The organism is Burkholderiales bacterium (genome assembly GCA_015075645.1).
GTDB lineage: Bacteria > Pseudomonadota > Gammaproteobacteria > Burkholderiales > Casimicrobiaceae > VBCG01.
Map to the genome: position 1 here is coordinate 229,672 of JABTUF010000001.1, position 56,326 is coordinate 285,997.

A 56,326-nucleotide genomic window follows, 5' to 3' on the forward strand; every position below is an offset into this window, starting at 1 on the left:
TGAACTCGATCGGCGACGCGGCGGAGCGCCGCGCGCACCGCGCCGCGCTGATCGAGCACTTCGAGCGACAAGCCGATCTGCTCGACGCCGACGCGAAGCGCCGCCTGCACGCCAATCCGCTGCGCATCCTCGACAGCAAGACGCCCGCGATGCAGGAGATGATCGCGGGGGCGCCGCGGCTCGTCGACCGCCTCGGCGCGGAGTCGCGCACGCATTTCGACGGACTGCAACGCGCGCTCGACGACGCGGGCATCGCGTTCGAGGTGAACCCGAGGCTCGTGCGCGGGCTCGACTACTACAATCGCACGGTGTTCGAGTGGGTGACCTCCCGCCTGGGCGCGCAGGGGACCGTCGCGGGCGGCGGCCGCTACGACGGGCTCTTCGAGGCGCTGGGCGGCAAGCCGACGCCGGCCTGCGGCTTCGCGATCGGCATCGAGCGCATGATCCTGCTGCTGCAGGAATCGGGACGCACCGGAGCCGACGCCCCCCTCGCCTACGTGGTGCACGCGGGAGACGGCGCGGGAGCACTCGCGCGCGTCGTGGCGGAATCGCTGCGCGACGCCCGCTGCGCCGCCATCGTCAACGCCGGAGGCGGCAGCTTCAAGTCGCAGATGAAACGCGCCGACGCAAGCGGTGCGCGCTATGCCCTCATCGTCGGCGACGACGAAGCGCGCGAGGGCAGGGTCTCGATCAAGCCGCTGCGCGAACCGGGCGAGCAACGCGCCGTGGCCGCGGGCGACATCGTCAACGCACTGGTTCCGGCGCGCCCGCGCGCGGAACGCTGAAGGGGAACGGCATGGCAACCTACGATCTCGAGGAACAGGACACCATCGAGGACCTCAAGGCGTGGTGGACCCGCTGGGGCACGCTCGTCACCTGGATCGCGGTCGCGGTCGCCGTGACGATCGTCGGCGTGCAGGGCTGGCGCTGGTGGCAGACGTCGCGCGCCGACGAGGCGAGCGCGCTCTACCAGGCGGTCGCCGGGGCGACGCGGGGGAGCGGTGACGCGACGAAGGCGAAGGACGCGATGGCGACGCTCGCCGACAAGTACGCGGGTACCGCCTACGCGCCGCGCGCCGCGCTCCTGTACGCGAAACAGTTGTGGAGCACCGGGGACAAAGCCGGGGCGAAGGCGCAGCTGCAGTGGGTGGTCGACCGGGCGAGCGACGACGACCTGAAGGCGGTCGCGCGCTATAGGCTCGCCGAGGTGCTGCTCGACGAGAAGAACGTCGACGAGGCGCTGAAGCTCCTCGACACGAAGCACGCGGACGCCTACGCGGGACTGTACGCGGACCTGCGCGGCGACGCCCTCGCGTCGGCCGGGCGCAACGCCGAGGCACGCGCGGCCTACCAGTCCGCGTTCGCGAAGCTCGACGCGAGGTCGCCCTACCGCGGTTTCGTGCAACTGAAGCTCGACGCGCTGGGCGGCGCGCTGCCGGTGGGGACGGAGGCCGATGCGCTGGCCAAGGCTGCGTCCGCGGCGCCCGCCGCCGCCGAGGCTCCGCCTGCCGCTCCCGCCGCAGCCGGAGCCCCCGCGGCCAAGCCATGACGTCACGTACGACGCGGGCGCTGGCGATCGCGTCCATCGCGGCCGCCGTCGGCGGCTGCGCGACGATCCAGTCGTACATCCCGTCGATCCCGGCGCCCGACTGGACCTGGCTCGTCGGCAGCAGCCGCAAACCCGGCCCGCTGCCCGAACTCTCGCAAAGCGTCACGCCGGTGGTCGCCTGGCAGGCCGGCGTCGGCAAGGCCGTCGCCGGCTTCGCGCCGTTCGTGACTTCAGACGCGGTCTACGCGGCGTCGTCCGACGGCACGATCGCCAAGTTCGACGTCGCCAGCGGCCGCCAGTTCTGGCGCTCGAGCGCCGGACGCACGCTCGCGGCGGGCGTCGGCGCGGGCGACGGGATCGTCGTGGCCGGGACCGACAAGGGCGACGTGCTCGCGTTCGACGACAACGGCAACGCGCTGTGGACCGCGAAGGTCGGCAGCGAGGTGATCGCGCCGCCCCGCGTCGCCGAAGGCGTCGCGCTCGTGTTCTCGGGCGACGGACGCCTCTACGCGCTCTCGACCAAGGACGGCTCGACGCGCTGGGTCTACCAGCGCTCGAACCCGCCGCTGATGGTCCGCAACCAGGCCGGCGCGGCAATCTCGCGCGGCGCCGTGTTCTTCGGCACCGCCGGAGGGCGGCTCGTGGGCCTCGACCTGCGCAGCGGCGCCGTGGGCTGGGAGGCGCTGGTGGCGACACCGAAGGGCGCGACGGAACTCGAGCGCATCGCCGACGTCACGAGCCTGCCGGCGATCGACGAGCGCATGGCCTGCGCGGCCGCGTACCAGGGTCGCACCGCGTGCTTCGAACTCGTCCGGGGCGCGGCCGTGTGGTCGCGCGACATCGGCAGCCTGGGCGGCATCGCGATCGACCGCGAGCGCCTGTACGTGACCGACGACGCCGGCGCGGTGCATGCGCTAGACCGCTCGACCGGCGCATCGCTGTGGAAGCAGGACAAGCTCGCCAAGCGCTTCATCGGCGGCCCGCAGATGGTCGGCGACCAGGTCGGCGTCGTCGACGCCGAAGGCTGGCTGCACCTGCTCTCGCCGGTCAACGGCGCGTACGTGGGCCGCGTGGCGACCGACGGCAGCGCACCGACCTCGCAGCCGGTGGCGATGATCGGCGGCGCGATGTGGCAGTCGGCCGCCGGCGCGCTCGTCGCGATCCGCGTCCGCTGAACCGCGCCGCGTCCGCAGGCATCGCGTCGTGCTCCCGATCATCGCGCTCGTCGGCCGCCCCAACGTCGGCAAGTCGACGCTGTTCAACCGGCTGACGCGCACGCGCGACGCGCTGGTGCACGACGTCCCGGGACTCACGCGCGACCGCAACTACGGCCGGGCCCGCGTGGGCGAACGCGACTTCTACGTCGTCGACACCGGCGGCTTCGAGCCGGTCGCGAAGGAAGGCATCCTGCGCGAGATGGCGCGGCAGGCGGAAGCCGCGATCGCGGAGGCCGACGTCGTCGTGTTCCTCGTCGATGCGCGCGACGGCCTCGTGCCGCAGGACGCGCGCATCGCCGACCTCCTGCGCCGCTCCGGCCGTCCGATCGTGGTCGCGGTGAACAAGAGCGAGGGACTCTCCGCCGCGGGCGCGGTCGCCGAGTTCCACGAACTCGCGCTGGGGGAGCCCGCGCCGATCTCCGCAGCGCACGGCGAAGGCGTGCGCGACCTCGTCGACGCGGCGCTCGCGCTGGCGCCGCCGCCCGGAGAGGTCCCGCCGCACGACGACGACCGCGTGCGCGTGGCGATCGTCGGACGGCCGAACGTCGGCAAGTCGACGCTGGTCAACGCGCTCCTGGGCGAGGAACGCGTGATCGCGTTCGACGAGCCCGGCACGACGCGCGACGCGATCGCGCTCGACTTCGAGCGCGGAGGCAGGCGCTACACGCTCGTCGACACGGCCGGCGTGCGCCGGCGCGGCAAGGTCACCGAGGCGGTCGAGAAGTTCTCGGTGATCAAGACGATGCAGGCGATCGACGAGGCGAACGTCGTGGTGCTGCTGCTCGATGCGGTCGAAGGCGTCGCCGAACAGGACGCCCACCTCGCCGGCCACATCCTCGAGGCCGGCCGCGCGCTCGTCGTCGGCATCAACAAGTGGGACGCGGCCACCGGCGAACGGCGCGAGTTCGTCGAGCGCGAGATCGCGCGCAAGCTCGCGTTCCTCGATTTCGCCGCGCAACTGCCGATCTCGGCACGCGAGGGGCGCGGCCTTCCGGCGCTGATGGCCGCGGTCGACCGGGCCTACGCCGCCGCGATGGCGAAACTCCCGACGCCGCGACTCACGCGCACGCTGCAACTCGCCGTCGAGCGGCAGCAGCCTCCGCGCAGCGGCACCGTGCGCCCGAAGCTCCGCTACGCGCACCAGGGCGGCAGCAATCCGCCGCTGGTGGTGATCCACGGGACCGCGCTCGCACGGGTGCCCGACGCCTACCGGCGCTACCTGGAACATTTCTTCGCCGACGCTTTCCAACTGCGGGGCACCCCGCTTAGGATACAATTCAAGACCGGCGTCAACCCCTACGCGGGCACCGGCGCGCGCCGCTGAACCGGCGTCCCGGATGCCGGGCGAACCGGCCCGGCACGAGGCGCGCCGCGCCGCGAGAACGACACGAACGAAGGGCGGAGAGCGACGATGAGCAACAAGGGGCAAATGCTGCAGGACCCGTTCCTGAACACGCTCCGCAAGGAGCATGTCCAGGTGTCGATCTACCTCGTGAACGGCATCAAACTGCAGGGCCAGATCGAATCGTTCGACCAGTACGTGGTGCTCCTCAAGAACACGGTGACGCAGATGGTGTACAAGCACGCGATCTCCACCGTCGTGCCGTCGCGGCCGGTCGTCATGCCGCACCACGGCCCGGGCGGCGCCGAGGACGCCTGACCGCCGCCTTTCGGCGCCTCGGCGATCGGCCGGACCTCATGCTCGAACGCCCCAGCGGCGGACAACGCGCCGTCATCGTCGGGCTCGCGATCGGAGCCCGGCGCAACGATCCCGATCTCGACGAAATCGCCGCGCTGGCGACCTCCGCGGGCGCGACGATCGTCGGACGCGTCGGTGGCCGGCGCGCCGCCCCCGATCCCGCGCTCTACGCCGGCCGCGGCAAGGTGGACGAGATCGCGCGCGCGCGCGACACGGCAGCGGCCGACCTCGTGATCTTCGACCATGCGCTCTCGGGCGTGCAGCAGCGCAATCTCGAACAGGCGCTCTCCTGCCGCGTCGTCGACCGGACGAGCCTCATCCTCGACATCTTCGCGCAGCGGGCGCGGAGCGCCGAAGGCAAGCTGCAGGTCGAACTCGCGCAACTCGCGCATCTGTCGACGCGGCTGGTCGGCGGCTGGACCCACCTCGAACGGCAGAAGGGCGGCATCGGCCTGCGCGGCCCGGGCGAGACCCAGCTCGAGACTGACCGGCGACTGATCGGCAAGCGCGTGAAGACGTTGAAGGAGCGCCTCGCGAAGGTCACGACGAGTCGTGGCGTGCAGGGCCGCACCCGCCGCCGGGCGCGCGTGCGCGCCGTCGCACTCGTCGGCTACACCAACGCCGGCAAGTCGACGCTGTTCAACCGCCTCGCGCGCGCGAAGGTCTACGCCGCCGACCAGTTGTTCGCGACGCTCGACACCACGCTGCGCCGCATCCACGTTCCGGGCGCGGACGCGATCGTGCTGTCCGACACGGTCGGATTCATCCGCGACCTGCCGCACGACCTCGTCGCGGCGTTCCGCGCCACGCTGTCCGAGGCGGCCCGGGCCGACCTGATCGTCCATGTGATCGACGCCTCGGCGTCCGACCGGGACGCGCAGGCCGAAGCGGTCGAGGAGGTGCTCGCCGACATCGGCGCGGACGCGCTGCCGCGCCTCGCCGTACTGAACAAGATCGACGCGGCCGGCCTCGATCCCGGGGTCGAGCGCGACCCCTGTGGTACGATCCGCACCGTGCGCGCAAGTGCGCTGACGGGGGCGGGTTGCGCGGGGTTCCTCGCCGCGCTGGCCGAGCGGTTCCCGGCGGACGCCGCGCACGCCGACGCCGACGCGGCCGACGCATCGGCCTGATCGCCCAAGGGTCCGCCCCGCGCCGTCTCGACCCGCCGCCGGCCCGTTCGCCGGCGAATTGCACACGATCCACGCGAACCACCAGCATGTCGCTCAACGATCCCCAGTGGGGCAAGCGAGGCGGTAATTCGGGCGGCCCGCCCGATCTGGACGAGATCTGGCGCAAGGTCAACCGGCGCCTCTCGGACCTGTTCGGCCGGCGCGGCACGACGCCCGAACCTTCGCCCGGCGAGCCACGTGCACGTCCTGCGATTCCTCTGTCCGGCGCCGGGCTGCTCGCGGGCCTCGTGCTCGTCGTGTGGGTCGCGAGCGGGTTCTACATCGTCGACGAAGGCCGCCGCGGCGTGGTGACGCGCTTCGGCAAGTACACCGAGACCACGCAGCCGGGCCCGCGCTGGCACCTGCCGTTTCCGGTCGAGGCGGTCGAACTCGTCGACTTCTCGCAGGTCCGCACGATCGAGATCGGCTACCGCAACACGCCGAAGAATCGCGTCGACCGCGAGGCGGTGATGATCACCGACGACGAGAACATCATCGACATCCAGTTCGCGGTCCAGTACAACGTCAAGAACGCCGAGGATTTCGTCTTCCGCAACCGCAAGCCCGAACTGATCGTCGCCTGGGCGGCGGAGTCGGCGATCCGCGAAGTGGCCGCGAAGGTCCAGATGGACTTCGCGCTCTACGAGGGCCGCGAGCAGGTCGCGCGCGACACCGAGCGGCTCCTGCAGGACATGCTCGATCGCTTCCGCACCGGCGTGTTCGTGCAGAAGGTCACGCTGCAGAACGTCCAGCCGCCCGAGAAGGTGCAGGCCGCGTTCGACGACGCGGTGAAGGCGGGCCAGGACCGCGAACGCCTCAAGAACGAGGGCCAGGCCTACGCGAACGACGTGATACCGCGCGCCCGCGGCGCCGCCGCCCGCCTGCTCGAGGAGGCGCAGGGCTACCAGGCTTCGGTCGTGGCGCGCGCCGAGGGCGACGCCTCGCGCTTCCGGCAGATCGTCATCGAGTACCAGAAGGCGCCGGGCGTCACGCGCGAGCGCCTGTACCTCGACATGATGCAATCGGTCCTGGGTCCGACCTCGAAGGTGATGGTCGAGCCCAAGGCGGGCGCCCTGCTCGGGTTGCCGCTCGACAAGCTGATGCAGGCGAGCGGCGCGCCCGCTCCGGCGGCTTCCGACGCTCCCGCCGCGCCAACGCCGCGCGTGACCGTGCCTGCGGACGTCCCGCCGGCGAGCGATGGCCGCGGATCGCGCGATTCGCTGCGCCGCGACCGGGGAGGCTGAAGCGATGAAGTTCACGCTGCCGATCCTCGCCGTCGTCGTCGCCGCGATTCTCGTCGCGTCGCAGTCGCTGTTCACCGTCCACCAGACCCAGTTCGCGATCAAGTTCCAGTTGGGCGAGGTGGTCGAGGTGATCACCGATCCCGGCCTCCACTACAAGGTGCCGCTGGTCCAGAACGTGAAGTACTTCGACCAGCGGAACCTCACGCTCGAGATCCAGGAACCCGACCGCGTCACGACCGCCGAGAAGAAGCCGCTCCTCGTCGAGTTCGTCGTGCTGTGGCGGATCGACGACGTCCGCAAGTTCTACGTCTCGGTGCAGGGAGACGAGGAAGCCGCGCGCCGCCGCCTGACGCAGACCGTGCGTGCGAACCTCGCCGAGGAGTTCAACAAGCGCTCGATGCACGAGGCGATCTCGACCCAGCGCGACCAGATCATGAACACGACGCGCCAGAAGGCCGACAGCGACGCGAAATCGATCGGGGTCGAGATCGTCGACGTCCGCCTGCGCCGCGTCGAGCTGCCGCCCGACGTGCTCGGCCCGGTCTACGCGCGGATGGAGTCGGAGCGCCGCCGCGTCGCGAACGAACTGCGCTCGCAGGGTGCCGCCGAGAGCGAGAAAATCCGCGCCGACGCCGACCGCCAGCGCGAGGTCATCCTCGCCGAGGCGTTCCGCCAGGCGCAGAAGGTCAAGGGCGACGGCGATGCGCGCGCCGCGGCGATCTATTCCGCCGCCTACGGCGTGAACCCGGAGTTCTTCGCGTTCTACCGCAGCCTCGAGGCCTACAAGGCGTCGTTCCGCAACCGCGGCGACGTCATGGTCCTCGACCCGTCGTCGGACTTCTTCCGCTACTTCCGGCAGAGCGGCGGGCGCCCACCCGCGTCGAAGTGATGGCCCCCCCCCGAAGCGCGCTTCGCGCGCCTCCCCCAAAGGGGGCGCGGCACCCGCGGCTCGACCTCGGGGCGGCCCCCGCCGGGCGCCGGGCGAAGTAGCGGCGCGACCGGAGATGTCGGGGTGGATTCGCTCTGGGCGGCGCTCGCGCTCGTGCTCGTCGTGGAAGGGCTGTTGCCGTTCCTCGCACCTCGGGCGTGGCGCGACACGTTTCGCAAGCTGACCGACATGAGCGACGGACAGATCCGCTTCATCGGCCTCGCATCGATCGTTCTCGGGCTCGCGGCCTTCCTGGTGCTTCGCCATGCGTAGGTGGATCCTGCCCGAGGCCATCGAGGACATCCTGCCGGCGGAAGCCGCGCGGATCGAGGCGCTGCGCCGCAAGGTGCTCGACCACTTCGCGGCGCGCGGCTACCGGCTGGTCCAGCCGCCGCTGGTCGAGCACGTCGAGTCGCTCCTCACGGGCACCGGCCGCGACCTGGACTTGCAGACGTTCAAGGTCGTCGACCCGCTGTCGGGGCGCATGCTCGGCGTGCGCGCCGACACCACGCCCCAGGTCGCGCGCATCGACGCCCATCTGCTGAACGAGCCGGGGGTCACGCGCCTGTGCTACGCCGGCAGCGTGCTGCGCACCGAACCGGCCGGGCCGGGCACCACGCGCGAGGTCGTGCAGATCGGCGCGGAACTCTTCGGCGAACCCGGCATCGCCGGCGACCGCGAGGTCGTGGGTCTGCTGCTCTCCTCTCTCACCGCGTGCGGCGTGCGTGCGCTGCACCTCGACCTCGGCCACGTCGGCGTGTACCGCGCCCTGTCCGCCAGCGCGGGCATCGCCGGCAACGCCGAGGACGGCGAACTGTTCGCGGCCCTGCGCACCAAGGACGCGCCTGCGGTCGCCGAACTCGCAGCCCGCCTGCCGATCGTATGGCGCGATGCGATCCGCGCGCTGCCCTCGCTCTACGGACCGGCGCACGAAGTCCTCGCCGAGGCGCGTGGGCGGTTGCCCGACACGCCCGCCATCGCGAACGCGCTCGCGGCGCTCGGTGCACTCGCCGAGGCCGCGGGTGGCGCGGTCGAAACGCTGCACGTCGATCTCGCCGACCTCACCGGCTACCACTACCAGAACGGTGCGATCTTCTCGGTGTTCGTCGCCGGCCAGACGCGCGCGCTCGGCAACGGCGGCCGCTACGACGGCATCGGCAAGGCGTTCGGGCGCGCGCGCCCGGCGACCGGATTCACGCTCGACCTGCGCCGCCTCGGGAGCGTCGCGAACGGGGCGAACGACGGAGAACCAGGGGACTGACATGGGCAGGAGCGTCGTGGTCATCGGCACCCAATGGGGCGATGAAGGCAAGGGCAAGATCGTCGACTGGCTGACCGAGAGCGCGTCGGGCGTCGTCCGCTTCCAGGGCGGGCACAACGCCGGGCACACGCTCGTCATCGGCGGGAAGAAGACGGTGCTGCGCCTGATCCCGTCGGGCGTGCTGCGGCCGGGCGTGCGCATCTACATCGGCAACGGCGTCGTCGTGTCGCCGTCCGCCCTGCTCACCGAGATCGGTGAACTCGAGGCCGCCGGCGTGAAGGTCCGCGATCGCCTCGCGATCTCGCCGGCATGTCCGCTGGTGATGCCCTACCACGTCGCGCTCGACCAGGCGCGCGAGAGCGGCGCGGGCGGCGACAGGATCGGCACGACCGGACGCGGCATCGGCCCCGCGTACGAGGACAAGATCGCGCGGCGCGCGCTGCGCGTGCAGGATCTCCTCGATCCGGACCGTTTCGCCGCGAAGCTCGAGCGCGTGCTGGGCTACCACAATTTCGTGCTCGAGCACTACCACAAGGTCGCGCCGGTACCCTTCGAGCGGACGCGCGACGAGGCGCTCGCGCATGCGCGCACGATCTCGCCGATGGTCGCCGACGTCGCGGCGATGCTGCACGCGGCCCGCGAACGCGGCGAATCGCTGCTGTTCGAGGGTGCGCAGGGCGCGCTGCTCGACATCGACCACGGCACCTATCCGTACGTCACGAGTTCCAATTGCATCGCCGGTGCCGCGGCCCCGGGCAGCGGTATCGGGCCGCACGGGATCGACTACGTGCTCGGCATCGTCAAGGCGTACACGACGCGCGTGGGCGGCGGGCCGTTCCCGACCGAACTCGCCGACGAGACCGGCGCGCGGCTCGCGAAACGCGGCAACGAATTCGGCTCGGTCACCGGCCGTCCGCGACGCTGCGGGTGGATCGACGTTCCGCTGCTGCGCCGGTCGGTGCAGCTCTCCGGCGTCGACGGCCTGTGCATCACCAAGCTCGACGTGCTCGACGGTCTCCCCGAGATCCGGATCTGCACCGGCTACACGATCGACGGCAGTCCCACGGACGTGGTCCCGACCGGCGCCGACGCCGTCGCGAAATGCGTTCCGGTCTACGAGACGATTCCCGGCTGGAGCGACAGCACGGTCGGCGTGCGCAAGATGGACGCTCTACCCGGCGCGGCCCGCGCCTACCTCGACCGCATCGAGGCGCTCGCAGGCGTTCCGATCGCGATGGTGTCGACCGGGCCGGACCGGGACGAGACGATCCTGCGGCACCATCCGTTCCACTGATCAAAGGGGTCAGACTCGATTGATCGTCGATCAGAAGGTCGAAGGGGTCGATCGAGTCTCGAAAGGTTCGGGCTCCATCGATCCGCCCGAAGCGTTTCAATCGAGTCTGACCCCATTGATCAGGCTAGAATGCGCCCTTCGCCGACCCGCCACCGTGGAGCGGCGACGCGGGTCGGGAACGGCCCGGCACGGGGGACGACGCGCATGAGCCTGCACGTGAGCTGGGACGAGTACCACAGGCTGATCGAGCGGCTGGCGCTCGTCGTTCACGAGGCGGACTATGCGTTCGACCAGATCATCTGCATCGCCCGGGGAGGGCTTCGTGTCGGCGACGTGCTCTCGCGCATCTACGAGAAGCCGCTCGCGATCCTGTCGACGCATTCGTACGCGGCGGACGGCGGGACGGTGCGGGGCGACCTCGTGATCGCCGAGCACATGACGATGACCGCGCCGAAGCTCGGCAGCCACGTGCTCCTGGTCGACGACATGGTCGACTCGGGCCACACGCTCGCGAAGGTCGTCGACACGCTGCCGAAGCGCTTCCCGCACATGCGGGAGCTGCGCTCTGCGGTGCTCTGGTGGAAGGCATGCTCGGTCTTCCGGCCCGATTTCCACGTCGCGTACCTGCCGGACAACCCGTGGATCCACCAGCCGTTCGAGGTCTACGACAGGATGCGGCCGCAGGAGCTGGCCGCGCGGCTCGCGAGCGGCGGCGCTCGCGCCGCGGATTGACTCCGGCGCACCATGAAAAACGCCCGCGGCTGCGGGCGTCGGTGTTGCGGTCGCTCGTGCCGGCCGGGACTGGTGCCCAGAAGAGGACTCGAACCTCCACGGTGTTACCCGCCAGTACCTGAAACTGGTGCGTCTACCAATTCCGCCATCTGGGCGTCCGAGGTCGACCGCACGAACTGAACTCGTTATTTTACAAGGACATTCCAACGTTGTCAAAGAAGAAGTCCCCCTCCGCACCTCCTTTCGCACCATCCTCGGTCCTCGCGGCGCTGGCCGAAGCCGGGGTCCCGCTGGCGCCCGACGAACTCGCCGCACGCCTCGGGCTCGGCCGTCGCGAGCGAGGCGCGCTCGACGACGAGATCGCCCGCCTGCACGAGCGCGGCGATGTCCACGTCAACCGCAAGGGCCAGCTCTGCATCGCCTCGAAGCTCGACCTCGTCGCCGGGCGCCTCGAAGGCCATCCGGACGGCTTCGGCTTCCTGATCCGCGACGACGCCGGCCCCGACATCGCGCTGCCCGCACGCGAGATGCACAAGGCGCTGCACGGCGATCGCGTCAGCGTGCGCGTCACCGGCACCGATCGTCGCGGCCGTCCCGAGGGCGAAGTCGTCGAGGTGCTCGAACGGGCCCACCGCGAGGTCGTCGGGCGCATGCACGAGGAACGCGGCGTGTCGTTCGTGGTCGCCGAGAACCGCCGCATCGCGCAGGACCTCATCGTTCCCGACAAGGATCGCGGCAAGGCGAAGCCCGGCGACGTCGTGGTGGTCGAGATCGTCGAATACCCGACCGCCGAGCGCGAGCCGATCGCGCGCGTGATCGAGGTGCTCGGCCGCGCGACCGATCCCGGGATCGAGATCGAGATCGCGCTGCGCAAGCACGCCCTGCCGTTCGAGTTCTCGAAGGCCGCGACGGCCCAGGCGAAGAAGCTGCCCGCGAAAGTGCTCGCGGGCGAACGCGCGGGCCGCGTCGACCTCACCCCCCTGCCGCTGGTGACGATCGACGGCGAAACCGCGAAGGACTTCGACGACGCGGTCTGGTGCGAGCGCAAGGGCAAGGGCTGGCGGCTCGTCGTCGCCATCGCCGACGTGTCGCACTACGTGAAGGACGGCGACGCGATCGACCGCGACGCACGCGAGCGCGCGACCTCGGTCTACTTCCCGCGGCGCGTGATTCCGATGCTCCCGGAGGCCCTCTCCAACGAGCTGTGCTCGCTCAGGCCCGAGGTCGACCGGCTGTGCATGGCCGCCGACATGGAGATCACCGCGGCCGGCGCGGTCCGTCGCTACCGGTTCTACCCGGCCGTGATGCACTCGCGCGCCCGGTTCACCTACACCGAGGTCTGGGGCTGGCTCCGCGATCCGTCGACGGCGACCGACGAGCGCGCGAAGGCCCTGCTGCCGCAGCTCCAGGCGCTGCACGAACTCTACCGCGTGCTCGACGCCAGCCGTGACGCGCGCGGCGCGATCGACTTCGAGACCGTCGAGCATGTGCTCGTCTTCGACGCGCAAGGCAAGATCGAGCGGATCGTGCCGGCGCCGCGCAACGACGCGCACAAGCTGATCGAGGAGTGCATGCTCGCCGCGAACGTCTGTGCCGCCGACATGCTCGCGAAGGCCGGCCACCCGGCGCTCTACCGCGTGCACGAGGGACCGACGCCGGAGAAGCTCGAGCAGCTGAAGGCGTTCCTCGGGGCGAGCGCGCTGACGCTCACCGGCGGCGACGAGCCCACGGCGATGGACTACGCGAAGCTGCTCGAACGGATCCGCGGCCGGCCGGACTTCGAGCTGCTGCAGACGGTGCTGCTGCGCTCGCTGCAGCAGGCGCGTTATCGCCCCGACAACGTCGGCCACTTCGGTCTCGCCTACGAAGCCTACGCGCACTTCACCTCGCCGATCCGGCGCTATCCCGACCTGACGGTGCACCGCGCGATCCGGGCGGTGCTCTCCGGCGCTCGCTACCAACCGGGCGGCACGACCTGGACCGAGCTGGGCGAGCACTGCTCCACGGCGGAGCGTCGCGCCGACGACGCGACGCGCGACGTCGAAGCCTGGCTCAAGTGCTGGTACATGCAGGACAAGGTCGGGGAGCGTTTCGAAGGCACGGTGAGCGGCGTGGCGAGTTTCGGCCTGTTCGTGACGCTCGACGGCCTCGCCATCGACGGCCTCGTTCACGTCACCGAACTGCCGCGCGACTACTTCCGTTTCGACCCGGTGCGTCACGCACTGGCCGGCGAGCGCAGTGGACTCGCGTTTCGGCTCGCCGATCGCGTGCGCGTCACCGTCGCGCGCGTCGACCTCGAGCAGAGCCGCATCGACTTCACGCTCGCGGAGTCGGCCGGTGCCTCGCATCCCGCGGTCTCGCAGCCGCTCTCGCGGGAGGATCGGCCGCGCTCGCCGCGCAAGGGGCCGCGATGAGCGGCGCGGACGTCGACGTCGTCGTCCAGGGCGCGTCGGTCGAGAGCGACGAACTGGCGAGCCTCGCGGCGATCACCGATCCCGACGCCATCGAGGCGATCCCCGCCCGCGCGGGCGCGACGGTCGTGGCGTGGCGCCTGCGCGGGGTGCGCGATGCCGGCGGCGTGCGCGAAGCCTGCGCCGCGGCCGGCCTCGACTGCGCGATCGTCCCGCGCGACCGGCGTCTCGCCGACCTGCGCGTGCTCGCGCTCGACATGGACTCGACGCTCATCACGATCGAGTGCATCGACGAGATCGCCGACCATGCCGGGCGGAAGGCCGAGGTCGCGGCGGTGACGGCCGCCGCGATGCGCGGCGAGATCGACTTCGCCGGAAGCCTGCAGAGGCGCGTCGCGCTGCTCGCCGGACTACCGGTCGACACGCTCGACGCCGTCTACCGCGACCGGCTCGAACTCTCGCCCGGCGCGCGGGTCTTGCTCGACGCGGCGCGCGCCGCCGGCGCGAAAACGCTGCTCGTCTCCGGCGGCTTCACGTTCTTCACCGAGCGCCTGAAGGCGTCCCTCGATCTCGACGCCGCGGTCGCGAACACGCTCGAGGTGATCGACGGAAGGCTGACCGGCCGGGTGCGCGGCCCCATCGTCGACGCGGACCGCAAGGCCGCGGCGCTCTCCGCGATGCGCGCCGAACACGCGGCCGACGGCGGCATCGTCGCCGCGATCGGCGACGGCGCGAACGACCTGCCGATGCTGCGCGAAGCCGACGTGTCGGTCGCCTACCGCGCCAAGCCGGCCGTGCGCGCCCGGGCGACGCACGCGATCGACCACGGCGGGCTCGACGCGGTGCTGAACCTCTTCAACTGACCGACGCCTAAGCCTCGTCGATCCACGCTGCCTGGATGGCCTCGAGGATCTTCTCCCCCGAGCGCTTCGGGTCGTCGGCGAATCCGGCGAGTGCGACGACCATGTCGCGCAGGTCGACGAAGTTGACGCGCCGGGGATCGACGTCCGGATGCGCATCCGCGAGCGCGAGCGCGATCTCCCGCGAGTCGGTCCACTTCACTTGCGCTCCTTCGCGTAGTTGATCGTGTAACGCGGGATCTCGATGACGAGCCGTTCGTCGCCGACCACCGCCTGGCACGACAGCCGCGACTGCGGCGTGAGGCCCCAGGCGCGGTCGAGCAGGTCGTCCTCGTCCTCGGTCGACGGCTCGAGCGAGCCGCCGCCCTCGCGCACGATCACGTGGCAGGTGGTGCACGCGCAGGATTTCTCGCACGCGTGCTCGACCTCGATGCCGTGTTCGAGCAGGTTGTCGAGGACGGACTTGCCCGGCTCGGCCTCGAAGGACTTGCCGTCGGGGCAGATCTCGGGGTGCGGCAGGACGACGATCTCGGTCATGGGTTCATGCGATCGAATCGACCGCGCGTCCGGCGAGCGAGCGCCTGACGCCGCGGTCCATGCGCCGCGCGGCGAACTCCGCCGTGGCGCGGTTGGCGGCCTCGACGGCCGACCGGAGCACGCGGGCGTCCGTGCCGTCGCGCGCCGCGCGCATCGCCGCGAGCGCCGCGTCGATCGACGCGCGTTCCTCGGGCGCGAGCAGGTCGGCGTCCGATGCGAGGGCGGCCTCGGTCGCCATCGCGATGTGATCGGCCTCGACGCGGGCTTCCGCGAACATGCGGGCCGCCATGTCGTCCGCGGCGTGGTCGAACGACTCGCGCAGCATCCGCGCGACCTCGTCGTCGGACAGTCCGTACGACGGCTTCACCGCGACGGAGGCCTCGACCCCGGTCGTCTGTTCGCGCGCGGACACCGACAGCAATCCGTCCGCGTCGACCTGGAAGGTCACGCGGATCCGGGCGGCGCCGGCCCCCATCGGCGGGATACCGCGCAGTTCGAACCGCGCGAGCGAGCGGCAATCGTCGACGCGTTCGCGCTCGCCCTGCACGACGTGGATCGCCATCGCGCCCTGCCCGTCCTTCCAGGTCGTGAAGTCCTGCGCCCGCGTCACCGGGATCGTCGCGTTGCGCGGGACGATCTTCTCGGCCAGCCCGCCCATCGTCTCGATGCCGAGCGAGAGCGGGATCACGTCGAGCAGCAGCCAGTCGTCGCCGCGCGCCCGGTTGCCGGCGAGCGCGTTCGCCTGCATCGCCGCGCCGAGGGCGACGATCTCGTCGGGATTGAGGTTCGCGAGCGGCGTCTGGCCGAAGAACTCCGCGACCGCCCGCCGCACCTCGCGCATCCGCGTCGCGCCGCCGACCAGCACGACGCCGTCGAGGTCGGTGGGCTTGAGTCCCGCGTCGCGCAGCGCCCGCCGCGCGGGCGCGAGCGTCTTCTCGATCAGGTTGCGCGTGATCGACGAGAACGTCGCCGCGGTGAGCGACAGGTCGATACGCTGGCCGGTCGACAGCGTCGCCACGATCGGCGCCGCGGCATGCCCGGTGAGCATCTCCTTCGCCTCGCGCGCGCGGAGGAGGAGCGCGCGCGCGTCCTCCGGCGACGGCGGAGGGACTCGTGCGGCCTCGAGGATCCAGCAGAACACCCGGTGGTCGAAGTCGTCGCCCCCGAGCGCGGAATCGCCGTTGGTCGCGAGCACCTCGAACACGCCGCGCGAGAGCTTCAGGATCGAGATGTCGAAGGTGCCGCCACCCAGGTCGTAAACCGCGTAGGTGCCTTCCGCGCCCTGGTCGAGCCCGTAGGCGACCGCGGCCGCCGTCGGCTCGTTCAGGAGCCGCAGCACCGGAAGGCCCGCGATGCGCGCGGCGTCCTTCGTCGCCTGCCGCTGCGCGTCGTCGAAATACGCCGGGACGGTCACCACCGCCGCCTCCACCGGCCCGCCGAGCGAAGCCTCCGCGCGCATGCGGAGCGCTCGCAGCAGATCGGCGGACACTTCGACCGGGGACTTTTCGCCGGCACGCGTCGCCACGCGAACCATCCCCTGCCCGTCGACGAACCGGTACGGGAAGCGGCGGTCGTCGGCGAGGTCCGCGAGGCCGCGACCCATGTAGCGTTTCACCGAGACGAGCGTGTTCTGCGGATCGGAAGTCTGCGCCTGCACGGCGTCGTACCCGATCTCGATGCCTTCGGCGCCGTAGTGGACGATCGAGGGCACCAGCGGGCGTCCGTCCGCATCGGTCAGCACGTACGCGATGCCGTCGTCGCGCACCGACGCGACGAGCGAGTTGGTCGTGCCGAGGTCGATGCCGATCGCGCGCCGGCGCGCGCGCGGCGCCGGCGCCTCGTCCGGCTCGGCGATCTGCATCAGCGCCATGATTCGGCTCCGCGAGACACGGCCATCGCGTCCGGCACACCGTCTCCGGAACGCGGCATCGGTGCCTGGCCCGCGATCATGCGTCGACCTCGGCGAGCAGCGCGTCGACGTCCTCCGCGACCTTCCCGAGGAAGCGCAGTTCGCGCACGCGCGCACGTGCGCACGCGAGATCCGGGGGCGATTCGAGCGCCTGCGCGACCGCGGCTTCGGTCGCCGCCGCCTCGTCGCGCACTTCCGCGAGCAACCTCTCGAGTGCCTGCGTGTCGCGCGCACCGGCGGCGTCGGAAGCCAGTTCGCGCCGCTCGAGCTGGCGCTCGAGGAAGGCCGGATCGAGCGAGGTGTCCGATTCGTCGAACGCGTCGATGCCGCGCAGCGTGAGGAGGTAACGCGCGCGCTCGACCGGATCGCCGAGCGCCCGGTACGCCTCGTTCACGCGCGCGGCGGCCTGCAGCGCGAGCCGTCGCTCCGCGTCGCCCGCCGACGCGTGCCGGTCCGGGTGCACCGTCCGCTGCAGCTCACGGTACGCGCGCTCGAGCGCCGCCGGGTCGATCGCGTAGCGCACCGGCAGGCCGAAGAGCTCGAAGTGGTTGCGCGTGAAGTCCAGCACGATGCGGTGAGGAGGCAGCCGACCCCGGCGCGCGAGGCGCCGTGCCCCGCGACGCGCGACGCCCGGCCCGGGTTCAGACGTTGAAGGACTCTCCGCAGCCGCACTCGTCCTTGACGTTCGGATTGCGGAACTTGAAGCCCTCGTTCAGCCCTTCGCGCGTGAAGTCGAGCTCGGTGCCGTCGACGTAGGGCAGGCTCTTCGGGTCGACGAGCACGGTCACGCCGTGCGCCGAGAACTCGTGGTCCTCGGCCTTCCGCTCGTCGGCGAACTCGAGCTTGTAGGCGAGCCCGGAGCACCCGGAGGTCTTGACGCCGAGCCGCATCCCCACGCCCTTGCCCCGGCGCGCGAGCTGCGACGCGAGGTGCTTCGCCGCCGTTTCGGTGATGGTGATCGCCATGTCAGTCCGCCGCGGCCGTCTCGCCCGCCGGCGCGCTCTCGGTGCCGTGCTTCTTCCGGTAGTCCGCGACTGCCGCCTTGATCGCATCCTCGGCGAGGATCGAGCAGTGGATCTTCACCGGCGGCAGCGCGAGTTCCTCCGCGATCTCGGTGTTGCGGATCGACATCGCCTGGTCGAGCGTCTTGCCCTTGACCCACTCGGTCACGAGCGAGGACGACGCGATCGCCGAGCCGCAGCCGTAGGTCTTGAACTTCGCGTCCTCGATCCGCCCGTCGTCGCCGACCTTGATCTGCAGCTTCATCACGTCGCCGCACGCGGGCGCGCCGACCATGCCCGTGCCGACGGCCGAGTCGTCCTTCGCGAACGAGCCGACGTTGCGCGGATTCTCGTAGTGATCGAGTACCTTGTCGCTGTATGCCATTTTCTATGCTCCTTCCGATCGGGGAAGGGGAAAGGGAGAAGGGGGAAGGGTGAAATCGCGCCGTCCGAAGACGTCGGCAACATCGTTCGCGTATCCGAACCGCACCCTTCTCGCTTCCCCCTTCCCCCTTCCCTGGTTCAATGCGCCGCCCACTGCACCGTGCCGAGGTCGATGCCCTCCTCGTGCATCTCCCACAGCGGCGAGAGTTCGCGCAGCTTCGCGATCTTCCGCTCGAGGAGGTCGACCGTGTAGTCGATGTCCGCCGGCGTGGTGAACCGGCCGACGGTGAAACGGATCGAGCTGTGCGCGAGTTCGTCGCTGCGCCCGAGCGCCCGCAGCACGTACGACGGCTCGAGCGACGCCGACGTGCAGGCCGAGCCCGACGAGACCGCCACGTCCTTGATCGCCATGATGAGGCTCTCGCCCTCGACGAAATTGAAGCTGACGTTCAGGTTGTGCGGCACGCGGTGCGCGAGGCTGCCGTTCACGTAGACCTCGGGAATGTCGGACAGTCCCTTCCACAAGCGATCGCGCAGCGCGCGGATGCGCTCGCACTCCTCGGCCATCTCGGCCTTCGCGATGCGGAACGCCTCGCCCATGCCGACGATCTGGTGGGTCGGGAGCGTGCCGGAGCGCATGCCGCGCTCGTGTCCGCCGCCGTGCATCTGCGCCTCGATGCGCACGCGCGGCTTGCGCCGCACGAACAGCGCGCCCACGCCCTTCGGTCCGTAGGTCTTGTGCGCGGAGAAGCTCATCAGGTCGGCCTTGAGCGTCGCGAGGTCGATCGGCAGCTTGCCGGTCGCCTGCGCCGCGTCGACGTGGAAGACGATCCCCCGCTTGCGGCAGGCCTCGCCCATCGCCGCGACGTCCTGCACGACGCCGATCTCGTTGTTCACCATCATCACCGACACGACGATCGTGTCGGGACGCAGCGCGGCCTCGAACGACGCGAGCGGCACCATCCCCTCGGCGTCGACGTCGAGCCAGGTGACCTCGAAGCCCTCGCGCTCGAGTTCGCGCATCGTGTCGAGCGTCGCCTTGTGCTCGGTCTTCACCGTGACCAGGTGCCGGCCCTTGTCCTTGTAGAAGTGCGCGGCGCCCTTCAACGCGAGGTTGATCGACTCGGTCGCGCCCGAGGTCCACACGATCTCGCGCGGATCGCAGTTGACGAGCGCAGCGACGTGCCCGCGGGCCTTCTCCACCGCCTCCTCCGCCGCCCAGCCGTACGCGTGCGAACGCGACGCCGGGTTGCCGAAGTTCTCGGTGAGCCAGGGAATCATCGCCTGCGCGACGCGCGGGTCCACCGGCGTCGTCGCGGAGTAGTCGAGGTAGATCGGCAGTTTCATGGCGGCATCCGGACGTGGGAGGTTCAGGCAGCGACGGGTTCGGACGAGCGCCGGCTCGGTCGCCGATGGTCGTGCAGCACCACCGGTTCGCCGTCCGCGGGCGCGGCCTGCTGGCGCACGAGTTCGGCGAGCGTGATCGAGCCCAGGTAGGCGAAGATGTGCGCGTTGAGCCCGGACCACAACTCGTGGGTCATGCAGCGTTTGTCGTCGTGGCAGTTCTCGCGTCCGCCGCATTGCGTCGCGTCGATCGGCTCGTCGACGGCGAGGATCACGTCGGCGACCGAGATCGTGTCGCCTCCGCGCGCGAGGTTGTAACCGCCGCCCGGCCCGCGCACGCTGTCCACCAATCCCGCCCGGCGCAGCTTGCCGAACAACTGCTCCAGGTAGGAGAGCGAGATCTTCTGCCGCTCCGACACCGCCGCGAGCGTCACCGGGCCGCGCTGGCCCTGCATCGCCACGTCGATCATCGCGGTCACCGCGAACCGGCCCTTCGTCGTCAGGCGCATGGTGGGATCCTCGTTTCCGACGGATCGTCGCCGCTCGACTGCCGCGGCGAACGACCGTTCGTTGCCCAAGTCTTCGGAAGGAAATGCCCCTCCGATGTGAATTGTCCTATACCCGAATGATTTAGTCAACTATAACTGCCGCAAGTTCAACGCAGCGACCGATCGATCTGACCGGGATCGAAGCCATCGGCCAGGTTCCGATCCTCGTCGCTGGATACGCCCTGGCGCCGCAGGTCCGCGACCAGGCGGTCGAGCCTCGCATCGGTCGCGGCCGCGTGGTCGAGGAGTTTGTGGATCGCCAGGACCATCGGGTCGTCGACCTCCTTGCCGATCGCATAGGCCGAGAATCCCAGCTTGTCCGCCTGCTCCTGCCGCTGCCCGTCATCGGCCTCGTGGATGCGGGCGGGAATGCCGACGGCGGTCACTCCCGCGGGCACGTCGCGCACGACCACCGCGTTCGAGCCCACCTTCGCACCGTCTCCGACGCTGATCGGCCCGAGGATCTTCGCCCCGGCGCCCACCACGACGTTCCGCCCGAGCGTCGGGTGGCGTTTGCCCTTGTTCCACGACGTACCGCCGAGCGTGACCCCGTGGTAGAGCGTCGTGTCGTCGCCGATCTCGGCGGTCTCGCCGATCACGATCCCCATGCCGTGGTCGATGAAGACCCGCCGCCCGATCGTCGCGCCGGGGTGGATCTCGATGCCGGTGAGGAACCGACCCAGGTGCGAGACGAGCCGCGCGAACCACTTGAATCCGCCGCGCCACAGGCGGTTCGCCACGGCACGGTGCCACAGGAGCGCGTGCAGGCCCGGATAGCAGGTGAGCACCTCGAAGCGCGTGCGCGCCGCGGGGTCGCGGTCGAACACGACGGCGATGTCTTCGCGGAGGCGGTCGAACATGGGGAAATCGTCTCATATCCGATCATTTCGCTCAAGTATTCGCCGGCAGCCTCGGCGAAGCCCCTTGCTACACTGGATCGCTCCTCCCTCGACACCTCCCGAAGCGCATTCCGATGCCGGACGGCTCCGCCCCACGAGCGCAGGCCGCGGTCCACATTGCGGCGGAGCGCTGGCTGCCTGCCGGCAGTGCTCGGGCCGTGGTCGTGTTCATGCACGGCCTGGGCGAGCATCGCCGCGCGCGGCCCTACCCGCCGTTCTACCAGGCGCTGGCGGCGCGAGGATTCGCCGTGCTGGCGTTCGACCTGCGCGGCCACGGCGAGTCGCAGGGTCCGCGGTTGTACGCGCGCGACTTGGGCGTGCTGACCCGGGACCTGTCGCATGCGATCGACCTCGCCGCCGACGAGGCGGACGGTCGGCCCGTGTTCGTGATGGGCGGGAGCCTCGGAGGATTGCTCGCGCTCACTGCGGCGTTCGAACCGCACGACAGTCTCGCCGGCATCATCGCCGGCGCTCCGGCGCTCGACGCGAGCGGCGCGACCGGATTCGCACGACGGATGCTGCCGCTCCTCGGCCGGCTCGCGCCGCGCCTGCGCCTCGATCCGGGGCTCGACCTCTCGGGCATCACGCGCGATTCGCGCGCGCTCGCCCTCTACCTGGACGATCCGCGCCTGCAACTCGGGAAGATCACGCCGGGTCTCGCCCGCGCCGCGCTCGACGGCATCGAACTCGTGATGCGCCGCGCCGACGACCTCGCGGTGCCGCTCCTCCTGATGCACGGGCTCGCCGATCGCATCGTGCCGCCGGACGGCACGATCGCGCTCCACGCGATCGCCGGCGCGCGCGACAAGACGCTCAGGACCTATCCGGAGGCCTTCCACCACCTGCTCCTCGACGTGCGCGACGAGACCACGCGCGACGTGCTCGCTTGGCTCGAGGCGCGGAGCTGAACGTCGGATGGCCGCGCGGTGCGCGCGCTGCCGCGCATCGGCGCGTCCGCTACCGGAACAGCACCGCGGCCACCAGCAACACGCCGGTCGCCAGCAGGAAGACGAGCGCGTAGGCGATCGAGGCGACGGCGGACCGGACGAAGACGCCGGCCCATCGCCCGCCGTACACGACATGCATCGACACCACGAGGTAGACCACGACCCACGCGCTGAGGAGCAGGCTCGCGGGGCCGCGATCGACGACCACGCCGAGCGTGGCGGCGAGCGCGACGAACGCGTGGTTGTGCGCGCCGTAGACCAGATGCTCCGCGTAGCGCCGCGGTCGGCCCGGATAGCGCTGCGCCCTCCCGAGGTAGAGCACCTGCATCAGCAGCGCGAACACGGGGAGCATCGCCACGAGCGCGTACGGGCCGAACCGCACCATGCCCGCGACGACCGCGCGCAGTTTCTCGTCGCGGTCGAGGCGGTTGAAGCTCTCGAAGCGCCCGGCGATGCGGCGCGCCAGCGGCGAATCGATTCCGCCGATGCGAAAGTCGAGGTTCTCGTCGATCTCGAGCCTCGCGGCGCCGACCTCGAACGTGAGCGGCGCCCCCTGCACGTCGATGGCCGGTGCATTCGCGACGGCTGGCGGCGCATCGACGCGCCCGGGTTCGCCTGCCCGCGGTCTTGGCGCCGGCGCCGCCGGGGATGCGTTCGCGCCGGAATCCGCGGAGGTCGGGTTGACCGCGATCAGCACGTGCCGGTCGTCGCCGGTGATGCGGATCGCCGCGAACAGCACGATCGCGAGCACCAGCACGAGCCGCGCCGGACGCACGTACCGCGCGCGCCTGCCCGTCAGGTATTCGCGCGTGAGGTGGCCGGGACGCGTGGCGAGGAGCGCGAGCGTGCGCCACATCGTGCCGTCGAACGCGACGTAGCGGCCCGCCGCCTCGCGCATGAAGACGCCGGCCTTCGGCAACGCGAGCGTCGTCTCCTGCCCGCAGGCCGGGCACCAGGCCCCGGGCGCCTCGGCGCCGCAGTTGCGGCAGGCGGTCTCGCCCGGCGGGCGGGCGGGTTCCGCCGCGCGCGCTCGTCGCGCGAACGGCCACGCGCGCGCGCGTCGGGTCCGGGCGCTCATCTCGCCTTGCCGATCAACTGGTCGATGCGCGCGAGGATGCCGCGCAGGATGTTCACCTCCTCGCGTTCGAGGCCGCTTCGCGCGAACAGGCGACGCAGGCGCGGCATCAGCCGGCGCGGCATCTCGGGATGCAGGAAGCGCATCGCGACGAACGTGCGCTCGGCGTGCGCTGCGAGCGCCTCGACCGCCTCGCTCGTCGCCGGCGCGAAGCGCGGCGCGCGCCACGCCAGGTCGCCGAAGGCCGCGATGCGCGCCTCGTAGGCGGCGACCTGTACCGCGGCGGCGAGGTTGAGCGACGAGAACGCGGGATCGGCCGGAATCGTCGCGACCGCGGTGCAACGCGCGAGGTCGCCGTTGGAAAGGCCCGACATCTCGGTGCCGAACACGAACGCCGCTTCGCGGCCCTTGCGGATCGAGTCGATCGCGAGACTGGCCGCTTCCCGAGCGGTCAGCACGGCGCCCGCGAACGCACGCGGCCGCGCGGTGAAGCCGATCGCGCATGCGACGCCGTCGAGCGCCGCGCCCAGGTCGTCGACGACGCGGGCGCCTGCGAGCAGGGCGGTCGCGCCGGTCGCGCGAGCCGTCGCTTCGGGATCGGGAAAGCGCGCGGGAGCGACGAGCACGAGCCGCGCGAGGCCCATCGCGTGCATCGCGCGCGCGGACGCACCGATGTTCCCCGGATGGCTCGTCGCGACGAGCACGACCCCGAGGCGGTCGAGCGTGGGCACAGTGGCGTCGTCCATGGTTGAGAGGCGAACGCGCGTAGAATAACGGCATCCCCGCCTTCTTTCCGCGCGCCGCAGGCCGCCCGCGCGACCGACCCCCATGCATCCGATGCTCACGACCGCCGTCAAGGCGGCACGCCGCGCCGGCAACATCATCAACCGCGGCGCCCGCGACCTCGACCTCCTGAAGGTGAGTTCGAAGGGACCCAAGGACTTCGTGAGCGAGATCGACCACGCGGCCGAGGCGGCGATCGTCGACACGCTCCTCGGCGCCTATCCCGACCACGCGATCCTCGCCGAGGAGGGCACCGCCAAGGGCCGGAACGAGGCGGCCGAGCACGTCTGGGTGATCGATCCGCTCGACGGCACGACCAACTTCCTGCACGGCTTCCCGCAGTACTGCGTGTCGATCGGCCTGATGCACCGCGGCGTGGTGACGCAGGGCGTCATCTACGACCCGGTGCGCAACGACCTCTTCACCGCCTCGCGCGGACGCGGCGCGTTCCTGAACGACCGGCGCATCCGGGTCAGCAAGCGCCAGCACCTGCGCGACTGCCTGGTCGGAACCGGGTTCCCGTTCCGCGACGGCAGCTACCTCGACACCTATCTCGCGATGATGCGCGAGATGGTCACGCAGACGGCGGGCCTGCGCCGTCCTGGAGCGGCGGCGCTCGACCTCGCCTATGTGGCCGCCGGGTGCTACGACGGCTTCTTCGAGGTGGGCTTGAACCCCTGGGACGTCGCCGCCGGCAGCCTCATGGTGCTCGAGGCGGGCGGACTCATCGGCGACCTGTCCGGCGAGGGCGGCTACCTGCAGAGCGGGCAGGTGATCGCCGCGAACCCGAAGGTGTTCGTGCAGATGGTCCACACGTTGTCGCCTTTTCGTGCCGCGATGGTCCGCGACCTGGCCGCCCGCGGAACCTGACGCGCGACACGACCGGTCCGAATGGTTACCATCGCCAGGCACGCCCGCGCCCGGCGGCGTGGCACCGATCTTGCCTCACGCCGGGGCTAGGCCTCGTGCCGGCACGTGATCCGACCGACGGAGTCCCGCATGACCTCCTCCGCTGCCCGCAAGCCGTTTCCCCTGCGTCGCGCGCTCGTTGCGTTCGCCGCCTTGGCCGCAACGTCCTCGGCGGTCCCTGCGTTCGCCGAGCCGGTTACCGCCTTGCGTGTGATGTTGCACCCGTCCACCGCCGCGCGGGGCACGCTGCCGGCGGCGACGCTCGGCAAGCTCGAGCGCGTCGCGGGCGCCTCGCTCACGCTGACCGGAACGACGCGGACCGGCGCCCTCGAACTGCGCCTCGCCGGACCGCTGGACGAGGTCGGCGCCCAGCGCATCGCCAAGGCGCTGCGCGAGGACCGCTCGGTGCTCTGGGCGCAGCCGATCGTCGCAGCGCCGGGCGTCGAGAAGCGCGCAGTCCCGGCGGATCCTCGGTTCCAGGCGAACGGCAACCGGCTGATGGTGCGACTCGCCGATGACGTCGCCCCCGACTGGCCCGCGCTCGCGCATCGCTTCACGGAATTGCTGGGCACGCCGGTCGCCGCCGAACGCAAGGTCGGCAACGTCTGGTTGCTCGAGATCGCCGTCGCGCGCCCGCCGGCCGAACTCGCCGCGCTCGCCGCGACGCTGCAGCAGGACGCGGCGGTGATGTATGCGGATCCGGTGCGCCGGATGGTGCCGCAGGTGGTCCCGAACGATCCGTTGTTCATGAAGCAGTGGTCGCTGCTCGACCCGATCGCCGGCGTGAACGCACCGGCCGCATGGAGCGTGCAGACCGGCGCGCCGTCGACCACGGTCGCCGTGATCGACACCGGCATCCTGCCGCATCCGGACCTCGACGGTCGGGTGCTCCCGGGCTACGACTTCGTCACCGACCCGGCGAGCGCGCGCGACGGCGACGGCCGCGACCCGGACCCCCGCGACGAGGGCGACTGGACCGGCGCCGACGATTGCTATCCGGGGTCGCCCCCGCAGGACTCGTTCTTCCATGGACTGTTCGTCAGCGGTCTCATCGCAGCCAACACCGACAACGGCCTCGGCATGGCCGGCATGGATTGGGCGGCGAAGGTCCTGCCGGTGCGCACGCTCGCGAAATGCGGCGGCACCAACGCCGACGTGTTCGAGGGCATGTTGTGGGCGTCCGGCGTGCAGATCGCCGGCGTCCCGCCCAATCCGAATCCCGCGCGCGTGATCAACATGAGCCTCGGCGGATACGGCGCATGCGCTTCCGCCATCCAGGAGGCGATCGACGACGCCCTCGCGCAGGGCTCGGTCGTCGTGGTGGCGGCGGGCAACGCCGCGGACGATGCGGCGAACTGGTCGCCCGCGAACTGCGGCGGCGTCATCACCGTCGGCGCGACCGGCAACACCGGCGATCGCACCGGCTACTCGAACTACGGCAGGCGCGTCGACCTGTCGGCGCCGGGCGGCGACGGCGACGACGTGTCCTCGCTCGTGCTGTCGACCTACGCGATGGGCGACACCGTGCCCGGCGAACCGGCCTACGCGATCGCGGCCGGCACCAGCTTCTCGACGCCGCTCGTGTCCGGCACCGCGTCGCTGATGCTCGCGCGCAATCCGCTGCTGACGCCGGGGCGCGTGCTGTCGATCCTCACCGGCACGACGCGCGATTTCCCGATCGGCACGCAGTGCAGCGCGGGAGGCGTGTGCGGCAGCGGGCTGCTCGACGCCGGCGCCGCGGTCGCGAGCACGCCACCGGCCACCGGTGCGCTGCCACCCAACGCGGTGCCGGTGCTCGAGTACTACGACGCCGGGTCCGACCACTATTTCATCACCGCGGATCCCAACGAGATCGCCTACCTCAACCTGTACATGCCGCAGTGGCAGCGCACCGGCGCGGTGTTCTTCGCCTACCCGGCGGCGTTCCTCGCGCCGCCGGGCGCGCAGCCGGTGTGCCGGTTCTACGCCGGCGGACTCATCGGCTCGCACTTCTTCACGGCGAAGGGCGCGGAATGCGCGTTCGTGCAGTCGCGCTGGGCAGGCGTGTGGACGCTCGAGAACCCCGCGGTGTTCTACATCGAGGTTCCCGACTCGAACGGCGCCTGCCGCGACGGCACGATTCCGATCCACCGCTTCTTCAACAACCGGCAGGACGCCAACCACCGCCACACGCCCGATCTCTCGGTGAGGCGCGCGATGGTCAACCGCAACTGGGTGCCGGAAGGCGCGAACGGCGTCGCGTTCTGCTCGCCGATCTGACTTTCAGGATCAAGCCCTGCGCCGACCCGCGTCGCGGAATCGACGACGATCAGACTTGCCGCCAGATTCGCTGGAGGCACGATACCATCTCGCGGCGTTCGGCATGCCGGATGCGCAGGCTGCGCCCGTCGTGGACCGTCACGTCGCTGCGCAATGCGTAGTTGACGCCCGGCACGATCCAGATCGCCAGCACGCGTCGGGCGCCGGTGCTGTCGAACCCCTCGCCCTCGATGCGGAACGCCTCGGCCGCGCCGAACGGCAGATCGAGGCGCTCGCGCGCCGCGATCATGAAGTCGTAGTAGCCGTCCACCCGGGTCGCACCGCGCTGCCGCGCGAACCGGCTCGACCAGCGCCAGCCGATCTGGACCTGCGCGGGAACGTCCTGGACGCGGGGCTCGAACAGCTCCCCGTCGCGGGCGACCATGTTGCCCATCGCGTCGATGACGATGACGCCGTCGTTGATCTCGACTCGATCCGCGTCGGCGTCGACCCTGGTGATGCGCCAGGCCAGTGTCCTCGGCTCGCCGCCATAGACCGGATCCGACTGGCGGTACACGACTTCGTCGCCGACCGAATAACCGCGGCCGATCTCGAAGGTGCCCGCCGAGTAGGGGTTGTCCGACGGCCGCATGAGCAGCGGGAAGGCGCTTCCGGGCGCGACGACCAGCTGCGCGGCCTCCGGCGCTCGCGCTTCGACCGCGGGGGTGTCCGGCGCCGCCGCCACCTGCACCGGCGCGCGCGCCGCTTCGTCGCGCGCCGCGAAGTAGGCGAGGCGGGTCTGCGCGATCTCCGAGAACCGTCCGCTCGGATACTCGCGCAGGTAGGCTAGCCAGTCCGCCGTTTCCTTCGACCCCTTCACCCGGTCCCACGCCTCCAGCTCGCGGCGCATCTGCGCCTCCAGCTCCGCCTCGGACAGCTTCCGCGCCTGCGGGAACAGGAACACGTCGCTCTCGAGCGAGGTCGACTCCCAGGGCACCTGCGCGCCCTTCGACGCGATGCGAACCGCGAGCCGCACGCGCTTCAGCGCATCCTCCAGCCGTGTCGCCGGCGCCCCCAGCTCGCGCACGAGGTGCTCCGCGTACAACCCCGACTGCCCTCCGCTCCCGATGGCATCCGCCGCCACGCTCCCCGGCGCCGTCGAGAACGCGAGCAGGCTCGAGGGCGGCGCGTCGAACTGCGACAGCCCCTTCTGCGATGGCCGGTACGCACCACCGAACGGGTTGTCGCGGCACGCATCGAGCACGATCACGAACGTCCTGCCCTTCGCCTGCGCGAGTCCGGTCAGCAGCGACGCCAGGTCCAGGCACTGCGCCGGCAGGTCCGCCGCCGTGTTCACCCGCGCGTCGACCGGCAGCAGGTAGTTGCGCCAGTCGAGCTGCGCACCGTGGCCCGCGTAGTAGAAGAACACCAGCTTCGCCTCGCTCCGCTGCGCCGACTCGGCGAAGCGTTTCGTCGCGTCGAAGAGCGTGACCCGGTCCGCGTTCGTGCGCAGGTCGACCCCGAAGCCGGCGCGCTCCAGCAGCCCCGCCATCGCCTTCGCGTCGTTGACCGCGTTGCCGAGCGGCGCCCCGGGATAGGCGTCGTTGCCGACGACCAGCGCGATCCGCGACGGATCCGCCGCCGCACCGGCCGGCAGCACGACCCCCGGCGCGAGCGCGAGCGCCGCGCCGAGTCGCAGGAACTCGCGACGCGAGGGATCGCGGCGGATCACGTGTCCGGCTCGGCCCATCCGCTCAAGCCTGCCGCCAGATCCGCTGTCGGCACGACACCATCTCGCGCCGTTCCGAATGCTGGGCGCGCATGCTGCGGCCGTCGTAGCGGATCGTGTCGGTGCGCAGCGAGTAGTTGACGCCCGGCACGAGCCAGTGGCGGATCGTGAGCCGGGAGCCGAAATTGTTGAAGCCCTCGCCGTCGATGCGGAAGGCCTCGACCTCGCCGAACGGCAGCTTGACGCGCTCGCGCGCGACGACGACGTAGTCGTAGTAGGAGTCCGAGCCCTCGACACCGCGCTGGAACCGGAAGCGCGTCGTCCAGCGCTTGCCAACCTGGACTTCGGCGGGAATCGCCTGCAGGCGCGGCTCGTAGGTCGCGCCGTCCCACGCGAGCGGGTTGCCCATGCTGTCGAGCACGATGAACCCGTTGTTGATCACGACGCGGTCCGCGTCGAGGTCGACGCTCGTGATGCGCCATTCGAGCCGCCGCGTCGGCCCCCCGTACACCGGGTCGGACTGCAGGTAGACGACCTCGTCGCCGACCGAGTAGCCGCGGTCGATCGCGTACGTCCCTGCCGAATTCGGGTTCGGCGACGGACGCATCAGCGCCGGGAAGTCGCCTCCCGGCGCGACGACGAGCTGCACCGGCGCCCTCGGTCCTGCATCCGCGGACGCAAGCGAGGTCACCGGCGGCGCGGCGGGCGCGGCCAGCGCCGGCGCCGCGGACGGCGCCGCATCCGCGGGCGACGCGAGTTGAGCCGGCACTGCTGCCGGCACCGCCGCCATCGGCGGGACAGGTGCGGCCGCCACCTGCACCGGCGCGCGCGCCTCCTCGTCGCGCGCCGCGAAGTACGCCAAGCGCGACTGCGCGATCTCGGCGAATCGCCCGCTCGGATACTCGCGCAGATACGCGATCCAGTCGTCCGCGCGCTTCGATCCCTTGACGCGGTTCCACGCCTCGAGTTCGCGCTCGAGCGCCTGCTCGATCTCCGCCTCGGTGAGCTTCTTCGCGGCCGGGAACAGGAACACGTCGCTCTCGAGCGAGGTCGACTCCCAGGGCACCTGCGCGCCCTTCGACGCGATGCGAACCGCGAGCCGCACGCGCTTCAGCGCATCCTCCAGCCGTATCGCCGGCGCCCCCAGCTCGCGCACGAGGTGCTCCGCGTACAACCCCGACTGCCCTCCGCTCCCGATGGCGTCCGCCGCCACGCTCCCCGGCGCGGTCGAAAACGCGAGCAGGCTCGAGGGCGGTGCGTCGAACTGCGACAGCCCCTTCTGCGCCGGCCGAAACGCCCCGCCGAACGGATTGTCGCGGCATGCGTCGAGCACGATCACGAACGTCCTGCCCTTCGCCCGCGCGAGTCCGGTCAGCAGCGACGCCAGGTCGAGGCACTGCGCGGGCAGGTCCGCCGCCGTGTTCACCTTCGCGTCGACCGGCAGCAGATAGTTGCGCCAGTCGAGCTGCGCGCCGTGGCCCGCGTAGTAGAAGAACACCAGCTTCGCCTCGCTCCGCTGCGCCGACTCGGCGAAGCGTTTCGTCGCGTCGAAGAGCGTGACCCGGTCCGCGTTCGTGCGCAGGTCGACCCCGAAGCCGGCGCGCTCCAGCAGCCCCGCCATCGCCTTCGCGTCGTTGACCGCGTTGCCGAGCGGCGCCCCGGGATAGGCGTCGTTGCCGACGACCAGCGCGATCCGCGACGGATCCGCCGCCGCACCGGCCGGCAGCACGACCCCCGGCGCGAGCGCGAGCGCCGCGCCGAGTCGCAGGAACTCGCGACGCGTCGGTCGGCGAAGGTTCATCGGCGCTCCCCCCGGGCCCCGCGTCAGCGTGCGTCCGCACGCTCCCTCAAGCTTCCCTGGTCGGGCCGCGCTGCCGCGACCGCCGCCCACCGGCGCCGCGCCTCGTCGCGCAGGTCATTCTGCTCGAGCCACAGCGCGTAGGCGACGCGCTCGGACACCGCGGCGTCCGCCGCCGGAGCGAGCGCCTTCGCCTGCGCCTGCAATTCCGCAGGCGCGACGCGGAACTCCGCCCGCGCGACCTGGACGACCTCCGACCCGACCCGCGCCTTGACCTGCAGCGCGTACGCCTGCCCGGGCACGAGCGGACGCGCCTCGGGCACCTTCACGCGGCGTTCCGGCGTCGTCGTCTCGAACACGGCCGCACCGGAGGCGTCGATCACCGCGACATCGTAGACGGTGCCGGTGCGGGAGTCCGTCCACGCGAGATCGGGATGCATCGACAGCACCTGCGGGTCCGGCGCGATCACGCGCAGCCCCAGGTTGCGCATCACGACCGCGCCCTGCACGAGGCCGGTCGGCTTGAGACGCATCGTCGCGGGCCCGGGCGCCGCGCGCGCGTGGACGGTCGCGCCCTGCGATGCGTGCGGCTGCTGCACATCCACCGACACGAATCCCGGGCCACGCAGCTCGTACTGCGCTCCGTTCGCGTAGTAGATCAACGCGACGCGGGCGCCGGCGGCCAGATCGACCTTCCGCCCGGCGTCGAGCTGCTGCAGCATCGCCACCGACGCGCCCGCGAGCGTCGCCGCGCCCTGCACGTCGGTCACGACGGCGACCGGCTGCGCGAGCGCGCTTCCCCAGGCGATCGCGTGCACCGTGATCGCGGCGCACGCGCGCCTGACGATGCGCGCGGTCTTCTTCAGCGCCATCCGACGACCTCCAGCGACGTGTGCCCCTTGATAGCGTGGACGCCGAGCGGCACCAGTCCCGGCCGCTCGCCGATGCGCATCGCGACGTCCTTCGTCATCACCAGCGGCACCCCGACCTCCTTGGTCAGCGACTCGAGGCGCGACGCGACGTTCACGCAATCGCCGATCGCCGTGTACGAATGCCGCGTCGCCGCGCCGACGTGCCCCACCGTGGCTTCGCCGCACGCGAGCCCGATGCCGATCGCGAGCGGTGCCCCGTCGGGGCCGCGTGCAGTGTCGCCGATCCGCCGGACACGCTCAAGCACCTCGATCGCCGCGTCGAACGCGGCGCCGCAGGGGTCGTCCATCCGCGCGGGGGCGCCGAAGAACGCGAGGACGCCGTCGCCCATGAACTTGTCGACCGTCCCGCCGCGACCGTGGATCGCGGCGGTCGCCTGCTCGGCGAGATCGTTCAAGAGCGCGAGCACGCGGTCCGGCGGTTCCCGCTCCGCGCGCGTCGTGAAACCGCGCACGTCCATCACCAGCACGCAGATGAACCGGCGAGCGCTCGCGAGCCCTTCGAGCCGGCCCGCCTCGATCTCGGCCATCACCTGCGGGCTCACGTAGCCCGCGAACACGCCGCGCAGGCGAACGCGCTCGCGCCACGCGACGGCAGCCTCGAACGCGAGCCTCGCTCCCGTTGCCAGCGCGAGCGTGACGATCGCCGGCGCGACGGGCAGGAGCAGGTCGCGCGAAAGCGCCCACAGGCCCGCGCCGAGCGCAGCCGCGCCGCCGGCGATGACCGTCGCTGCGGCGGTCCCCGGCCGCCGGCCGCCCAGCCACGCGAGTCCGGCGAGCGCGGCGAGAATCGTCGCGAGCCACGCTGGCAGCGACCCGACCGTGCGGCCCGCGAGCATCGTGCGCAGTGCTTGCGCGTGGACGAGCACGCCCGGCTCGGCGCCCTCGGCCTGCCTGCCTCGGACGAGAGGCACGGGAACATGCGTCCGGTCCGAGAATGGAAGGACCGATCCCACGAGCAGGATCCGGCCGCCGAGCGACTCCGCCAGCATGCGCTCGTCACCGCTGCCGGCCCACCCCAGCACGGTGCCGAGCGGAATCACGTCGAAACCGTCGCCGAGCGCGTAGTTGATCCGGCCCGCGACCGGCTGGACGCCGAGCATGCGCGCGATCTGCCCGACGAACGTGGGGACTGGTTCCTCCCGGTCGCCCAGCCGCTCGTCGAACGAGCGAACGACGCCGTCCGGATCGGCTCGCCATAGAGCGAATCCGGCGCCCTCCTGCCCTGCGGCGACCAGGAAGACCGGATGGACCGGGCGCGGACGCCCGCTTTCGTCGACCGTCAGCGCCAGCACGACGTCGCCGACCTGCCGCATGCGCAGGATGCCGTCGACCAGCGCCGCGTCGAGGTCCGGTGCGATCGCGGCGTAGCTGCGGTCGGGGAGCACGAGGTCGAGGCCGACGATTCGCGCGCGGGCGCGGGCCGCCATGGTGAGCAGCGCGCCGAGTTGGCGCTGCCAGAGCGTGATCGGCTCGGGGATTTGCGCTACGGTCGCCTCGTCGATGCCGAGGATCAGGATGCCGTCGTCGGGGACGGCGGCACCGCGCAGCAGCGCGAACCCGGCATCGGTCAGTCGACGCTCGAGCGGCGCGGCGAAATCGAGCGCGTAGATGGCCGCCCCTGCGATCATCGCGAGGACGAGACCGCTCAGCCGCTGAAGGATCGCGGGATCGGCGGTGTTCATGCAGGCGTCAGGACCCAGGCCGGCTACGCACCCGTCGGCGCCGGCCGTTCCGGACACGGATACGATTTCAGCGTCCGGTTCCGAGGCGGGCCACCGCCGGGCGACTCCAGCACCGGCGCCGCCCGGCTGCGCGGCGGGTTCAGCTATAATTTCACACTTTCGGAGAGATGGCCGAGTGGTCGAAGGCGCCTGACTCGAAATCAGGTATACGGCAACGTATCGGGGGTTCGAATCCCTCTCTCTCCGCCAAGCCAAAGGGCCTCGCAAGAGGCCCTTTCGCTTGGCGGACAGGAGGGTGAGAACCGGTTCGCACGATCGACGCGACCGCGGCGATCGCGCGACCGCTAACCCGCGCGCAACGCGCGCCGCGTTAAGCCAAGCGTGAGCGCGGCGGCGGTCGCTCATCCCTCTCTCTCCGCCAAGCCAAGGGGCCTCGCAAGAGGCCCTTTCGCTTGGTGGACAGGAGGGTGAGAACCGGTTCGCACGATCGACGCGACCGCGGCGATCGCGCAACCGCTAACCCGCGCGCAACGCGGTCAGGGTCGGGCGCTGATCTCGGCGAGCCGCAGCACGAACGCGGGCGCAGGTGCCCTCGTCGCGCGTTCCGTCCCGGCGGCGTTCGCCGAGGCTTCGAGCGAACCCAGCAGTCCCTCGAGTTGCAGGCGGTCCGCTTCGGACAGGCCCTCGACGAACTCGACGATCCAGGTCTCGTGCTCGTCGGTCATGGTGCGGACGCGTTCGCGCCCGCGAACCGTCAGCCGCACGACCGACGCACGGCGGTCGACCGAGTCGACCGAACGCTCGACGAGGCCGTCGACGACGAGTTGCGCGACGATCCCGGTGACGTTGCCGCCGGTGACTCTCATGCGGCGGGATATCTCGCCCATCCGCAAGCCGGCCGGCGCGCAGTCGAGCTGGGTCAGCAGGTCGAAGCGCGGCAGCGTCGTCGCGAATCGTTCGCGCAGCCGTTTGCGAACCGTACGCTCGATCGCCGTCGTGCACGCCACGAGCTGCACCCAGGTCCGCAGCGCTCCACGGCGCGCGTCCTCTTCGTGCGGCGCCGCGCTCTGCCTCCGTGCGTCCATCGAAGTCGCCATCCCGTCCTCCGTCTGCCTCGCTCGCGCCGCCCACGGCGGATGTGCACGCCCGCCCGGTTTCCGCCCGCGTTGCGGCGGATCGGGGTCGTTACCGCGGCCATCGCGGCGGCGACCCCGAAGGGACGTTACGCACGCGGCACGCGGGCGGAAGTCTTCGCGAGGTCCGCCACGGCCTCGATCAGCCGGGTCGCGAGCGGATCGGGCACCCGATGCTTGAGCGTAACCGCTCCGAACGGCACCGCAACGCGGGGCAGGTCCACGTTCAGGATCGCAAGCATGGACTTGAGGACGCTGTTCGCGTGATAATGGAAGGTTCCGAAGCAGAGGTAGTCGGCTTCGAGCACCATTCCGAGCGCCACCGGCGCGGACGCCGATTCGATCGCATGGCGCGGCATCGTGTAGCCGGCCTTGTGCAGCGTGCGTTGAATGTGGTCGTAGGACAGTGCCCCCCACTGCGGCGTCACCCAGTTCTCGTCGGCGAGTTCTGCGTACCCGACCTTCCGCAGGCCCGCGAATCGGTGCGACGACCGGGACAGGATGCAGATCGCATCCTCGAACAGCGTGTGGAAGGCGAGATCGGGGTCGGAGCGGATCGGCGCGAGGCGCGAGAAGTAGAGGTCGATCGTCCGCGCCCTGAGCATGTCGAGCAGCACCTCCTCGTCGGCTTCGCGGATCGTGACCGTGGCGTCACGGGCCGGGCCCAGCACCTGCGCCAGCGCCTTGGGCAGGATGCCCTGTGCCCAGCCGCCGCCGCCCGCGCCGACCCGCAACACCTGCCCCTCGCCGCGGGAAACGGCTTCCAGATCCTCGGCCGCGAGGCTCAGTTCGCCGAAGACCGCGCTGGCGCGGCGAACGAAGCTCGCCGCGTGCACCGTGGGAGTCACTCCCTGCGACGTGCGGTCGAACAGCGGAACGCCCAGCGTGCGCTCGAGGTCCGCGATCGCCGCGGTCACCGCAGGTTGCGTCAGGTGCAGGAAACGCGCGGCCTTGCGGAAGCTCCCGTGCTCCATGACGGTGAGGAACACGCGCATCTCCCGCAGCTTGACCTGCCGGCCCAGCCGCCCCCCCCCATTCGTTCGAGACCATCGGTCCCTCGGCCCGGTTTCGCGATAAGGAATTCTAATCGCGATGGCGAAAAGCGTGATCGATCGGCACTCGGTTTTCGGGTTTGGGGGCCTCGGGTTCGGAGTTCGGGCGGGGAGTCGATCCGCGGCGAGCGCGCCAAAAGCGAAAACGGGGCCTTCGCCCCGTTTTCAACCATTCCGTCCGGCCGGCGGGCGCTACTTCTTCGGCGCCGCCTTGGCGGGCGCAGGCGCGGGCGCGCCAGCCGGCATCTGCGGCGGCGCCACGGACTTGCCCTTCGCCTTCATGTCGGCGTAGTAGCGGGCCGCGACCCGGTCCTCGGTGCGCACGAGCAACTGCTTGTTCGCTTCGGCCGTCGCGGCGTCCTTGGCTTTCTTCTCCTCGGCCGCCGCCTTCTGCGCGTCGGTGAGCGGCGGGGGCGCCGGCAGCTTCGCCACCGCCACGCCGAAGCACGCGACCACCAGCGTCGCCCCGATCAGTGCCCGGATCGTCGTCATCGTCCCTCCTCCTCGTGTCCAGCCGGCGTCACGCCGTGCGGTGCTGCATCGCCGGGGCCGTCTCCGCGGCGGACGCCTTCCCGGACTTCACGTCGTGGTACCAGTACTCATGGTGCTCCTTCGCCCAGGTCTCGTCGACGTACCCGGTGCGCATGCCGTCGTAGGCGCCGGCGAGCCCGATCGTGCCGAGGTAGATGTGCCCGAGGCCGACCGCGATGAAGAGCGTCGCACCGACGAGATGGACGATGTTCGCCACCTGCATGGTCGCGCGCGTCTGGTTGAAGTTCGGGAAATCGAGAATCAAGCCGCTGACGCCGACCACGACGCCCAGCACGCCGACGCCGAGCCAGAACCACAGCTTCTCGCCCGCGTTGAACTTGTGCGAGGGCACGTGATCGCCGGAGAGGAAGCCGCCGAGCTTCGCGAGCCAGGCGCCGTCGCCCTTCTGCGGGAAGTTGTCGCGGAGGTAGGTGAAGAACATCAGGACCGTGCAGACGACGAACAGCGGCCCGACGAAGTTGTGCAGGTTCTTCGCGAGGATCGCGAGCCAGGAGAACAGCGTGTAGCCGATGAGCGGCAGCAGCAGGTTCTTGCCGAACAGGATCACGAGCCCGGACACCGCGAGGATCACGAAGCTCACCGCCATCGCCCAGTGGATGATCCGCTGGCCGGCGCCAAACCGCAGGATCGTGCGCCCGGTCGGCGCTCCGCGCAGCCGGATCGTGCCGCGGCGCCAGTAGAACGCGGCGATCACGAGCACGACGGCGACGAGCAGCCAGCCGCCCCAGACCGAGAGTTGGCCGTCGCGCAGCGCGCGCCAGGTCTGCCCGGACGGCATGATGAGCACGTCGGTCTCCCGCCCGCGGACGACCGTGGACTGCGGCATGCCGGAACGCACTTCGTTCCAGACCGGCTGGTTGTTGAGCGGCTGTTGCTGCTGCTGCAGCACCTGCGCCTTCGCCGCGTCGGCCTCCTGCGGATCGACGGCGGGAGACTGGGCGGCGGCGAGGGCGATCCACCCGCAAGCGCCTAGCGCGACGAGCGCGCGCGCGATCATGCGTCGCATCGGGGTTCCTCCGTCAGGTGCCGATCCGCTTGTACTCGTTCTGCGCCTGGGTGCGCGTGCGCGTTTCGTTCTCCCATTGCTGCTGGTTGCCGTTGAACGGCGCACTGGCATAGGGAGGGACGTCCGGCTTGCCCTGGTAGGTGCCCTGCTTGTAGCGCACCACCTGCGGCTGCTCGCCGCACGCCGCGAGCCCGAGGGCCGCGGCTGCGACGACGATGGTCCAGAGACGTGCGCTCACGACTTGCCTCCCTTCGCGGGGGCGGACTGCGGCGCTTGCCCCGGTTGACCATAGGCGGTGGCCCAGCCCCAGACCTCACCGCCGCGACCGCGCACCGTCACGCGCTGGCGGTAGATGTCGGCGATGACGTCGCCGTCGCCGCCGAGCAGCGCCTTGGTCGAGCACATTTCGGCGCACGCCGGGAGCTTGCCTTCCGCGAGGCGGTTGCGTCCGTACTTCTTGAACTCCTCCTCGCTGCCGTTCGCCTCGGGTCCGCCGGCGCAGAACGTGCACTTGTCCATCTTGCCGCGCACGCCGAACGCGCCGGCCTGCGGGAACTGCGGCGCGCCGAACGGGCAGGCGTAGAAGCAGTAGCCGCAGCCGATGCACAGATCCTTGTCGTGCAGCACCACGCCTTCCTCGGAGCGGTAGAAGCAGTCGACCGGGCACACCGCCATGCAGGGCGCGTCCGAACAGTGCATGCAGGCGACCGACATCGAGCGCTCGCCGGGCACGCCGTCGTTGATCGTGACGACGCGCCGCCGGTTCACGCCCCAAGGGATCTCGTGCTCCTGCTTGCACGCGGTGACGCAGCCGTTGCACTCGATGCAACGCTCCGCGTCGCAGAGGAATTTCATCCGGGCCATCTGGGTCTCCTCGTCGGTCCGCGCGGGTCAGGCCTTGGCGACCTGGCAGAGCGTCGTCTTGGTCTCCTGCATCATCGTCACCGCGTCGTACCCGTAGGTCGTGGCGGTGTTGACGGCCTCTCCGCGCACCACCGGGTGCGCGCCCTCCGGGTAGTACTCGAGCATGTCCTTGCCCATCCACCAGCCGGAGAAGTGGAACGGGACGAACGAGGTCCCGGGGCCCACGCGCTCGGTGACGAGCGCCTTGACCTTGAGCTGCGCGCCGGTGGGCGTCTTCACCCACACGTACTCGCCGTCGCGGATGCCGCGGTCGTTCGCGTCCTTCGGATTGATCTCGACGAAGTTCTCCTGCTGCAGTTCGGCGAGCCAGGGATTGCTGCGCGTCTCCTCGCCGCCGCCCTCGTACTCGACCAGCCGGCCCGACGTGAGGACGATCGGGAACTCCTTCGAGATGTCCTTGTTCTTCTCCTGCAGCGTCTTGAACAGCGTCGGCAGGCGCCAGAACACCTTCTTGTCGTCGTGCGTCGGGTACTTGGCGACGAGGTCGGGGCGCGGCGAGTAGATCGGCTCGCGGTGCTGCGGGATGCCGTCGGGGAAGTTCCAGACGATCGCCCGCGCCTTCGCGTTGCCCCAGGGATGTGCGCCGTGCTTCATCGCCACGCGCTGGATGCCGCCGGAGAGATCGGTCTTCCAGTTCTTGCCTTCGGCCGCCTTCTTCTCGGCGTCGGTCAGCTCGTCCCACCAGCCCAGCTTCTTCAGGAGCACGTGGTCGAACTCGGGATAGCCGAACGTCAGGTCGCCGTCCTTCGGGTAGCTGCCGTCCTCGGCCAGCAGACTCACGCCGTCGCGCTCGATGCCGAAGTTCGCGCGGAAGCAGCCTCCGCCGTTCATCATCGAGCGGGAGGTCATGTACAGGTTCGGGGAGCCCGGGTGCTTGATCTCCGCCGTCCCGTAGCAAGGCCACGGCAGGCCGAAGTAGTCGCCGTCGCAAGGCCCGCCCTTCGCGCGCAACGTCTTCACGTCGAAGGTGTTCATGTTCTTCATGTGGAGCTTCAGGCGCTCCGGGGACTGCCCGGTGTAGCCGATCGTCCAGGTCGCGCGGTTGATCTCGCGCAGCACCGACTCGATCTCCGGCTCCTCGAACTTGCGGTCGCCGTCCGGCTTCTCGAGCTTGTAGTTCTTGACGAACTCGGCGCCGTAGCCGAACTTCTTCGCGAACGCGTACATGATCGCGTGGTCGGTCTGCGACTCGAACAGCGGCGAGATGACGCGCTCGCGCCACTGCAGCGAGCGGTTCGACGCCGTGGCCGACCCCTTGGTCTCGAGTTGGGTCGCGGCCGGCAGCAGGTACACGCCGTCCTTGCGCACCATCGCCGCCATCGCGGCGGTCGCCGACGGATAGGGGTCGATGACGACGACGAGGTCGAGCTTCTTCATCGCCTCGACCATCTCCTTGCCGCGCGTCTGGCTGTTCGGCGCGTGGCCCCAGTAGACGATCGCGCGCAGGTTCGAGTCCTGGTCGATGTTCTCGTTCTTCTCGAGCACGCCGTCGATCCAGCGCGACACCGTCATGCCCGACTTCTCCATCATCGCCTGCGAGGCGAAGCGGCCCTTGATCCACTCGTAGTCGACGCCCCACACCGCGGCGTAGTGCTTCCACGCGCCCGCCGCGATCCCGTAGTAGCCGGGCAGCGAGTCCGGGTTCGGGCCGATGTCGGTCGCGCCCTGCACGTTGTCGTGGCCGCGGAAGATGTTCGCGCCGCCGCCGGACACGCCGATGTTGCCGAGCGCGAGCTGCACGATGCAGGACGCGCGCACCATCGCGTTGCCGATCGAGTGCTGCGTCTGGCCCATGCACCACACCAGCGTCGACGGCCGGTTCTTGGCCATCATCTCGGCGGCCTTGTAGACCTGCGCCTCGGGGACGCCGCAGGCCTCCTCGACCTTGTCGGGCGACCACTTCGCCAGCACGTCCTCGCGCACCTTGTCCATGCCGTAGACGCGGTCGTGGATGTACTGCTTGTCCTCCCAGCCGTTCTTGAAGATGTGGTAGAGGATGCCGAACAGGAACGGGATGTCGGTGCCCGACCGGATCCGGCAGTGCAGGTCCGCCTTCGCCGCGGTACGCGTGAAGCGCGGATCGGCGACGATCATCTTCGCGCCGTTCTCCTTCGCGTGCAGCATGTGCATCATCGAGACCGGATGCGCCTCCGCCGCGTTCGACCCGATATACAGAGCGCACTTGCTGTTCTGCATGTCGTTGTACGAATTGGTCATCGCGCCGTAGCCCCAGGTGTTCGCGACGCCCGAGACCGTGGTCGAGTGGCAGATGCGCGCCTGGTGGTCCATGTTGTTCGTGCCGAAGTACGACACGAACTTGCGCAGCAGGTAGGACTGCTCGTTGTTGTGCTTCGAGCTGCCGACCCAGAACGTCGCGTCCGGCCCGGAGTCCTTGCGGATCGCGAGGAGCTTGTCGCCGACCTCGTTGATCGCCTGGTCCCACGAGATCTTCTGCCACTTGCCGTCGACGAGCTTCATCGGGCTCTTCAGCCGGTACTCGCCGTGGCCGTGCTCGCGGATCGACGCGCCCTTGGCGCAGTGCGCGCCGAGGTTGAGCGGCGAATCGAACACCGGCTCCTGGCGCACCCAGACGCCGTTGGACGTGTACGCGTCGATCGCGCAACCGACCGAGCAGTGGGTGCAGACGGTGCGGTGGACCTCCATCTTCGACTCGTTCCCCGCCTTCTGCGCCTTCGCGGGCTGGATCGCGCCGTAGGGCAGCTGGGTCGCGAACGCACCCGCGCCGGCGACGAGCCCGGAGCGCTTGAGGAACGTGCGCCGGTCGATCGTCGGGGCGAAGGCACCGGAGGTCCGCTTGAGCCGCGGGGCGGCGGCGGGCGCGGTATCGGTCTTGCGCGAGAGCAGCATGGCGATCCTCCGGTCAGATGCGCGTCGAAGCGTAATAGCGCTTCACGTGCGCCGATTCGCGGTAGCCCGGTGAATCACCGGATTCCGGCGCGGCCTCCGCCACCGCGGTCGCGGCCCGGGCGGGCGAGGCCGCCGCCACCGCGCCGGCGCCGCCCGCCGACATCGCGAGCAGGAAACGACGACGCTTGAGGTCGGTCGAGGCCGACGGCTGGGACGCTTGAGGGGGGATCTGCGGCGAATCGCGCATGGCGGCCTCCGGACAAGGTGCGGCGTGACTTGCTTGTTGTCGTGTCAGTCCATGGCGAGCGCGTCACGTTCGATCGCCAAGAATGCTTGAACGAATTCTGACGCGCACCGGTAGTAGTTTGCAAGCGGAGAAACGCTTATTGCGGCGCAGCAACGAAATGCCCATGGCGCGATGCGGGTCTCGAAGAACCGGCGCTGGACGTCCAGCGGCGCGGGCGCGCGCCCATGTGCGCCGACGATCAGCATGCGCATGACTTCGGCGACCGCGGCGAGGTGGTCTTCCAGCAGTTCCCCCCGGTCGCTGCGCTCCAGGCCGAGATCCGCCAGCGCGTCGCGCAAATCCGCGAGCGGCTTGTCCATCATGAAGCCTGAGACCCAGTGCGAGCCGTGCAGGTTCACTTCGCTCCTGCCGACGCCGATGAACAGGTCGGTGTACTCCTGCGTCGCCGCGTCGGCATCCATCGCTCGGCTGGCGCGCAGCAGGACGTTGTAACTCGCGGGCAGCGCAGCCCCCGGTTCCTCGGGAAGCTCCGGCGCCGCCGCCAGCAGGCGGAGGAACTCCGCGTCCGGGGCCGACGCGAACAGCCGCGCCACCATCGCGTAGAGGTCGGCCCGGACGCGGTCCTCCGCGCTCACCGGATGTCGCATGACGACCGGCCGGCCTCCGGCGCTCACTCGTGCGCCCCGGCACGGGCAGGATGGGACGAGGAGGGCGATCGAGGCATCACGATCGACGTCAGGATCGGACGCGCGGTCAGATCCGGCCGCCCTTCAGGAGATCGATGCCGCCCGGTTCCTCGGCCACCATCGCCTTCACCCGGCAATCGGCGCACATGCGCAGGCGGTCGAGCGCGCCGGGGGTCGAGAACATCGAATGTCCGGTGAGACGCGCCATCATGCCGTCGATCATCCTGCGGGTGCCGACCGGCTTGCCGCAGGCCGTGCACCCGACCATCTCGGCCTCGTTCAGCACGCGCGGGGCGCGCGCCTCCGGCGTGAGGTCAAGTTGCGGCACCAGCGCGATCGCGCCTTCGGGACAGGTCTTCTCGCAGATGCCGCACTGCACGCACTTCGACTCGATGAAGCGCAGGCGCAGCGCTTCCGGATGGTCGAGCAGCGCTCCCTCCGGACAGGCGCCGACGCAGGCGAGGCACATCGTGCACTTGCCGGCATCGACGTCGACCCTGCCCCACGGCGAGCCCGCGAAGAGCGGGATGACCTTGCGCGGCACCGGCGCGTGCTGCGCCAGGTGGTCGAGCGCCAGCGCGAGCGTCGTGCGCTTCTCGGGCGTCGCGGCGAACGTCGCGGCGGCGCGCACGCCGAGCGCGGGGGCCGCGGACCACAGCGCGGCCTCGGCCGCCATCGGCTCCTCCCCGTCGACGATGCGGAAATGCTCGCCCTGGTAGCCCAGGGCATTCGCCACCGCGTCGCCGAGCTTCATCTGGAACGCGAGCGCCTCGCGGTACTGCGGCGCCTCGTCGCCGACCACGAGCACCGACACGCCAGCCGCGCCCCAGGCCAGCGCCGCGAGCCACAGATCGAGCCCGGTCGACACGACGTGGTGGACTTCGAGCGGGATCACGCGCGCCGGGAGGCCACGCCCGCGCCGCGCGATGCGCGCGAGCGTTTCGCGCGCCCCCTCCGCATGCAGGAGCAGCGTCGCGTCGCGCCCGCCCGCGCGGGCGAAGGTCGAGAGCAGCGTGCGCACGCGCTGGCCCTGGTCGGCCATCGCCGGGTACGCATAGGTCATCGCACCCGACGGGCACACCGTGGCGCACGCGCCGCAGCCCATGCACAGGTAGGGCTCGACCCGCACGCCGTCGCCGTCGGGGGCGATCGCGTCGGTCGAACAGACGTCGATGCAGGCGCTGCACCCCTCCTTGCGCGAGCGCGAATGCGCGCAGATCGACGCCTTGTACGCGAAGTACTTCGGCTTCTCGAACCCGCCGGTCATCGTCGCGAGTTCCGCGACCGCCATCGCCTGCGCGGCCACGTCGGCGCCCGGCGCGTAGTAGCCCTGCGGCGGCTGGTGCATCCGGAACCACGGTGCGCGGCCGAGGTCGAGCACGAGGTCGAAGGTCCCGGTACGCTCGCGGTCGCGTCGCGCGAAGTCGATCGCCCCGACCTCGCCGCAGGCCGCCACGCAGGCGCGGTGCGCCTTGCAGCGGTCGAGGTCGATCTGGTAGCTCTCGTCGATCGCGCCTTCCGGACACGCGCGCACGCAGGCGTGGCAGCGGGTGCACAGGTCGAGGTCGATCGGGTTGTCCTGGGTCCAGGCCGCCTCGAACGCACCGAGCCATCCCGAGAGGCGCGTCAGCGAGCCGGTGGAGATCGGAAAGGCGCGCTCCGAAGGAAGCGAGGCGCCGGCCGCGCGGCCGGTCGCGAGGATCGAGACGGCAAGCTGCGGCGCCAGGACCTTCGCCCAGCCGAGCGCCGCGTCGAGCGGACCGACGATCAGGAGCTGCCCCTTCGATTCGTAGGCGACGCGCGGGACCGCCGCCGGTTCGGGGAGCGCCGCCGCGGCGAGCAGCGCGGCGAGCTTCGGTGTCGCGCCGCGCGCCTCCGGCGACCAGCCGCCGGCCTCGCGCAGGTTCACGAACCGGATCGTCTGCGCGCGCGCGCCCTCGTCGGCGAGTTCCTCGAAGAGCCGCGCCTCCTGAGTGCACGCGACGAGCACGTCGCCTCGCGCGCCCTCCGAGAACGCGGCCATCTCCTTCTGGCACAGCATCGTGCGCACCCGCGGCGCGGCCGGCAGGTCGAGCGCGCGGGCGAGCGCGGCCGCGTCGAGCGGCTGCGTGCCGTTGCACGAGCACAGGAACAGGGCCTTGTCGGCGACGCTCATGGGGTCTCGCGCCGCGAGGGTTCCGCCGGCACGGCGGGCACCGCCTGCGGGTCGGGAACGGTGGTGGATGGGCCGGCGGCGTCGGCGATCGCCGGAGCGGCTTCCACGCCTGCCGGCTCCGAAGGAGACGACGCCGCCTCGACCTCGTCGGGCGGGACGTCCTCGACCTCGCCGCGATCGTTGATCCGCGTCTTCGGGGGGTCGAACAGGTAGCGCGTGTGCGCGAGTCGCGCGAGCATCTCAGGCTCGATCGGATCGGGCTTCGAGTAGTCGTCGATGTACACGTCGAGGCCGTCCATCACGTTGAAACGCGGATCGGACACGAGTTTCTTCAGCGCCGCGCGACGCAGCGACGGGTCGACCTCGGGCTTCATGAACGCGGTGAAGTCGTCGTCGAAGGTCAGCGACTCGACGCTCGGCAGCGGTGCGGGTGGCGTCGCCGACGCGGGTCCGGAAGACGGCGCGGCAGGAAGATCGGCCGCCTGCGACACGGCGGCAGGTGCCGTCTCCGCGGGCGCGGAACCCTCCCGTGCCGCAGCGTGCTTGCGCTGCGACCAGCGCTTCAGCGTGAAGCGCTCGTGCTCCGGAGCGTTCGCCATCGCGTGGGCGCGCGTCAGGCCGGCGCGTCGGGCCCGGTGTCGCGATCGCGTCGGAACGCGCCCTCGGCGAACGGGTCGTTGCGCTTGCGCTTGCGCCGGGTCTCGGGCGTGTAGTGGAGCGCGGTGTAGGGCTCGAGCACCGCGCGAAGACGCGGGTCGATCGGAACCGAGTCCACCTGCTCGCCGCCGTCCATCATCCGCGCGGCCTGGTGGTACGACAGCGTGACGACGACCGGATACGCGGCCGGCGCGACATCGGCGTCATCGCGCATGCGCCACATCACGAACGCGCGCGGATCGGGCGAGTTGAGATTGAGCCAGTAGCCCTCGCCCTCGGTCGGGTGCAATTCGACCACCTGCGACGGGAAACGCCACCGTTCGAGCGCGCCCGCGCTGTCCACGCGCTCGACCCGGGTTTCGTCCGCGGCATCGGCGTCGCCCTCGACCGGGACGACGAGCGACGGCTGCCACTTCGCGTCGACCCAGCGGCTCGCGACGGCGACGCGTTCGAACTCGACGGCGACCAGAATCCTCACGGGGCGCATGGCTATGGCGAACGATTCCCGGCGGGCGGAGGTGCGATCGATCATACCGCAGCCCTGAACGCGTCTGCTACCATGAACCTCCCGCCGCCGACGCAACCGCACACGATGTCCCGCCGCATTCCGATCGCCGACTTGCGCGCCGTCCGGTCGCCGGAAGGCTGGGATGCGCTCCTCGCGCGCGACGCGGGTGCGGACACCGGAGCGCCGCTCGCCGACGCGCTCGGCCGGCGCCTGCACGATCTCCGCATCTCGGTCACCGACCGCTGCAACTTCCGCTGCGTGTACTGCATGCCGAAGGACGTGTTCGGCCGCGACTATCCGTTCCTGCCCCACGCGGCGCTGCTGAGCTTCGAGGAGATCGCTCGGCTCGCGCGCGTGTTCACCGGGCTCGGCGTCGCGAAGCTCCGGCTGACCGGCGGCGAACCGCTGCTGCGCAAGGATCTCGAGCGGCTGGTCGCGATGCTCGCGGAGCTCGAGGTCGACCTCACGTTGACGACCAACGGCGCGCTGCTCGCGCGCAAGGCGCGGTCCCTCGCCGACGCGGGCCTGAAGCGCGTGACCGTGAGCCTCGACGCGCTCGACGACGCCACGTTCCAGGCGATGGGCGACACCGAGACCACGGTCGCGCGCGTGCTGGACGGCATCGACGCGGCGACCCGCGCCGGGCTCGCGCCGATCAAGGTCAACACCGTGGTCAAGCGTGGCATGAACGAACATGCCATCGTCGAGCTCGCGCGCCGTTTCCGCGGCACCGGCCACATCCTGCGCTTCATCGAGTACATGGACGTCGGCGCGACCAACGGCTGGCGCATGGACGACGTGGTGCCGGCCGCCGAGATCCTCGAACGCGTCGGCCGCGTGTTCCCGATCGAGCCGCTCGGCGCGAACTACGCGGGCGAGGTCGCGGAGCGCTGGCGCTACCGCGACGGCGCCGGCGAGATCGGCGTCATCGCGTCGGTCACCCAGGCGTTCTGCCGCGACTGCACGCGGATGCGCCTGTCCACCGACGGCAAGCTCTTCACCTGCCTGTTCGCCGCCACGGGGCATGACCTGCGCGAACTCCTGCGCGGCGGCGCCGACGACGCGACGCTCACCCGCGCGATCTCGGCCGTCTGGCGCGGTCGCACGGACCGCTACTCGGAACTGCGCACGGCGGCGACCGCGCGCGCCGAGCGCATCGAGATGTCGTACATCGGCGGATGATGGGCGCGGCGGCCGGATGAAGCGCACATCCTCGCCGACCGTGTCGGAAGCCGGAATCCCCGGCCCGTAGCGATGACCGCGTCGACAGCGAAGCGCGTAGCGTCCGGCGGAACGGAGCGCTACCGGCCGGTGCTCACCGACGCCGCGCGCCCGGCGACCTGTGACGTCGCCGCGACCGACGAGCACGGAGCCGTCCGCATCGTGCCGATCGCGGGCGAGCATCCGCTGACCCTCTACGTCGACAAGCGCGAGCTCCTCACGATCATGACGCTCGGCGCGGCGCCCGAGGCGCTCGCGATCGGCTACCTGCGCAACCAGCGGCTCGTCGGCAGGCTCGAGGACATCGCGTCGGTCCAGGTCGACTGGGACACCGAGTCGGTCGTCGTGACCACGCGCAGCGGGCTCGCGGACCTCGAGGCGAAGACCGCGAAACGCACCAAGACGACCGGCTGCGGACAGGGCACCGTCTTCGGCGACCTGATGGAGGAGATCGACCGCGTGAAGCTGCCGGCGGGCGCGAAGCTCACCCGCGCCGCGCTCTACGATCTCCTCGACCGAGTGCGCCTGCACGAGACCATCTACAAGCAGGCCGGCGCGGTCCACGGCTGCGCGCTCGCGCAGAACGGCCCCGCGCAGGCCGAGATCCTGATGTTCGTCGAGGACGTCGGACGCCACAACGCGGTCGACGCGATCGCCGGGCGGATGTGGCTGGACGGCCACGACGGCGCCGACAAGATCTTCTACACCACCGGCCGGCTCACGAGCGAGATGGTGATCAAGTGCGCGCAGATGGAGATTCCGTTCCTCGTGTCGCGCTCGGGGTTGACGCAGATGGGCCACGAGATCGCCACGAAGGTCGGCATGACGATGATCGGGCGCGCGACCCACCGGCATTTCCTGCTGTTCACCGGCGCGGAGCGCTTCGTCGCGTGAGCGCGGGCGCGGCCACCGGCGGTTGCCACTGCGGCGCGGTGCGCTTCGTCGCGCGCTTCCCGTCGCGCTTCGTCGCGCACTGCCACTGCGAGGACTGCCGGCGCGCGCACTCCGCGGCGTTCGTGACCTGGGCGGGATTCCCCGCGACGGCGGTCGACGTCATCGAAGGACACGAGGCGCTGATGGTGCACGAATCCTCGCCCGGCACGAAGCGCATGTTCTGCGCCGAGTGCGGCACCAAGCTCTTCTTCTCGTCGCAGCGCTGGCCGGGCGAGACGCACGTTCCGCTCGCCGCGTTCGACGGACCGATCGACCGGCCGCCGCAGGCCCACGCGTTCTGGAGCGAGCACGCGACGTGGCTGCCGCCGCTCGCCGCACCGCCGGAATGATCGCGGCGAACGACGTCACCGGCATCGTGCTCGCCGGCGGACAGGGCCGGCGCATGGGCGGCGTCGACAAGGGCCTCGTGGAGTTCCGCGGCGCGCCGATGGTGGCCGCGGTGCTCTCGCGCCTCGCGCCGCAGGTCGGCGCGATCGTCGTCAACGCGAACCAGAACGCGCAGGCGTACGCCGCGCTCGGCCATCGCGTCGTGCCCGATGCGGTCGGCGGATTCGCAGGCCCGCTCGCCGGACTGCACGCCGGGCTCGCCTCCGTCGCCACGCCCTGGGCCGTGACCGTGCCCTGCGATTCGCCGTTCCTGCCGCACGACCTCGTCGCGCGCCTCGCCTCCGGCGTGATGACGGGGAGCGCCGATCTCGCCGTCGCGCGCACCTTCGACCAGCCGCACCCGGTGTTCGCGCTCGTGCGCGCGTCGCTGCGCGCGCATCTCGACCGCTTCCTCGCGGGCGGCGGGCGCAAGATCGACGCGTGGTACGGCTCGCTCGCCGTCGTCGAAGTGCCGTTCGACGACGAGGCCGACGCGTTCCGCAACATCAACACGCGCGACGAACTCGCCTCCGCCGCGGATCGATGACCCGCACGGGCTAGAATCGGGGTTCCGGTCCTGCGCGACGTCACGTCATGAACCCTCCCGTGTCCCTCCGCGAAGCGTCCTGCGCCGACGACTACGACCCGAATTCGCTGCCGGTGGAGCGTGCGCGCGCGCTGATCCGCGACTACCTGACGCCGGTGACGACGGTCGAGCGCGTCCACATCCGCCAGGCGCTCGGCCGCACGCTCGCCGCCGACCTCGCCTCACCGATCGACGTGCCGGGCCACGACAACTCGGCGATGGACGGCTGGGCGGTGCGCTTCGAGGACCTCGCCGCCGGCGCCGAGACCACGCTCGCGCGCATCGGCGAATCGTTCGCCGGACGCCCGCACGAGGGCGCGGTCGGCCGCGGCGAAGCGGTCCGCATCTTCACCGGCGGCGTCATGCCCGAAGGCGCCGACACCGTCGTGATGCAGGAACGCGCCGAAGACCACGGCGATCGCGTCGTCGTCGCCGCGGGCGCGGTCGGCAAGCGCGGCCAGAACCGCCGTTTCGCCGGCGAGGACCTGAAGGCGGGCGCAATCGTGTTCCGCCGCGGGCAGGCGCTCCAGCCCGCCGAGATCGGCATGCTCGCCTCGCTCGGCATCAACGAGGTTCCGGTGTACCGGCGCCTCGTCGTCGCGTTCTTCTCGACCGGCGACGAACTCGTGTCGATCGGCACTCCGCTCGCGACCGGCCAGGTCTACGACAGCAACCGCTACACGATCGGCGCGATGCTCGCGCGGATCGGCTGCGAGACGATCGATCTCGGCGTCGTGCCGGACGTCCCCGAGGCGCTCGAGAGCGCGTTCCGCTCCGCCGCGGCGAGCGCGGACGTCGTCATCACCTCGGGCGGCGTCTCGGTGGGCGAGGCCGACTACGTGAAGGCGCTGCTCGACCGGCTGGGCGAGGTCGTGTTCTGGAAGATCGCGATGAAGCCGGGCCGGCCGCTCGCCTACGGCCGCATCGGCGACGCCCACTTCTTCGGCCTGCCGGGGAACCCGGTGAGCGTGATGGTCACGTTCTACCAGTTCGTGCGCGACGCGCTCTTCGCGCTGCAGGGACGCACCGGTATCGAGCCGATGCCGACGTTCAAGGCGAAGCTCGCCTGCGCGCTCAGGAAGGCGCCCGGACGCACCGAGTTCCAGCGCGGCGTCCTCGCGCGCGCGGGCGACGGCACGTGGCAGGTGCGTCCGACCGGCGACCAGGGCTCGGGCATCCTGTCGTCGATGTCGCGGGCGAACTGCTTCATCGTGCTCCCCGAGAGCACCGGCAACCTCGACGCGGGGGCGGAGGTGGACGTGCAACTCCTCGAGGGCCTCGTCTGATTCCGGACGAAACACCGGAGCCGCCGACCCGGCGCGCCGCATTCCGGTTCTGGTTCGCGCTCGGCTTCATCAGCTTCGGCGGTCCGGCCGGGCAGATCGCGATCATGCATCGCGAACTGGTCGTACGCCGCCGATGGATCTCGGAACGGCGATTCCTGCACGCGCTCGACTATTGCATGTTGCTGCCCGGTCCCGAGGCGACGCAACTCGCGGTCTACCTGGGCTGGCTGCTGCACCGGACCCGGGGCGGCGTCGTGGCGGGGACGCTGTTCGTGCTGCCCTCGCTCGCCATCCTGATCGCGCTGTCGTGGATCTACCTGCGCTACGGCCAGGTGGCCGCGATCGCAGGCGCGCTGTGGGCGATCAAGCCCGCGATCGTCGCGATCGTGCTCCACGCCGCGTGGCGTGTGGGGAGGCGTGCCCTCGGCCATCCGCTCCTGTGGGCGATCGCGGCGACGGCGTTCGTCGCGCTGCAGGTCTTCGACCTGCCGTTCCCCGCGATCATCGTCACCGCCGCACTGGCCGGAGTCGCCGGCGCGCGTGTCGTGCCCGCGGCATTCACCGCGCGCGGCGGCCATGCGGCCGATGGCGCACCGCACCTGCGCGCGGTGATCGACGACGACACGCCTCCGCCGGCGCATGCGCGATGGTCGCGCGCGCGATTCGCCTCGACCATCGCCGTGTTCGTCGCGATCTGGGCGGGCGCGTTCGCGTCGATCGCCGTCCTCCCGGCCGCGGATGGCACGCTGGTCGCAATGACGTGGCTCTTCACCAAGGCCGCCCTCGTCACCTTCGGCGGCGCCTATGCGGTGCTTCCCTACCTCGTGCAGCAGGCCGTCGACGTGCACGGGTGGCTCACGGCCGCGCAGATGATCGACGGCCTCGCGCTCGGCGAGACGACGCCCGGCCCGCTCATCATGGTCGTCGCGTTCGTGGGCTTCGTCGGCGCATGGACCGCGGCACCGCTCGGTCCGGACGCGGTGGCGGCGGCCGGTGTCGCGGGCGCGGTCGTGGCGACCTTCTTCACGTTCCTGCCGTCGTTCCTGTTCATTCTTGCGGGCGGTCCGCTCATCGAGGCGACGCACGGGGAAGCGCGCATCACCGCACCGCTCACGGGCATTACCGCCGCGGTGGTCGGCGTCATCGCGAGTCTCGCCGCGTTCTTCGCGCTGCACGTATTCTGGCCGGGCGGGTTTTCGGCCGCGGCATCCCTGGAGGGACTCGACGCCGCGTCGCTCGCCATCTTCGTCGCGAGCCTCATCGCGCTGTTCTTCGCTGACATCGGCGTCATTCCGCTGGTGTTCGCGGCCGCGATCGTCGGACTGGGCCGCGCGGTCGCGACGTGAGCATTCACCGGTTGTATCGGGATGCCCGCGGGTGCATAGTCATGCGCGGCGCCGCAGCGGCTCCCTACGCCATCCCGGCAGCGGTCCGCGCGGCACCCGTCCCCGGGGGAATGCGACGATGGACATGGGATCCTTGCTGGTGCAACTCATCAGCGGCGCGGTGGGCGGCAACATCGGCGGCGCGCTCCTCAAGAACTTCAGCCTGGGCGCCGTCGGCAATTCGATCGCAGGCATCATCGGCGGCGGCATCGGCGGACAGATCCTCGGCGCGCTTTTGGGCGGGGGCGGAGGCGGAGCCGCGGCGGCCGGCGGCATGGGGCCGATCCTGTCGAACGTCGCCGGCGGCGGCGTCGGCGGCATCATCGTCATGATCATCGTCGGCGTCATCAAGAGCATGATGAACAAGCCGTCGGCCTGACCGGCGTACGACGATCGCGGCGCCTGGCGTCCCTGCCCGGCGTCGCGGCGTTTCCCTTCGACAGGCCGCTCCGCGCCTTCGGGAACGCGATCCAGGTCGACACCTTGCGCGTGGATACGCGGGTCCGGGCAAACGCCCCCCCGGATCGCGTCGCGTCCGTTGCGCGACCGGTTCGGGCGCATCGTCCGATCCGGGCGGCTCTGCGACAATGCGCGCACGCCCGCGCGACGATCGCGCCCGCCTCCGCGTGATCCACGTCACCCGCCTCGCCCGCGCGTTTCCCGGGCCGCCGCGACGGCCGCTCTTCAGCGGCCTCGATCTCGACGTCGCGCGCGGCGAGATCGTCGCGATCCTCGGTGAGTCGGGCAGCGGCAAGTCGACGCTGCTCAACCTCCTCGCCGGCCTCGATCTCCCGGACGAGGGCAACGTGACGGTCGACGGCGTCGCGCTTCCCGAACTCGACGACGACGCGCGCACGCGGTTTCGCCGCGAACGCATCGGATTCGTGTTCCAGGCGTTCCACGTGCTGCCCTACCTGACGGTGGCGCAGAACGTGGCGCTGCCGCTCGCGCTCAACGGGGTGCCCGCGGCGACGCACGACGCCCGCGTCGCGGAACTGCTCGCCGCGGTCGGACTGGGCGAGCGCGGCGGCAGCATGCCGCGCGAACTCTCGGGCGGTGAACTGCAGCGCGTCGCGACCGCGCGCGCGCTCGTGCACGCGCCTGCCGTGGTCCTCGCCGACGAGCCCACGGGCAATCTCGATCCGCGGACCGCCGCGACGGTCATCGCGCTGTTGCGCGACACGCTGAAGGCGCGGAGCGCGACCGGCGTGCTGGTCACCCATTCGCGCGCCGCCGCGTCGATCGCCGACCGCGTGCTGGCGCTGACGCCCGAGGGGCTCGTCCCCGCGGCGGGAACGCCCTGATGCCGACGCGCGAGACCGTGCGTGCGGTGATGCGCGGCGCGTTCGGCGCGAACCGCGGCCGCACGACCGTCGCGACGCTCGCGATCGCGCTCGGCGTCGCGCTGGGCTTCGCCATCCAGACGGTGAACCGCACGGCGCTCGCCGAGTTCACGTCGGGCATGGCGACGCTGTCGGGCACCGCCGACCTCATGGTGCGCGGACCGTCGGACGGCTTCGACGAGACGGTCTACGCTGCGATCTCCGGTCTCGACGCCATCGCCATCGCCTCGCCCGTGGTCGACGTCGAGGCGCGCCTGCCGGGCCGCGACGACACGCTTCGCGTCGTCGGCGTCGACGCGTTCCGTGCCGCTGCGGTCACGCCGGCGATCGTCGGCCGGGCGGATGACGCGCTCGACCTCCTGCGCGGCGACCGGATCTTCCTGTCGCCCGCGGCGCAGGAGTGGCTCGACGAGCGCATCGGAGGGCGCATCGACATTCCCACCGGCAACGGCGTCGCCGCGTTCACCGTAGCCGGTACGCTTCCCGCTTCCGGAGGGCAACGGATCGCCGGCATCGACATCGCCGCGGCACAGGACGCCTTCGGCCGGGCCGGCAGGCTGTCGCGCATCGACCTCCGGCTCGTGCCGGGCGCGAACGTCGATGCGGCCCGCGCGGCCATCGCCGCGCACCTGCCGCCGGGCGTGACCGTCGAGCATCCCGGCGACGGCGCCCGGCTCGCGGAACGCATGACGCGCGCCTACCGCGTGAACCTCGACGTGCTCTCGCTCGTCGCACTGTTCACCGGGAGCCTGCTCGTGTTCTCGACCCAGACGCTGTCGATCGCGCGCCGCCGGACCCAGCTCGCCCTCCTGCGCACGCTGGGCCTGCCGCGGCGCATGCTCGTGGCGCTGCTCGTCGCCGAGGGCGCGCTCGTCGGCGCGATCGGCGCCGGGCTCGGGCTCGTCGCAGGCTACGCGCTCGCGAGCGCGATCCTCCGCGTCTTCGGCGCCGACCTCGGCTCGGGTTTCTTCCGCGGCGAGGCGCCCTCGCTCGCGGTGTCGACCGGCGACGCATTGCTGGTCGGGGCGCTCGGCATCGTCGCCGCGCTCGCGGGAGCGTGGCTGCCTGCGCGCGAAGCCGCGCGTGCGTCACCCGCAGCGGCCATCCGTGCCGGCGACGGTGACACGCCGTTCACCCGGCTCGGCTCGCCCTGGCCCGGCGCGGCGTGCCTCATCGCTTCGCTGTTCGTCGTCGCGTTGCCACCGGTGGGCGGACTGCCCGTGTTCGGATACGCGGCGGTCGCGCTGATGCTCATCGGCACCCTGCTCCTGCTGCCGCGCATCGCCCGCGCCCTCCTCGCCCGCGTGCCGACGCCGGCGCGTCCCGCCGGCGCGCTGGCGCTCGCGAGCCTGCGCGCCGCGCCCGGGCAGGCGATCGTGAGCCTCGCGGCCATCGTCGCCGCCGTCGCGCTGGCCGTGTCGATGGCGATCATGGTGGCCTCGTTCCGGCAGTCGCTGTCCGATTGGCTCGAGCGGATGCTGCCCGCCGACCTCTACGTGCGCGCCGGCGGCACCACCGGAACCGACTGGCTCGGCCCGGACGACCAGCGCGCGCTCGCGGCGCTGCCGGGCGTCCGCCGGGTCGAGTTCCTGCGCGCGACGCGCATCCTCGTGCGCGCCGGCGAGGCTCCGGTGACGCTGCTCGCGCGCGACCTCGACGGCGATTCGATGGCCGAGCGCCTGCCGCTCGTCACCGATGCGGTGGCGGTCACGGATCCCGCGGCACCGGCCGTCTGGGTGAGCGAAGCCTTCGCCGATCGCTATGGCGCCTCACCCGGCAAGAGGATCGAACTGCCGATTGCGGGGCGCCTGGCGCCGTTCACCGTGGCCGGCGTCTGGCGCGACTACGCGCGGCAGAACGGCGCGGTGATCGTCGCGCGCGACGACTACCGCCGGCTCGCCGGCGACGATCGGGTCGGCGACGCCGCGCTGTGGCTCACCCCCGGCGCCTCCGCGGCGGCGGTCCGCGCCGCGATCGACGCGCGTTTCGGCAGCGACCGCCTCGCCATCGACACCCCCGGCGGCATGCGCGCGACATCGCTCGCGGTGTTCGACCGCACGTTCGCGGTGACCTACGTGCTCGAAGCGGTCGCGATCGCCATCGGACTCGTCGGATTGTCGGCGTCGTTCGGCGCGCTCGCGCTGGCGCGCCGGCGCGAGTTCGGCGTGTTGCGTCATCTCGGCATGACGCGAAGCCAGGTCGGCGCGATGCTGGGCGCGGAAGGGCTCGTCGTGAGCGCGGTGGGACTCGCGATCGGTCTCGCGCTCGGCGCGGCGTTGAGCCTCGTGCTGATCCACGTCGTCAACCGCCAGTCGTTCGGCTGGAGCATGGACCTCCACGTGCCGTGGACGGAACTCGCCGCGTTCGCGGCGACGCTCCTCGCGGCATCCGCGTTCACCGCGCACGCGAGCGCGAGGCGCGCGACCGGCGGCGAGCCCGTGCTCGCGGTGAAGGACGACTGGTGAATCCCCTGCGCCGGCGCCTGCTGCAGGCGATCGCACTCGCCCTCAGCGGCGCAGCGCGCGGCGAGGTCGCGTACCCCGACGTGCCCGCCGACGTCGGGCTCGCCTTTCCGCGCGACCACGGCAGCCACCCCACATTTCGCACCGAGTGGTGGTACGTCACCGGCTGGACCACCGACGAGCGCGGGGTGGAGCGCGGCGTGCAGGTGACGTTCTTCCGCAGCCGCCCCGGCGTGGCCGAGACTTCGGCGAGCGCGTTCGCGCCGCGCCAGCTCCTGTTCGCCCACGCCGCGATCGCCGATGCGACGGTCGGACATCTCGTGCACGGCCAGCGCGCGGCGCGCGAGGGCTTCGGCGTCGCGAGCGCGGCCGAAGGCAGAACCGACGTCAGGCTCGACCGCTGGACGCTCGCCGGTGACGGAACGTCGTGGCGCACGCGCGTCGGCGCGCGTGCGTTCACCCTCGACCTCGGCTTCCGCGCGACCCAGCCGCCGCTCCCGCAGGGCGATCGCGGCCGCTCGCGCAAGGGGCCGCGACCGGAGCAGGCGAGCGCCTACTACAGCGTGCCGCACCTCGCCGTCGACGGCGAACTGTCGATGCGGGGAGAGGCGCATCGCGTCGCCGGCACCGCGTGGCTCGACCACGAGTGGTCGAGCGCGTACCTCGCCGCCGAAGCAGCCGGATGGGACTGGATCGGGTTGAATCTCGACGACGGTGCTGCGCTGATGGCGTTCCGGATACGCGGACGCGACGATTCGCTCATCTGGAGCGGCGGTACCCTGCGCGACGACTCCGGGCGCACGCGAACGTTCGCGCCCGACGAGGTCGCGTTCCTCCCCGGCCGCCGCTGGCGCTCGCCGCGCACCGGGATCGCGTATCCGGTGGCTTTCGAGGTGCGGCTGCCGGGACGCATCATCGCGATCGAACCGCTGATGGACGACCAGGAACTGGACGCCCGCGGCAGTGTCGGAATCGTCTACTGGGAAGGCGCGGTGCGCGCGTCGACCGGCGGTCGGCCGCTCGGACGCGGCTACCTCGAACTCACCGGATACGGCGTACCGCTGCGGCTGTGATGTAAGCTGCCGGGCGGAGGGACGACCAAGTTGCGACGCCGCGCGGATCGCGCGACGCCGCCACCCGCCCCTTCAGCCACGTCCGCAGGAAACCCGATGACCCGCCGCTCGCTCCTCTCGCTCCTCGGCATGCTCCCGTTCGTCCGCCCGGCCTCCATCATGGCGGCGGGCCCCGTCCCGCCCGGCGTGATGACGCCGCAGGTCGAGGAACTGCGCGCCGGCTGGCGTTCACTCCTCGCGAAGGACGCGAAGATCGCGAGCGACGCGACGCCGATCACGATGTCGAACGACGCGTGGCGGAAGCTCCTCGCCCCGAACGCCTACGTCGTGCTGCGCGAGGCCGGGACCGAGCGGCCGTTTTCGAGCCCGCTCGACCGCGAGAAGCGCCGCGGCGTCTTCGTCTGCGCCGGCTGCTCGCTTCCCGTGTTCAGCTCCGCGATGAAGTTCGACAGCGGCACCGGCTGGCCGTCGTTCTTCACCACGATTCCCGGCGCCTTCGAGACGTCGATGGACCACGGTATCCCCTATCCGCGCATCGAGTACCACTGCGCGAAGTGCGGCGGCCACCACGGCCACGTGTTCGACGACGGCCCGAGGCCGACCGGCCAGCGGTGGTGCAACAACGGGCTTTCGCTGCGGTTCATCCCGGCGTGATCGAATCGTTCGCACCGCGGCGCCGCGCCCGATGAGCGACCCGCGCGTCTTCTTCGCCGCCGAGCGCACGCTGCTCGCCTGGGTGCGCACCGGGATCACGGTGATCGCGCTCGGTTTCGTCGTCGAGCG

Annotated in this window: 56 protein-coding genes and 2 tRNA genes (2 of these 58 running past the window's edge); 30 read left to right on the top strand and 28 right to left on the bottom strand. The window is 71.2% G+C overall.

Going from position 1 to position 56,326, the window contains the following annotated elements; all coding sequences use genetic code 11:
- The 12 genes from hisS to HS109_01060 form a co-directional block, all read left to right on the top strand.
- On the top strand, positions 1-785 hold the 3' portion of the coding sequence (hisS, locus tag HS109_01005; GenBank protein ID MBE7520942.1) for a histidine--tRNA ligase. 532 nt of this gene lie to the left of the window's left edge; the window shows 785 of its 1,317 coding nt (coding positions 533-1,317); the start codon falls outside the window, past its left edge; its stop codon occupies positions 783-785.
- Between the two features lie 11 nt (positions 786-796).
- A complete protein-coding gene (locus HS109_01010; protein ID MBE7520943.1) occupies positions 797-1,549 on the top strand; it encodes a tetratricopeptide repeat protein in 753 nt (250 codons plus the stop codon).
- Entirely contained in the window at positions 1,546-2,724 is a 1,179-nt protein-coding gene (gene bamB / locus HS109_01015) for an outer membrane protein assembly factor BamB (GenBank protein MBE7520944.1), read from the top strand. Before HS109_01010 ends, bamB begins: the two co-directional genes overlap by 4 nt.
- Before the next feature lie 28 nt (positions 2,725-2,752).
- Complete coding sequence (gene der / locus HS109_01020) at positions 2,753-4,090, top strand: ribosome biogenesis GTPase Der (protein MBE7520945.1); 1,338 nt, start codon at positions 2,753-2,755, stop codon at positions 4,088-4,090.
- A gap of 87 nt (positions 4,091-4,177) precedes the next feature.
- Entirely contained in the window at positions 4,178-4,426 is a 249-nt protein-coding gene (gene hfq, locus HS109_01025) for an RNA chaperone Hfq (protein ID MBE7520946.1), read from the top strand.
- A 38-nt stretch (positions 4,427-4,464) separates the two neighbouring features.
- On the top strand, positions 4,465-5,595 hold the full coding sequence (gene hflX, locus HS109_01030; protein ID MBE7520947.1) for a GTPase HflX: 1,131 nt from the start codon (positions 4,465-4,467) through the stop codon (positions 5,593-5,595).
- An 86-nt stretch (positions 5,596-5,681) separates the two neighbouring features.
- Complete coding sequence (gene hflK, locus HS109_01035) at positions 5,682-6,878, top strand: FtsH protease activity modulator HflK (protein ID MBE7520948.1); 1,197 nt, start codon at positions 5,682-5,684, stop codon at positions 6,876-6,878.
- Between the two features lie 4 nt (positions 6,879-6,882).
- Positions 6,883-7,767, top strand: coding sequence for a protease modulator HflC (gene hflC, locus HS109_01040; protein MBE7520949.1), 885 nt, complete (start codon positions 6,883-6,885; stop codon positions 7,765-7,767).
- A gap of 123 nt (positions 7,768-7,890) precedes the next feature.
- Positions 7,891-8,079, top strand: a complete 189-nt coding sequence (locus HS109_01045; protein ID MBE7520950.1) for a DUF2065 domain-containing protein — start codon at positions 7,891-7,893, stop codon at positions 8,077-8,079.
- Complete coding sequence (locus HS109_01050) at positions 8,072-9,067, top strand: ATP phosphoribosyltransferase regulatory subunit (protein MBE7520951.1); 996 nt, start codon at positions 8,072-8,074, stop codon at positions 9,065-9,067. Before HS109_01045 ends, HS109_01050 begins: the two co-directional genes overlap by 8 nt.
- A gap of 1 nt (position 9,068) precedes the next feature.
- Complete coding sequence (locus HS109_01055) at positions 9,069-10,361, top strand: adenylosuccinate synthase (GenBank protein ID MBE7520952.1); 1,293 nt, start codon at positions 9,069-9,071, stop codon at positions 10,359-10,361.
- A 129-nt stretch (positions 10,362-10,490) separates the two neighbouring features.
- A complete protein-coding gene (locus tag HS109_01060) occupies positions 10,491-11,093 on the top strand; it encodes a phosphoribosyltransferase (GenBank protein MBE7520953.1) in 603 nt (200 codons plus the stop codon).
- A 70-nt stretch (positions 11,094-11,163) separates the two neighbouring features.
- Here HS109_01060 and HS109_01065 read toward each other — a convergent pair.
- Positions 11,164-11,248 (bottom strand) — tRNA-Leu (locus tag HS109_01065).
- 21 nt (positions 11,249-11,269) lie between these two features.
- Here HS109_01065 and rnr point away from each other — a divergent pair.
- Positions 11,270-13,507: a ribonuclease R gene (gene rnr, locus HS109_01070; protein MBE7520954.1), complete on the top strand. Its 2,238-nt coding sequence runs from the start codon at positions 11,270-11,272 to the stop codon at positions 13,505-13,507.
- The gene (gene serB, locus HS109_01075) at positions 13,504-14,367 is read left to right on the top strand and encodes a phosphoserine phosphatase SerB (GenBank protein MBE7520955.1); all 864 of its coding nucleotides are present in this window, start codon (positions 13,504-13,506) and stop codon (positions 14,365-14,367) included. The genes rnr and serB overlap by 4 nt, the downstream gene beginning before the upstream one ends.
- Before the next feature lie 7 nt (positions 14,368-14,374).
- Here the strand turns inward: serB and iscX are convergent, their stop codons facing one another.
- From iscX to cysE, 9 genes are all read right to left on the bottom strand, one after another.
- Positions 14,375-14,566: a Fe-S cluster assembly protein IscX gene (iscX, locus tag HS109_01080; GenBank protein ID MBE7520956.1), complete on the bottom strand. Its 192-nt coding sequence runs from the start codon at positions 14,564-14,566 to the stop codon at positions 14,375-14,377.
- Positions 14,563-14,901 (bottom strand): ISC system 2Fe-2S type ferredoxin, encoded by a 339-nt coding sequence (gene fdx / locus HS109_01085; GenBank protein MBE7520957.1) that lies wholly within the window; start codon positions 14,899-14,901, stop codon positions 14,563-14,565. Before fdx ends, iscX begins: the two co-directional genes overlap by 4 nt.
- 4 nt (positions 14,902-14,905) lie before the next feature.
- Entirely contained in the window at positions 14,906-16,771 is a 1,866-nt protein-coding gene (hscA, locus tag HS109_01090; GenBank protein MBE7520958.1) for a Fe-S protein assembly chaperone HscA, read from the bottom strand.
- Positions 16,772-16,847: 76 nt separating this feature from the next.
- Positions 16,848-17,378, bottom strand: coding sequence for a Fe-S protein assembly co-chaperone HscB (gene hscB / locus HS109_01095; protein ID MBE7520959.1), 531 nt, complete (start codon positions 17,376-17,378; stop codon positions 16,848-16,850).
- Positions 17,379-17,451: 73 nt separating this feature from the next.
- A complete protein-coding gene (gene iscA, locus HS109_01100; GenBank protein MBE7520960.1) occupies positions 17,452-17,775 on the bottom strand; it encodes an iron-sulfur cluster assembly protein IscA in 324 nt (107 codons plus the stop codon).
- Between the two features lies 1 nt (position 17,776).
- Complete coding sequence (gene iscU / locus HS109_01105) at positions 17,777-18,196, bottom strand: Fe-S cluster assembly scaffold IscU (protein MBE7520961.1); 420 nt, start codon at positions 18,194-18,196, stop codon at positions 17,777-17,779.
- A 137-nt stretch (positions 18,197-18,333) separates the two neighbouring features.
- Positions 18,334-19,542: an IscS subfamily cysteine desulfurase gene (locus HS109_01110; GenBank protein ID MBE7520962.1), complete on the bottom strand. Its 1,209-nt coding sequence runs from the start codon at positions 19,540-19,542 to the stop codon at positions 18,334-18,336.
- A 23-nt stretch (positions 19,543-19,565) separates the two neighbouring features.
- Positions 19,566-20,048 (bottom strand): Fe-S cluster assembly transcriptional regulator IscR, encoded by a 483-nt coding sequence (iscR, locus tag HS109_01115; GenBank protein MBE7520963.1) that lies wholly within the window; start codon positions 20,046-20,048, stop codon positions 19,566-19,568.
- A gap of 146 nt (positions 20,049-20,194) precedes the next feature.
- Positions 20,195-20,947, bottom strand: coding sequence for a serine O-acetyltransferase (gene cysE, locus HS109_01120; protein MBE7520964.1), 753 nt, complete (start codon positions 20,945-20,947; stop codon positions 20,195-20,197).
- Between the two features lie 113 nt (positions 20,948-21,060).
- Between cysE and HS109_01125 the strand changes: the two genes are divergently transcribed.
- The gene (locus tag HS109_01125) at positions 21,061-21,894 is read left to right on the top strand and encodes an alpha/beta hydrolase (GenBank protein ID MBE7520965.1); all 834 of its coding nucleotides are present in this window, start codon (positions 21,061-21,063) and stop codon (positions 21,892-21,894) included.
- A 49-nt stretch (positions 21,895-21,943) separates the two neighbouring features.
- On the opposite strand, the gene HS109_01130 is transcribed toward HS109_01125, so the two are convergent.
- Positions 21,944-23,011 carry a DUF3667 domain-containing protein gene (locus tag HS109_01130; protein ID MBE7520966.1) on the bottom strand — a complete coding sequence of 356 codons (1,068 nt, stop codon included), beginning with the start codon at positions 23,009-23,011 and terminating at the stop codon, positions 21,944-21,946.
- Complete coding sequence (locus tag HS109_01135) at positions 23,008-23,754, bottom strand: TrmJ/YjtD family RNA methyltransferase (protein ID MBE7520967.1); 747 nt, start codon at positions 23,752-23,754, stop codon at positions 23,008-23,010. The genes HS109_01130 and HS109_01135 overlap by 4 nt, the downstream gene beginning before the upstream one ends.
- An 82-nt stretch (positions 23,755-23,836) precedes the next feature.
- On the opposite strand from HS109_01135, the gene HS109_01140 reads away from it, so the two are divergent.
- Both HS109_01140 and HS109_01145 read left to right on the top strand, forming a co-directional pair.
- Positions 23,837-24,661, top strand: coding sequence for an inositol monophosphatase (locus tag HS109_01140; protein MBE7520968.1), 825 nt, complete (start codon positions 23,837-23,839; stop codon positions 24,659-24,661).
- Positions 24,662-24,916: 255 nt separating this feature from the next.
- Positions 24,917-26,959: a S8 family peptidase gene (locus HS109_01145; protein ID MBE7520969.1), complete on the top strand. Its 2,043-nt coding sequence runs from the start codon at positions 24,917-24,919 to the stop codon at positions 26,957-26,959.
- A 49-nt stretch (positions 26,960-27,008) separates the two neighbouring features.
- Here the strand turns inward: HS109_01145 and HS109_01150 are convergent, their stop codons facing one another.
- The 4 genes from HS109_01150 to HS109_01165 are packed head-to-tail and all read right to left on the bottom strand — an operon-like array spanning position 27,009 to position 33,079.
- A complete protein-coding gene (locus tag HS109_01150) occupies positions 27,009-28,688 on the bottom strand; it encodes a caspase family protein (GenBank protein ID MBE7520970.1) in 1,680 nt (559 codons plus the stop codon).
- A gap of 4 nt (positions 28,689-28,692) precedes the next feature.
- Positions 28,693-30,468 (bottom strand): caspase family protein, encoded by a 1,776-nt coding sequence (locus HS109_01155; GenBank protein MBE7520971.1) that lies wholly within the window; start codon positions 30,466-30,468, stop codon positions 28,693-28,695.
- Positions 30,469-30,491: 23 nt separating this feature from the next.
- Positions 30,492-31,337 (bottom strand): hypothetical protein, encoded by an 846-nt coding sequence (locus HS109_01160; protein MBE7520972.1) that lies wholly within the window; start codon positions 31,335-31,337, stop codon positions 30,492-30,494.
- Positions 31,328-33,079: an adenylate/guanylate cyclase domain-containing protein gene (locus HS109_01165; GenBank protein ID MBE7520973.1), complete on the bottom strand. Its 1,752-nt coding sequence runs from the start codon at positions 33,077-33,079 to the stop codon at positions 31,328-31,330. Before HS109_01165 ends, HS109_01160 begins: the two co-directional genes overlap by 10 nt.
- A 161-nt stretch (positions 33,080-33,240) precedes the next feature.
- On the opposite strand from HS109_01165, the gene HS109_01170 reads away from it, so the two are divergent.
- A tRNA-Ser gene (locus HS109_01170) sits at positions 33,241-33,328 on the top strand.
- Positions 33,329-33,615: 287 nt separating this feature from the next.
- Here the strand turns inward: HS109_01170 and HS109_01175 are convergent.
- The 12 genes from HS109_01175 to HS109_01230 all read right to left on the bottom strand — a co-directional run bounded on the left by HS109_01175 (position 33,616) and on the right by HS109_01230 (position 44,846).
- A complete protein-coding gene (locus tag HS109_01175; GenBank protein MBE7520974.1) occupies positions 33,616-34,164 on the bottom strand; it encodes a MarR family transcriptional regulator in 549 nt (182 codons plus the stop codon).
- 137 nt (positions 34,165-34,301) lie between these two features.
- Positions 34,302-35,201, bottom strand: a complete 900-nt coding sequence (locus HS109_01180) for a LysR family transcriptional regulator (protein MBE7520975.1) — start codon at positions 35,199-35,201, stop codon at positions 34,302-34,304.
- A 255-nt stretch (positions 35,202-35,456) separates the two neighbouring features.
- Entirely contained in the window at positions 35,457-35,756 is a 300-nt protein-coding gene (locus HS109_01185; protein MBE7520976.1) for a formate dehydrogenase, read from the bottom strand.
- 28 nt (positions 35,757-35,784) lie between these two features.
- Positions 35,785-36,822, bottom strand: a complete 1,038-nt coding sequence (locus HS109_01190; GenBank protein MBE7520977.1) for a formate dehydrogenase subunit gamma — start codon at positions 36,820-36,822, stop codon at positions 35,785-35,787.
- Positions 36,823-36,835: 13 nt separating this feature from the next.
- The gene (locus HS109_01195; protein ID MBE7520978.1) at positions 36,836-37,060 is read right to left on the bottom strand and encodes a hypothetical protein; all 225 of its coding nucleotides are present in this window, start codon (positions 37,058-37,060) and stop codon (positions 36,836-36,838) included.
- On the bottom strand, positions 37,057-37,686 hold the full coding sequence (locus tag HS109_01200; GenBank protein MBE7520979.1) for a 4Fe-4S dicluster domain-containing protein: 630 nt from the start codon (positions 37,684-37,686) through the stop codon (positions 37,057-37,059). The genes HS109_01195 and HS109_01200 overlap by 4 nt, the downstream gene beginning before the upstream one ends.
- Before the next feature lie 27 nt (positions 37,687-37,713).
- Complete coding sequence (locus HS109_01205; GenBank protein ID MBE7520980.1) at positions 37,714-40,614, bottom strand: formate dehydrogenase subunit alpha; 2,901 nt, start codon at positions 40,612-40,614, stop codon at positions 37,714-37,716.
- A gap of 13 nt (positions 40,615-40,627) precedes the next feature.
- The gene (locus tag HS109_01210) at positions 40,628-40,861 is read right to left on the bottom strand and encodes a formate dehydrogenase (protein ID MBE7520981.1); all 234 of its coding nucleotides are present in this window, start codon (positions 40,859-40,861) and stop codon (positions 40,628-40,630) included.
- 44 nt (positions 40,862-40,905) lie between these two features.
- Positions 40,906-41,496, bottom strand: coding sequence for a molecular chaperone TorD family protein (locus HS109_01215; GenBank protein ID MBE7520982.1), 591 nt, complete (start codon positions 41,494-41,496; stop codon positions 40,906-40,908).
- A gap of 118 nt (positions 41,497-41,614) precedes the next feature.
- Positions 41,615-43,702, bottom strand: coding sequence for a 4Fe-4S binding protein (locus HS109_01220; protein MBE7520983.1), 2,088 nt, complete (start codon positions 43,700-43,702; stop codon positions 41,615-41,617).
- Positions 43,699-44,301 (bottom strand): DUF3306 domain-containing protein, encoded by a 603-nt coding sequence (locus tag HS109_01225; GenBank protein MBE7520984.1) that lies wholly within the window; start codon positions 44,299-44,301, stop codon positions 43,699-43,701. Before HS109_01225 ends, HS109_01220 begins: the two co-directional genes overlap by 4 nt.
- Positions 44,302-44,315: 14 nt before the next feature.
- A complete protein-coding gene (locus HS109_01230) occupies positions 44,316-44,846 on the bottom strand; it encodes a DUF3305 domain-containing protein (protein ID MBE7520985.1) in 531 nt (176 codons plus the stop codon).
- A 105-nt stretch (positions 44,847-44,951) separates the two neighbouring features.
- Between HS109_01230 and moaA the strand changes: the two genes are divergently transcribed.
- The 12 genes from moaA to HS109_01290 all read left to right on the top strand — a co-directional run.
- Positions 44,952-46,049, top strand: a complete 1,098-nt coding sequence (gene moaA / locus HS109_01235) for a GTP 3',8-cyclase MoaA (protein ID MBE7520986.1) — start codon at positions 44,952-44,954, stop codon at positions 46,047-46,049.
- Between the two features lie 72 nt (positions 46,050-46,121).
- Positions 46,122-46,982 (top strand): formate dehydrogenase accessory sulfurtransferase FdhD, encoded by an 861-nt coding sequence (locus tag HS109_01240; GenBank protein MBE7520987.1) that lies wholly within the window; start codon positions 46,122-46,124, stop codon positions 46,980-46,982.
- Positions 46,979-47,371: a GFA family protein gene (locus HS109_01245; protein ID MBE7520988.1), complete on the top strand. Its 393-nt coding sequence runs from the start codon at positions 46,979-46,981 to the stop codon at positions 47,369-47,371. The genes HS109_01240 and HS109_01245 overlap by 4 nt, the downstream gene beginning before the upstream one ends.
- Entirely contained in the window at positions 47,368-47,955 is a 588-nt protein-coding gene (mobA, locus tag HS109_01250) for a molybdenum cofactor guanylyltransferase (protein ID MBE7520989.1), read from the top strand. Before HS109_01245 ends, mobA begins: the two co-directional genes overlap by 4 nt.
- 47 nt (positions 47,956-48,002) lie before the next feature.
- Positions 48,003-49,280, top strand: a complete 1,278-nt coding sequence (locus HS109_01255) for a molybdopterin molybdotransferase MoeA (GenBank protein ID MBE7520990.1) — start codon at positions 48,003-48,005, stop codon at positions 49,278-49,280.
- On the top strand, positions 49,277-50,626 hold the full coding sequence (chrA, locus tag HS109_01260; protein MBE7520991.1) for a chromate efflux transporter: 1,350 nt from the start codon (positions 49,277-49,279) through the stop codon (positions 50,624-50,626). The genes HS109_01255 and chrA overlap by 4 nt, the downstream gene beginning before the upstream one ends.
- 118 nt (positions 50,627-50,744) lie before the next feature.
- Entirely contained in the window at positions 50,745-51,044 is a 300-nt protein-coding gene (locus HS109_01265; protein ID MBE7520992.1) for a hypothetical protein, read from the top strand.
- A 208-nt stretch (positions 51,045-51,252) separates the two neighbouring features.
- Positions 51,253-51,969, top strand: a complete 717-nt coding sequence (locus tag HS109_01270; protein MBE7520993.1) for an ABC transporter ATP-binding protein — start codon at positions 51,253-51,255, stop codon at positions 51,967-51,969.
- Positions 51,969-54,473 (top strand): ABC transporter permease, encoded by a 2,505-nt coding sequence (locus HS109_01275; protein MBE7520994.1) that lies wholly within the window; start codon positions 51,969-51,971, stop codon positions 54,471-54,473. Before HS109_01270 ends, HS109_01275 begins: the two co-directional genes overlap by 1 nt.
- 5 nt (positions 54,474-54,478) lie before the next feature.
- Positions 54,479-55,543: a carotenoid 1,2-hydratase gene (locus HS109_01280; protein MBE7520995.1), complete on the top strand. Its 1,065-nt coding sequence runs from the start codon at positions 54,479-54,481 to the stop codon at positions 55,541-55,543.
- A gap of 189 nt (positions 55,544-55,732) precedes the next feature.
- Positions 55,733-56,197, top strand: coding sequence for a peptide-methionine (R)-S-oxide reductase MsrB (gene msrB, locus HS109_01285; GenBank protein MBE7520996.1), 465 nt, complete (start codon positions 55,733-55,735; stop codon positions 56,195-56,197).
- A 31-nt stretch (positions 56,198-56,228) separates the two neighbouring features.
- Positions 56,229-56,326: the beginning of a DUF202 domain-containing protein gene (locus HS109_01290; protein MBE7520997.1), read on the top strand. It continues 268 nt past the right edge of the window; 98 of the gene's 366 nt are visible here — the first part of the coding sequence; it begins with the start codon at positions 56,229-56,231; its stop codon lies off the right edge, out of view.

What these genes read in the sequence shown, in the direction of transcription:
- HS109_01010 (MBE7520943.1), top strand. Translation starts at nt 797, where the DNA reads ATGGCAACCTACGATCTCGAGGAACAGGACACCATCGAGGACCTCAAG.
- bamB (MBE7520944.1), top strand. Translation starts at nt 1,546, where the DNA reads ATGACGTCACGTACGACGCGGGCGCTGGCGATCGCGTCCATCGCGGCC.
- hfq (MBE7520946.1), top strand. Translation starts at nt 4,178, where the DNA reads ATGAGCAACAAGGGGCAAATGCTGCAGGACCCGTTCCTGAACACGCTC.
- hflX (MBE7520947.1), top strand. Translation starts at nt 4,465, where the DNA reads ATGCTCGAACGCCCCAGCGGCGGACAACGCGCCGTCATCGTCGGGCTC.
- hflK (MBE7520948.1), top strand. Translation starts at nt 5,682, where the DNA reads ATGTCGCTCAACGATCCCCAGTGGGGCAAGCGAGGCGGTAATTCGGGC.
- hflC (MBE7520949.1), top strand. Translation starts at nt 6,883, where the DNA reads ATGAAGTTCACGCTGCCGATCCTCGCCGTCGTCGTCGCCGCGATTCTC.
- HS109_01050 (MBE7520951.1), top strand. Translation starts at nt 8,072, where the DNA reads ATGCGTAGGTGGATCCTGCCCGAGGCCATCGAGGACATCCTGCCGGCG.
- HS109_01055 (MBE7520952.1), top strand. Translation starts at nt 9,069, where the DNA reads ATGGGCAGGAGCGTCGTGGTCATCGGCACCCAATGGGGCGATGAAGGC.
- HS109_01060 (MBE7520953.1), top strand. Translation starts at nt 10,491, where the DNA reads ATGCGCCCTTCGCCGACCCGCCACCGTGGAGCGGCGACGCGGGTCGGG.
- serB (MBE7520955.1), top strand. Translation starts at nt 13,504, where the DNA reads ATGAGCGGCGCGGACGTCGACGTCGTCGTCCAGGGCGCGTCGGTCGAG.
- fdx (MBE7520957.1), bottom strand. Translation starts at nt 14,901, where the DNA reads ATGACCGAGATCGTCGTCCTGCCGCACCCCGAGATCTGCCCCGACGGC.
- hscA (MBE7520958.1), bottom strand. Translation starts at nt 16,771, where the DNA reads ATGGCGCTGATGCAGATCGCCGAGCCGGACGAGGCGCCGGCGCCGCGC.
- iscA (MBE7520960.1), bottom strand. Translation starts at nt 17,775, where the DNA reads ATGGCGATCACCATCACCGAAACGGCGGCGAAGCACCTCGCGTCGCAG.
- iscU (MBE7520961.1), bottom strand. Translation starts at nt 18,196, where the DNA reads ATGGCATACAGCGACAAGGTACTCGATCACTACGAGAATCCGCGCAAC.
- HS109_01110 (MBE7520962.1), bottom strand. Translation starts at nt 19,542, where the DNA reads ATGAAACTGCCGATCTACCTCGACTACTCCGCGACGACGCCGGTGGAC.
- iscR (MBE7520963.1), bottom strand. Translation starts at nt 20,048, where the DNA reads ATGCGCCTGACGACGAAGGGCCGGTTCGCGGTGACCGCGATGATCGAC.
- cysE (MBE7520964.1), bottom strand. Translation starts at nt 20,947, where the DNA reads ATGTTCGACCGCCTCCGCGAAGACATCGCCGTCGTGTTCGACCGCGAC.
- HS109_01125 (MBE7520965.1), top strand. Translation starts at nt 21,061, where the DNA reads ATGCCGGACGGCTCCGCCCCACGAGCGCAGGCCGCGGTCCACATTGCG.
- HS109_01130 (MBE7520966.1), bottom strand. Translation starts at nt 23,011, where the DNA reads ATGAGCGCCCGGACCCGACGCGCGCGCGCGTGGCCGTTCGCGCGACGA.
- HS109_01135 (MBE7520967.1), bottom strand. Translation starts at nt 23,754, where the DNA reads ATGGACGACGCCACTGTGCCCACGCTCGACCGCCTCGGGGTCGTGCTC.
- HS109_01140 (MBE7520968.1), top strand. Translation starts at nt 23,837, where the DNA reads ATGCATCCGATGCTCACGACCGCCGTCAAGGCGGCACGCCGCGCCGGC.
- HS109_01150 (MBE7520970.1), bottom strand. Translation starts at nt 28,688, where the DNA reads ATGGGCCGAGCCGGACACGTGATCCGCCGCGATCCCTCGCGTCGCGAG.
- HS109_01155 (MBE7520971.1), bottom strand. Translation starts at nt 30,468, where the DNA reads ATGAACCTTCGCCGACCGACGCGTCGCGAGTTCCTGCGACTCGGCGCG.
- HS109_01160 (MBE7520972.1), bottom strand. Translation starts at nt 31,337, where the DNA reads ATGGCGCTGAAGAAGACCGCGCGCATCGTCAGGCGCGCGTGCGCCGCG.
- HS109_01165 (MBE7520973.1), bottom strand. Translation starts at nt 33,079, where the DNA reads ATGAACACCGCCGATCCCGCGATCCTTCAGCGGCTGAGCGGTCTCGTC.
- HS109_01175 (MBE7520974.1), bottom strand. Translation starts at nt 34,164, where the DNA reads ATGGACGCACGGAGGCAGAGCGCGGCGCCGCACGAAGAGGACGCGCGC.
- HS109_01185 (MBE7520976.1), bottom strand. Translation starts at nt 35,756, where the DNA reads ATGACGACGATCCGGGCACTGATCGGGGCGACGCTGGTGGTCGCGTGC.
- HS109_01190 (MBE7520977.1), bottom strand. Translation starts at nt 36,822, where the DNA reads ATGCGACGCATGATCGCGCGCGCGCTCGTCGCGCTAGGCGCTTGCGGG.
- HS109_01200 (MBE7520979.1), bottom strand. Translation starts at nt 37,686, where the DNA reads ATGGCCCGGATGAAATTCCTCTGCGACGCGGAGCGTTGCATCGAGTGC.
- HS109_01205 (MBE7520980.1), bottom strand. Translation starts at nt 40,614, where the DNA reads ATGCTGCTCTCGCGCAAGACCGATACCGCGCCCGCCGCCGCCCCGCGG.
- HS109_01210 (MBE7520981.1), bottom strand. Translation starts at nt 40,861, where the DNA reads ATGCGCGATTCGCCGCAGATCCCCCCTCAAGCGTCCCAGCCGTCGGCC.
- HS109_01220 (MBE7520983.1), bottom strand. Translation starts at nt 43,702, where the DNA reads ATGAGCGTCGCCGACAAGGCCCTGTTCCTGTGCTCGTGCAACGGCACG.
- HS109_01225 (MBE7520984.1), bottom strand. Translation starts at nt 44,301, where the DNA reads ATGGCGAACGCTCCGGAGCACGAGCGCTTCACGCTGAAGCGCTGGTCG.
- HS109_01230 (MBE7520985.1), bottom strand. Translation starts at nt 44,846, where the DNA reads ATGCGCCCCGTGAGGATTCTGGTCGCCGTCGAGTTCGAACGCGTCGCC.
- moaA (MBE7520986.1), top strand. Translation starts at nt 44,952, where the DNA reads ATGTCCCGCCGCATTCCGATCGCCGACTTGCGCGCCGTCCGGTCGCCG.
- HS109_01240 (MBE7520987.1), top strand. Translation starts at nt 46,122, where the DNA reads ATGACCGCGTCGACAGCGAAGCGCGTAGCGTCCGGCGGAACGGAGCGC.
- mobA (MBE7520989.1), top strand. Translation starts at nt 47,368, where the DNA reads ATGATCGCGGCGAACGACGTCACCGGCATCGTGCTCGCCGGCGGACAG.
- HS109_01255 (MBE7520990.1), top strand. Translation starts at nt 48,003, where the DNA reads ATGAACCCTCCCGTGTCCCTCCGCGAAGCGTCCTGCGCCGACGACTAC.
- HS109_01265 (MBE7520992.1), top strand. Translation starts at nt 50,745, where the DNA reads ATGGACATGGGATCCTTGCTGGTGCAACTCATCAGCGGCGCGGTGGGC.
- HS109_01270 (MBE7520993.1), top strand. Translation starts at nt 51,253, where the DNA reads ATGCGCGCACGCCCGCGCGACGATCGCGCCCGCCTCCGCGTGATCCAC.
- HS109_01275 (MBE7520994.1), top strand. Translation starts at nt 51,969, where the DNA reads ATGCCGACGCGCGAGACCGTGCGTGCGGTGATGCGCGGCGCGTTCGGC.
- msrB (MBE7520996.1), top strand. Translation starts at nt 55,733, where the DNA reads ATGACGCCGCAGGTCGAGGAACTGCGCGCCGGCTGGCGTTCACTCCTC.